Genomic DNA, 47,202 nt, shown 5'->3' with positions numbered 1-47,202 from the left:
CCTCTTTAAACTTTTGATTGTACCGTTGGCGGAATTCACTCATCTCGGACACCTCGTAATTTGGATAGGTCTATTATCTAATTTCCCAATTCGTTGTGTCCACTGTTAAGTCTAATTGCATTAAGGCCGTTAATCAGCCTTAAAGCAGCCAATTCTGACCAACTGCCTGACTTAAGGCTGATAAACAGCCTTAACCTCGGCTTAACTCCGCCTCTTGAGGGAGAACCGAATCTTTAAGGCCATTAATCAGCCTTAAAGCAGCCAATTCTGATCAGCTGCCTTACGTAGGGCTGTAGAACAGCCTTAACTTCGGCTTAACTCCGCCTCTTGAGGAAAAATCGAATCTTTAAGGCCATTAATCAGCCTTAAAGCAGCCAATTCTGATCAGTTGCCTGACTTAAGGCTGCGGAACAGCCTTAACCTCGGCCAAACTCCGCCTCTTGAGGGAAAACAAAATCTTTAAGGCCGTTAATCAGCCAGCCTTACCCCCTACAGCCGCACGCCAACCCTGCGGCCATCCAGGCTCACGCGATCCTCGCGCAGCCAGCGGATCACCTGCGGCAGCAGCACGTGCTCGGCCGCATGAATCCGCTCCGCGAGCGATTCCGCGGTCTCGTGCTCGTGGATCTCCACGGCGCGCTGCGCGATGATCGGGCCGGAGTCCAGGCCGCCGTCCACGAAGTGCACGGTGACGCCGGTTTGCTTCACGCCGTACTCGACGGCTTGCTCAATCGCGCGCACGCCTGGAAACGACGGCAGCAGCGATGGATGAATGTTGATCATCCGCCCAAAATAAGGCCCCACCAGCACATCCGTAATAATCCGCATGTAGCCAGCCATTACGATCAGATCAACCTGACGCTCGACAAGCTCCTTCAGAATGAGAGCTTCATACGCCTCGCGGCTTTCATATTCCTTTGGACTGAACACGAACATAGGCACTTTCGCTTCCTTGGCGCGCTCAACCACGTAGGCTTTGGGCCGGTCACAGACAAGAAGCTCGATGCTGACATCAAGCTTCCCTTTCTGTACCTGGTCCACGATCGCCTGGAAATTAGAGCCGCTGCCCGAAGCAAAAATTGCGATCCGGTAAGGCTGCATTACACCTCAGCTCCTTGGAACGTCACGACACGCTCGCCCTCGGTTACAACACCAAGACGGTAGGCTTTCTCGCCTTGCGCTTCCGCTGCTGCAATAGCTTTCTCAGCATCGTCTGCGTTCACGATCACAACCATACCAATCCCCATGTTGAACGTACGGAACATATCGTTGTTCGAAATGCCGCCCTCACGCTGCATCAGCGCGAAGATCGGAAGAATCGGCCATGAGCCGTATTGGATCTCTACATTTACGCCTTCCGGCAAAACGCGTGGAATATTTTCGATGAAACCGCCGCCTGTAATATGCGCCATCCCTTTGATCGCGACATCTTCCAGCATCGCCAGAACTGGCTTCACATAAAGCTTCGTTGGCTCAAGAAGCACATTCCCCAGCTTGTCGCCCAGCTCTTCCACATGCCCTTGCAGCGTATAACCGCCATCTTCCAGCAAAAGCTTGCGCACAAGAGAGAACCCGTTGCTGTGCACGCCGCTTGAAGCCAGACCTAGAACTACGTCTCCAGGACGAATTGTTGTACCGTCGATTATTTTTTTCTTGTCAACGATTCCAACCGTAAAGCCGGCAATGTCATACTCCCCTGACGCATACATGCCCGGCATTTCCGCCGTTTCCCCGCCGATGAGTGAGCAGCCAGACTGCGCACAACCGTCAGCGATCCCTTTAACAATTGCTTCGATTTTCTCAGGAATAACTTTATCGCAAGCCAGATAATCAAGGAAGAACAACGGCTCCGCGCCTTGAACGATAATATCGTTCACACACATCGCAACAGCGTCAATCCCGATCGTATCGTGCTTATCCATTGCAAAAGCGATCTTCAGCTTCGTGCCCACGCCATCCGTACCCGATACGAGCACAGGCTCCTCATACTTGTCTTTGTTCAAGCTGAACAGCCCGCCGAAGCCCCCGAGGTCCGTTAACACTTCAGGACGGAATGTCCGTTTGACGTGCTTTTTCATCCGTTCTACGGCTTCGTTCCCTGCTGCGATATCGACTCCAGCCTTTTTGTAAGCATCTGACACGTCGCTTCCACTCCTTAGTTTTGTCTATGTATCGGGGGGCGCCCGCCGATGCGTCCGTCCCGCCCGTTGTGTATTCCAATTTTTAGCATTTCCCTATTGATTACCCGATTAATCGCAAGCACAACCAACTTTCGTCACATCGACGATTTCCGTTGGATAGCTGTTATCGAAACAAGCCGTGCAATATCCGCTCGCCGCTCCAGCCGAACCTTGACCAATCGAATCAAGCAGTCCCTCTTTGGTTAAAAAATGAAGGGAATCCGCGTTGATCGCTTTGCGAATTTCTTCGATGGAATTCATCGCAGCGATCAGTTCCTTGCGGTCCGGCGTATCAATCCCGTAGTAGCAAGGGTTCATGAAAGGCGGCGAAGAAATCCGCACATGCACTTCCGTCGCGCCAGCTTCTCTCAGCAAGTTGACGATGCGCAGCGACGTTGTTCCACGGACGATGGAATCATCGATCATGACAACGCGTTTGCCTTCAACCACTTTGCGCACAGCGCTCAGCTTCATTTTGACCCCTTGCTCCCGCAGCTCTTGGCTTGGAATGATGAACGTCCGGCCTGTATAGCGGTTCTTGATCAGACCCAGCTCATACGGGATACCCGTTTGTTCCGCAAAACCAATGGCCGCCGAAATACTGGAATCCGGCACGCCCGTCACGATATCCGCGTCCACGAACGCTTCCATCGCCAAACGTTTCCCCATCCGCTTGCGCGCAGAGTGAATGTTCACCGTGTCAATATCGCTGTCTGGACGAGCGAAGTAAATGTACTCCATCGCACAGATCGCACGCTTGCCACCCTCGACAAATTGTTCCGAATGGAAGCCGTCGCGATCCAGCACAATAATCTCACCTGGTTGAACGTCGCGGAAATATTCGGCCCCCACCGCATCAAACGCGCAGGTCTCGGAAGCGAACAAGTACGCATCACCAAGGCGGCCAATCATGAAAGGGCGCAATCCATTAGGATCTAGTGCAGCAATCAGCTTATCTTTGGTAATGATCAAGAAGGCGAATCCGCCAACCACTTGATGCAAAGCATCCTTCACCGCATCCACGATATCATCATGTTCCGAACGAGCAATCAAATGCGCCAGAACTTCGGTATCGCTGGTCGTTTGGAAAATAGATCCTTTACGCTCAAGCTCCCGCTTGATAATGTTTGCATTATCGAGGTTGCCGTTCGTTGCAATCGCCAGATCACCCTCGCGGTACTTGAATACGAGCGGCTGTGCATTCGCAAGCTTGCTTTCGCCAGCTGTTGAATAACGCACATGCGCGATCGCCGTAGAACCTGTCAGAGGATGCAGATTATCGTTCGTAAACACCTCTTTGGCAAGTCCCATGCCGCGATAATAATTGAATTTACCGTCTTCAACTGTACAAATGCCGGCACTTTCCTGTCCGCGATGCTGCAAGGCATGAAGCCCGTAGTAGCACAGCGAGGAGGCTTCGGGATGACCATACACCCCGAACACGCCACACTCTTCATTCAGCTTATCAAACAATCCGCCTTGGCCGCCAACACCTTCGTTGAAATACTCACCAGTCCAAAGCTCATGCTGCTGATCCCCCAATTGAACGAGAGGAGCTGCGGGAAGCTTTAGGGCCTTGGATTGTTCTATGCCATTAGACATGGGATCGCATCCTTCCAGACTTTCGCCAGCTCGCTTACCGGAGACTGGAGACGCTGTTCGTTGTTGATTTTGATCGTCAAATCTGCACCCGTTACGGTTCCGATTTCTTCATACGGCACGCCTTGGGAAGCAATCCAGTGCTTCAATGCGTCTGCTTTGTCAGGTGTTGCACTTAGTAGAATACGAGACTGTGTTTCACTGAACAATGCGAAATCAGGGCGAAGCTCAGACGTTACGTTTACTGCTGCGCCAACGCTGCCACTGATACAACTTTCAGCCAAAGCTACAGCCAAGCCGCCTTCGGACAAGTCATGCGCTGAAGCGACAAGACCTTCTTGAATGGCTTTCAAAACGGCGTTTTGCAGGCGTTTCTCGGTTGCTAAGTCAAGCTCAGGTGGACGTCCTTCTGTTACATTATGAATCACATATTGGAATTCGCTGCCGCCGAGTTCTGCTTTCGTCTCGCCGAGCAGGATGATGATGTCGCCTTCGTTTTTGAAGCTTTGTGTCGTGATGTGGTCGATGTCATGCACAAGACCAACCATCCCGATGACTGGCGTCGGGTAGATCGCGCCTTTGGAATTCTCGTTGTACAGCGAGACATTTCCGCCGATAACCGGCGTATCCAGGAAGCGGCAAGCTTCTGCCATACCGTCTGTGGATTTCTCCAACTGCCAGAAGATTTCCGGCTTGTCCGGGCTGCCGAAGTTCAAGTTGTCCGTTACAGCCAGCGGCTCAGCGCCGGAGCAGACCACGTTTCGCGCTGCTTCGGAAACGGCGATCCGTCCGCCAACTTCCGGATCCAGGTACACGTAGCGTCCGTTGCAGTCGGTTGTCATCGCGAGGCCCTTGCGGGTGCCGCGAATCGTTACAACCGCTGCATCCGATCCCGGACGCACAGCTGTTTCTGTACGAACCATGTAGTCATACTGGTTGTACACCCACTCTTTACTCGCTACCGTCGGGGACGCGAGCACCGATTTAAGCGCATCTGTCAACTTCGTTACCTCTGGGTAACGAGTTGTATCGATGGCTGCGCTAGCTTCGTAATAAGCCGGCACTTTGCTCGGCTTATTGTACACCGGGCACTCGTCGACGAGTGCGCCGACAGGCATGTTCCCCACGACTTCACCGTGGTGGATCAATTTCAGGTAACCGTCATCGGTTACCTTGCCGACTTTGGCGCAGTGGAGTCCCCAGCGCTCAAAAATGCCCTTGGCTTGCGCCTCATGCTTCGGCTCAACCACGAAAAGCATCCGCTCTTGAGACTCAGACAGCATCATTTCGTATGCTGTCATGCCGTCTTCGCGCTGCGGTACTTCATCCAGGTACAGCTCCATGCCGTTGCCTGCTTTACTTGCCATCTCAGCGCTGGAACAAGTGAGTCCCGCTGCGCCCATATCTTGAATTCCGAGCACGATGCCGGAATCGATTAACTCTAAGCATGCTTCCAGCACAAGCTTCTCCATGAAAGGATCGCCGACTTGTACTGCTGGACGTTTGGCTTCAGACTCAGCCGTCAGCTCTTCGGACGCGAAAGTCGCACCGTGAATGCCGTCGCGGCCCGTTGCCGGCCCTACGTAGAACACTGGGTTGCCAACACCTTTGGCAACACCACGTTGAATCATGTCGTGGTCGATGAGACCGACGCACATGGCGTTAACAAGCGGGTTTCCTTCGTAGCTTTCGTCGAACATCACTTCGCCGCCAACCGTTGGAATCCCGATGCAGTTCCCATACCCTGCGATACCGGATACAACGTGTTCGAACAAGTACTTCACACGATCATTTTGCAGTTTGCCGAAACGCAAGGAATTCAGCAGCGCTACAGGGCGCGCGCCCATGGAGAAAATATCACGAATAATACCGCCCACACCTGTCGCCGCGCCTTGGTAAGGCTCGATCGCGGAAGGGTGGTTATGACTTTCAATTTTGAAAACGACGGCTTGGTTGTCGCCGATATCTACAATCCCTGCGCCTTCCCCAGGTCCCATCAGAACGCGAGGTCCTGTCACAGGGAATTTGCGAAGCACCGGTTTGGAATTTTTGTAAGAGCAATGCTCGGACCACATAACGCTGAATACGCCGATCTCCACATAGTTCGGATTGCGTCCAAGGAAGCCGCAAATTTTGGCAAACTCTTCGTCGGTTACGCCCATTTGCTTGTAAATTTTCTGTTCCGCGATTTGTTCGGCTGATGGTTCCTTAGCGGATAGCTGCTGCGTCATGTTTCTCCCTCCAAGCGCTTAGAATTGATGTGAACATTTTCTTGCCGTCTGCTGAGCCCAGAATCTCGTGAACCGCACGTTCCGGATGGGGCATCATGCCAACAACATTGCCTGCTTTGTTGCTGATTCCTGCAATATCGTCCAGTGATCCGTTGGGGTTGCTGCCTGCTTCATAACGGAACACGATTTGTTTGTTTTCTTGCAATTCTTTCAGTGTCGCATCATCACAATAATAATTGCCTTCGCCATGAGCGATAGGAATAGTGATGATCTCGCCTTCCGCATAATCACGCGTGAAAGCCGTCGTGTTGTTCTCTACTTTAAGCGCCGTTTGGTGACAGCGGAATTTCATGCCATTGTTGCGCAGCAGCGCTCCTGGCAATAATCTTGCTTCCGTCAACACTTGGAATCCGTTACAAATACCTAGAATATATTTGCCTTCTTCCGCCGCTTTCACAACGGATTTCATAACATTCGTAAATTGTGCGATAGCTCCGCAGCGCAGGTAATCTCCATAAGAGAATCCGCCTGGAACTAGGATGCAATCATATTTAGACAAGTCGCTTTCTGTATGCCATACGTAGTCAACCGGTTCACCGATTGAATCTTCGATTGCTTTGTACAAATCGATATCGCAGTTCGATCCCGGAAAAACGAGAACCGCAAAATTCATGACGTGTTCCTCCTTTTAAGTGGTAAGCCTATTCGGTATGTTACGCCAACTCGTAGCGGTAGTCTTCGATAACCGTGTTCGCAAGCAGCTTCTCGCACATCGCCTTCACGCGTGCTTCTGCTTCTGCTTTATCCGTTGTTCCCAGCTCAAGCTCCAAATATTTGCCAATGCGCACCTTGCCAACTTCCTCAAAACCCATCGAATGAAGCGCTCCTTGCACCGCAGTTCCTTGAACATCCAATACGTTCTGCTTAATCGTTACGTAGACCGTTGCTTTCATATCCAATCTCCTCCTCAAAATAGAAGTCCCTCAAGACTCTTATATGTCATTCATCCATCCAAAACGAGAGATTAGAAGCCTCTAGAGGCTCTTATTTCCCATAAAAAAGGCTATTTCACCGATATTTCGGCAAATAAGAGTCCCTAAAAGCTCTTATCCCGCATAATTTCTGCGTTTCTCATTGAATAAGAGTCTGTAGAGACTCCTATTCCTTACTGAGGTCTAGATTGTGGGTGGAATATCCCACTACTCCGTCAAACGACGCAAAATCTCTTTATATCGATTGGACGTCTCTTCCACAACAGAAGCCGGAAGCTCGTCAGGCTCACTGTTTTTGTCCCAGCCTGAACCCGCCAAGTACGTACGAACGGGCTCTTTGTCCATCGAATCAATCTCGATATCGAGTGCATAATTCTCTTGTGACCAATAACGGGAGGAATCCGGTGTGAAAATCTCATCAATAATAATAAGTTCACCGGCATAAATGCCGAATTCGAATTTCGTGTCGGCTAAAATAATGCCTTTTTGCTCACAAATCGCATGCGCAAGCGTGTAAAGCATGATGCTTTTCTCTTGCAGCTCGTAAGTCAGGTTCTCACCGACCAGCGCCACCATTTGTTCCACGGAAATGTCTTCATCATGGCCAACATCATTTTTCGCCGCAGGCGTGAAAATCGGATCTTCCAGCCGTTGATTCTTCCGCAGTCCTTCAGGAAGCTTGCGGCCGTTAATCTCGCCAGTCTGAGCGTACTGTCTCCAGCCGTTGCCTGTGATGTAGCCGCGAACTACACACTCGATGGAGATGCGCTCTGCTTTTTTCGCAACAATAATTCGCTCCTTCAGAAGCTCTCTCGCCGCTGCGTCAGGAATGACAGCATGAAGTTGTTCCACGTCCGTGTGCACGATATGGTTCTTCATGTAGCCACTCGTCACGTTGAACCAGTATTTGCTCAGCGCATTCAGCACGTAGCCTTTGTCCGGAACATCCGGTTTCAACATATAATCGAACGCCGAGATGCGGTCCGTTACGACGATCAAGAAGTTCTCTCCCAAATCATACAACTCGCGCACTTTGCCTTTGTGAACAAGCGGCGCTTTCACCAGCTCTACCGCTGAATCAAGGATTTTCGTGATCACAGCCAACATTCCCCTCTCCCCTCATTGCAAATGCTATTTCAAACCTAAACGGTCAAAGATCGTGTCAACGTGTTTCAAATGCCAGCTCGGATCGAAGCAATCTGCGATTTCTGCTGGGCTTAAAGCCTCAGTAATAACGGAAGCATTCTCTACGATGTCGCGGAAAGAACGTTGTTCTTCCCAAGCTTGCATCGCTCTTGGTTGAACCGTATCGTACGCTTGCTCACGCGAAAAGCCTTTGTCGATCAGCTTCGTCATCACGCGGCCGGAGAAAGGAACATCATACGTGCTGCGCATGTTGCGTTTCATATTCTCAGGGAACACCGTCAAGTTCTTGATGATGTTGCCTAGGCGGTTCAGCATGTAGTTGAGCAATTGCGTTGCATCCGGCAGGATAATACGCTCAACGGAGGAGTGCGAGATATCGCGCTCATGCCACAGCGTCACGTTCTCATAAGCGGAAACCATATGTCCACGAATCACGCGGGACAGGCCGGAGATGCTTTCGCAGCCGATCGGGTTGCGCTTGTGCGGCATCGCGGAGGAGCCTTTTTGACCCTTAGCGAATGGCTCTTCCACTTCACGGAACTCACTCTTCTGAAGCGCGCGAATTTCTGTTGCGAATTTATCCAAGGAAGTAGCAACCAAAGCAATTGTTGCCATGTATTCCGCGTGGCGATCACGCTGCAAAGTTTGCGTCGAGATTGGAGCAGCTTTCGTGCCCAATTTGTCGCACACATATTGCTCAACGAATGGGTCGATGTTCGCGTAAGTACCGACAGCACCAGAGATTTTACCGAATTGTACGCCATCAGCGGCAAAACGGAAACGCTCCAGATTACGCTTCATTTCCTCGTACCAAAGCGCCATTTTCAGACCAAAAGTCGTCGGCTCTGCATGCACCCCATGCGTTCTGCCCATCATCGCTGTATCTTTATGTTCAATCGCTTTATTGCGAAGGATTTCAATGAAATTCTGAATGTCTTTGTCCAAGATCTCGTTCGCTTGTCTCAACAAGTAGCCAAGTGCTGTATCCACAACGTCCGTTGACGTTAAACCGTAGTGAACCCATTTGCGTTCAGGCCCAAGTGTTTCGGACACGGCTCTTGTGAAGGCGATCACGTCATGACGCGTCTCTTGCTCGATTTCGTAGATGCGGTCGATGTTGAAGCTTGCGTTCTCGCGCAGCACCTTCACATCTTCCTTAGGAATGACCCCAAGCTCAGACCAAGCCTCGCAAGAAAGAATTTCGACTTCCAACCATGCTTGAAACTTGTTTTGTTCCGTCCAAATGTTCGCCATTTCCGGGCGCGTATAACGTTCGATCATTGTGCCGTTCCTCCAATAATTATCATTTACTTACTTTCCCAAATGCTCGTGCGTTCTATCCAAGTCAGTGCATGCTGCACATTGCTTGCCAGGAGATTGATATGTCCCATCTTGCGTTTCTCTTTGGCTTCTTTCTTTCCATACAGATGAACCTTCGCGCTTACGCCTAAATCCTCCGCTTCCAGGAAACCTGGCTGGTCAATTAAGCTTTGCAGCGGCTCGATATGTTCACCAAGCAGATTCACCATCACGACAGGGGTCAGAAGTTCTGTTGAACCCAGCGGCAGGTTGCAAATCGCGCGAACATGCTGCTCGAACTGCGAAGTTCGGCACGCTTCCATCGTGTAATGGCCGGAATTGTGCGGGCGTGGCGCCAGCTCATTCACATAAAGCTGACCATCCTTCGTTAAAAACAGCTCAACCGCGATCAATCCGATCACGCCAAGCGATTCGGCGATGCGAATGGCCAGCTGCTCTGCTTCCTGCTGCACTTCCACTGGAATGCGAGCAGGTACGATGGATTGATGCAGGATGTTATGTACATGTATGTTTTCCGCTGCCGGGAAAGCTTTCACTTCCCCACGAGGACTTCTCGCTGCAATGACGGATAATTCTTTGTCAAAATGAATGAATTGTTCGAGTACCAACTCTGTTTTGGCGCGGCTCAGTGTCTCGTAAGCTTCTTCGACTTCATCTAAAGAGCGAATAACCCACTGTCCTTTGCCGTCATAGCCGCCAGTAGCGGTTTTGAGCACGCAGGGTGTGCCAAAGCGAACAACTGCTTCCCCAAGCTCCGCTGCGCTGCCGATTTCCGCATAAGGCGCAACAGGCACGCCAGCAGCTTCAATCGCTCTCTTTTCGCGCAGACGATGCTGGGTTGTATATAAAAGCTCGCTCCCTTGGGGAACATAGGATTCGTTCATCAAAATGTTCGTGACGTGGGCATCGACGTTTTCAAATTCATACGTGATCACATCCGAGTGCGCCGCTAGTTTCCTCGCCGCTTCGACATCGTCGAAGTTCGCCAGGATTTGCTCATCGGCGACTTGACCGCAAGGCGCGTCTTCCGTCGGGTCGAGCGTCACGAAGCGATACCCCATATTGCGGCCGGCCAAGGCCAGCATGCGGCCTAACTGCCCGCCACCCAGGACGCCGATCGTGCCGCCGGGCTTGATGATCTTGCCATCTGCTGCTGTCATAGCAGGTCACTGCTTTCAATCACCGTTTGCGCGATGCGCTCGCGACGTGCTCTGACCCTCGCTTGCAGCTCCGGTTCGAAGGCGCCGAGGATTTGCGCCGCCAGCAAGCCAGCATTCGTGGCTCCTGCATGGCCGATAGCCACCGTGGCCACCGGAATGCCGCCTGGCATTTGCACGATGGACAGCAAGGAATCCAGTCCGTTCAGCGTGGACGTCTTCACGGGAACACCAATAACCGGTAGCTCCGTTTTGGCTGCTACCATTCCTGGTAGATGCGCCGCCCCGCCTGCTCCGGCAATAATCACTTGGATCCCACGGCCTGCCGCCGCGGCTGCATATTCAAACATCAAATCCGGCGTTCTGTGCGCAGATACCACCTTTTTCTCGTATGGCACTCCGAGCTCTTCCAACATGTCGCATGCGTGCTTCATCGTTTCCCAATCCGACTGGCTTCCCATTATGACACCAACACGTACCGTCATCTCAAACCCACTCTCATATAGTTAAGTCGTTTTGAAAGCTTAGCTTTCAAAACTTTCATTTCCAATAAATCCAATCCAATCAACCTCTAAACCCAAAAAACGCCCAGAGCTAGAATACATGATTCTATCCGCTGGACAGCAAAAGAACCGAATGCAAAAAGACCATCGTCTTCCTATGGTTTCCCTCATTCGCTTCCTCGTAGTCCAAAAATTAATGGTTTTTGGGTAGAAACTTTCAGGCCTTATCCCTGATTTTATACGAGTTGATTCGACATTTTCAATTAGTGCGGGTTCATTTCCCGCTTCCCTAGTTTACTACCAACTGACGTGCGATGTCAATTTCAAAAAGCGAACGTTTTTTAACTATTTCTTTCGTATAGTTCGTTTTTAGGTAGTGTTTTTCCAATAAACACCGGTTTATATCTTCTTTTCCGTTTTCACTCCTCCTTAAGTGATCCCAATACTCGGAGAAATTCGAGGAAAGCGCGTTCAATTATTTTCGACAAATCCAAAAAAAACTTCGAACCTTCTAAATAGACGCACCGTCTAATTCATAAATCATTAAATAAATGCCACAAAGGAGAGATATTAATGAAAAAGAATATGCCCGCATTACTGAAAATCACTTTGGCCACAGCTCTGCTAGTCGCTGCAAGTCCAGCCCTGCTACAGCAAGCAAGCGTTTATGCACAGGCGGAAAGCACCGATTTCGAGATCAAGCTTGCCCCTTTGAACATCCAGATCGAAGATCAACTGCTGGAAGTGCCAGGCGGAAAATCGGTGGACGGCGACACCTATGTCGGTCTTTCTTTTCTCAGCCAAAAGCTTGGCTTAACGACAGCTTGGGATGAGGCTACCAAAACAGTTACCGTCAGCGCCCCTAATAAGAAAATGAGCATGATGAATCAAAGCACGAAATATGCGATGAATGGTCGTGAATTTTACAAACCGCTGCCGCCTGTCATCGTGGATGGAACCACCTACTTGCCGCTGCGTTTGCTCCTTGAACAGATGGGTTACCAAATCGGATACAACGATCAAAACCATGTAGTTTCTATTACTAAAATTCAAGAAAACGAACTCACCTTGACGAACAAGTCCGATTCGAAAAAGATAACCGACAATCAGAGCATTACCATAAACTATCCTCAAATTGAAGGATGGGCCAATTCCGCGGCAAGCACGAAAATTAACGCATTCATTCAAAGCGAGATCGAGAAATATAAAGATGCCGCCAACAAAGAGCTAAGCAAGAACGGCAACGTTTATCCCTATTCCTTAGATGTTAATTATCAAATCACATATAATCAGAAACACAAACTTAGTCTCTACTTTGAAGTATATACATTTACAGGCGGCGCCCACGGGTCCACTTCCCATGATGCTCATACGTTCGATCTGGATACAGGGAATGAGCTGAGCCTACAGCAGTTGACTTCGAATAATACCAATTACAAGACTATCATCAATCAAGAGATCACAAAGCAATTGAAAGAAAGACAATTGGAATCCGATCTACTCGAACCATTCGAATCCATCCGTGACGATCAGGGCTTTTATTTGAAGGATGACACGGTTGTCGTATACTTTGGCCTGTACGAATATGTTCCTTATGTGCTGGGTATTCTAGAATTCCCGATTCCGCTGTCTGCTTTTGCAGCAGCAAAATAGACATAGCAAAGCGCCCCAATCGACTACTCGAGGCTAGATCCTCTTTGTAGCGAGTGGGGCGCTTCTTTTTACCCTTATGAGCTTAGAGCAGCTTCATATCGTATGGAGCTTCCGATCACGGCGAGCTCTTTCACCAATCCAAGCTGTTTAAATACGTGCAGACTGCTGTTCACTGTCATCGCATTAATCGTCGGATACTTGACCATTAACGCTTCACAAATATCTTTCACCGTCGTATAGCTGCGTTGCGCGTACAAATATTCCAATAACGCATACCGCTGCGGGGTTAAATGAATGTTTTTGGAACGCATGCGCTGCAGCGCTTGTTCAAGATCATGATGGACCATTTTGGAAACCTCCTCTACGAGTTGCTGCTTTTATAAGTTAGCGGTTCAAGTGCTGTAAATAGCCTGAAATATCTACGTTCAACCCTGCCGCAAGGCTTTCCCCGAGCTTCGCATCCGCCCGATAGAAATTGCAGATCGCCAGCAGCTTCGATTTCTCATGCACCGAGGATAAGTCGCCGACCAAATTGGAAATGAAATTCGCCTGCTCCTGCTCGCTGAAGCTGCGGAAGGTGTCGCCGGCTTGGGCAAAATCATTCGCTTTGGCAATCTTCTGCCGGGTTGCGCTGCCGTGAAGGGGAGTGCTGCTGTCCCGATACTCGGGTGCTTCCTTAGGCTCATCCGCATGACGAGTTGGCTCATAGTTGATACTGCCGGCCTGCGGCTTCATTTGCATAGCGCCGTCCCGTTGGTTATTTTGCACGGTTGCGTAGGGACAGTTCACTGGAATTTGCAAGTAATTTGCGCCTAGACGGTGCCTTTGTGTGTCGGGATAGGAGAACAGCCGTCCTTGCAGCAATTTGTCTTCGGATGGTTCTATTCCGGCAACCAATACGCTAGGTGCAAATGCCGCCTGCTCTACATCGGCAAAAAAGTTCTGCGGGTTGCGGTTCAACGTCATCGTCCCTACCTTGTGCAGCGGAATCACTTCTTCCGGCCAAACCTTCGTTGGGTCCAGCGGATCGAAATCATAAGCATCCAGATCCTCCGGCTGCAGCAATTGCACATGCAGATCCCATTTCGGGAAATCGCCGCGTGCGATAGCGTCATACAAGTCTCTCGTTGCGTGGCTGAAATCCTCACCCTGAACTGCAGCGGCTTCTGCCTTGCTCAAATTGCGCACGCCTTGATGCGGCTTCCAGTGATATTTCACATACACGTAGTTGCCAACGGAGTTAATCCACTTGAAGGCGTGGACACCAAAGCCGTTCATCTCACGGTAGTTGGCAGGTGTACCATAATCCGAGAATACCCATGTCAGCATATGCGTAGATTCCGGTGTCAGTGACATGAAATCCCAATAGCGATCAGGAGTCTGAACGTTCGTGTCCGGCGCAGGCTTCAACGAGTGAACCATATCTGGAAATTTCATCGCATCGCGGATAAAAAACACAGGCAAATTGTTGCCGACCAAATCATAATTGCCTTCTTCCGTATAAAACTTCACCGCAAAGCCACGCGGATCACGCGCTGTCTCCGGTGAGCTTTGACCGTGGATCACGGTGGAGAAGCGAACGAATACAGGCGTTTCTTTGCCCGCTTCACCAAGAAAGCCAGCTTTCGTATACCGTTTCATCGCATTTTCAACCGTAAATGTTCCAAACGCCCCCGCTCCACGCGCGTGCACCACACGCTCCGGAATACGCTCCCGATCAAAATGAGCAATCTTCTCTAGAAGATGGTAATCCTCCAAAAGCGTAGGGCCATTCTGGCCAGCTGTCCGTGAATTCTGATTATCGCCTACTGGCGCGCCTTGATTCGTAGTTAAGTGATTATGAGTCATTTGCATTCTCCTTTGCAGGTTGAATTTGTAATAATTTCTTATTTATAATAATTATAATATAGTATTTATTTTATTCTAAGTGATAATGATTGTCAATAACTAAACATGTACGAGGGGTTATCCGCGGATCGTTGTTTTCAAATGCCATCATTTAAATGAAAAAAAACCGCCTTATAAAAGGACGGTCTTGGGAATGACTACTGCATCATTTCATCTTTTAATTTTTGAATTTCATCTTTAGATAAGCCCGTTGCCTCGATTACCTGAGCTACGTCGAAGGCCATGCTGAGCAAATTCTTGGCTATTTCGATTTTGCCTTCATGCATACCTTTTTGAATTGCCTCTTGCATTACCTCTTGCCTGCCCTCTTCCCTCGCCCCATCAATCATCGAGGCTTCGTCATGCAGCGCTTTTTGCCTCATTTCATAAAGTCTTCGGGCCTCTTTATTCTGCTTAAAAAATTCAATCGTATCCATCTCCTTTAGCAAAGCCGGTTCGTTCATCGAAATCTCCTCCCCTATTTCTGGTTTGTTCACGTTTTTTAAGAACAACAGTCATTTGATAAATTTATCCGAAATATCGAGAAGAAAAAAACCGTCCTACTATGAGACGGTCTCTGGTGTAACTACTGCATCAATTCATCTTTTAATCTTTGAACTTCATCTTTAGATAATCCCGTTGCCTCTATTACCTGAGCTACGTCGAAGGCCATGCCGAGCAAATTCTTGGCTATTTCGATTTTGCTCTTATGCATACCCTTTTGCATTCCCTCTTGCCTGCCCTCTTCCCTAGCCCCATCAATCATCGAGGCTTCGTCATGCAGCGCTTTTTGCCTCATTTCATAAAGCCTTCTAGCCTCTTCATTCTGACTCAGAAATTCGAGCGTATCCATCGCCTTTTGCAAAGCCGGTTCGTTCATCGAAATCTCCTCCCATACTTCTGGTTTGTCCACACCTTTTAAGAACAACAGCCATTTGACTAATTTGTCCGAGATCCTGACTTTCTGCTCCTCTAGCTTGGGAAGCTCCATGAAATGAATCTCAATATGATCCGTCAGCACGAGTCCCATATGATCTTCCCTCAAATGAAACAAATTATAATAACGCTCATTAGGAATAAATTTAAAGTTTAAAATATTAATGGTAATCGTCTTTTTGAGCTCTTTATATTTTTGTCCTTCTTCTAGTTGGCTAGCGTACATTTTGCTCCAATAATACAAAGTCCGCTTCTCAATGTCGTAACGGTTAAACAATTGAATTTCAATATTCACTTGCTTCCCATCCGCCGTGCGGGCATGTATGTCCAGAATGGACTGTTTATCGTGCAAAGCATTTTTATCGATGTAGGGATTCAGAATGTGAATGTCGGTCAATGGCTGCGGCTCGCTTTCCCTTAACGCTACATTCAAAAAATCGAGCAGTACGTCTTTATTCTCTTCCACTCCGAAAATACGCTTAAATACAAAATCTACTTTCGGGTCAAGTCTATCGAACATACCACCAACTCCATTCCTTCTCCTATCTTATTATATCATGATCGATGGGGTTGAGGCATATGAACTCCCCACAAATACGAACTATATCACGAAAAAAACGCAACTTTTCCAAGTTCTTCCACGTAAAAGAAGAGGAGTTCGCTGAGGAGGAATTACACTTGATATCCGCAACATTTGGAAAACTATTTAAATTTCCACTGCTTGTTCTCATCCCGGTTATTATGGATGTATTGACAATACTGGTAGGCGCGGCGCTTTATGGCTTCCATGGCAGCCCGCATCTTACCTTCAAGTTTTCGCTGCAGATGGGATTGCCCTCGATAAACGCTGTTTCCGAGCAAGGCTTCCTGCCAGGGTCCGTGCAGCTTGTCGGCAGCAGTTTCAGTGCTTCACACTTGATTAACAACTTGTTGTTCCTCATCTTCTTTCTCATCGTTCAAGCCTTTCTACAGGGAGGATATGTAGGTTTGCTGCACGAGGCCGTCAATCAACGAAAGCTTTCATTAGAAAAGTTGGTTATGTATGGGGTTAAATTTTTCATCAGATTTATCTTATTAAATCTTCTCATCATGATTCCCCTGTTCATAATAGGGGGGATTTTGACAGCCATTCTTCAAATCGCTGGTGCCATATTTATGATACTGATCTATCTATTGCTTCGCATACGCTTCCTTTTTCTTGAATTAAGTCTTGTCGCAGAAGACTGCTCCCTTCCTCAAGCCCTTATCCGTTCGCGCGCATAGCTTTTGAGAACCGAACGCCAAACACACTGCCGCTTATCGGCGCCGCGATTCTTTTTAACCTCATAGCTGGTTTACTTGTTAATACGCTTTGGCTGCCCCTCCTTTTCCTCGTTCTTCTTATCTTGTATGACATCGTCAGTGCCGCTTTACAGCTTGCTTTCATGAGTGACTACCAGCGCATTCGCAGGTAACTCCATCCATGTAAAAAAGCTCACATTACCGTCCGAATTCAGGAACAGTAACGTGAGCTTCTATGCATGCAGGAAGTCTCCATAGGTAATTTCTCTAAATTTTTCTTTCCAAGGCGAGGCTGCTTGCAGCTTTGCGTAGATCTCCTCTGCTTTTTGCAAACAGATGGATTGCACGACCCGCGAGTATTCCAAACATCCGGAATCATGAATCATTTGGTTGAAGGCTTCTTTGTCGTGAAGAAGAGAATCAGCGGTAATTTTACCTGCGTAGTAGTCTTTTAATGGTTTGAAGGCTTCATCTTCTATGGAGAGTAGATATAGAATGGGCAGTGTGCGCTTTTTAAAGTACAAATCATTCTTCACATCATATCGCACGAGATCTCGCATATCGTTCTGGATCTGATGGATGAGTCCTATGCAATCCGCCAGTTCATGAAGCTGCTCAATCGTTTCGTCTGGACACTCCAGCGATAAATACCCCATAAAACAAGCCAATCGGAATAGAGAGCCTGATTTTTCTTGTGTCATGATCAGATAGTCATCCACTGACACTGACGCGTTGATTATATCTTTGTGCTGTCCATTGATGGATCGCGCGATAATTTGAGTGGCTTCAAACAGCATCTTACCGTTAACCTGTAACTGACCCAACTCGCCAACAACTCCCATAATCATCGCCAGTACAGTATTTAACGTTGTAGCTTGGGGAGCTTTCATCCATGGCTTGTCTGTCTGGTCTTGATCCTGCAGATCATCGATAATATCCAACGTTAGATTAATCAGCTCCGTTACAGCTGCAAAGCGTTCAATATGAGGTGAATCTCCACCTAACATGTAATGAGTACAGAACGTGATTCTCGCCCACGAACTCTGTTCTTGTCCTTTGTCTGCGATAAAAGATTTAAGCAGTCCATTTAAATCTTCGACATAGACATAATCATCAACCATGCGATACATGTGTTCCTGAATGTCCTGGTGCAAATTCTTTCCTCCTGCTTACGTCTACGAGTAGTATTTACTTTTAATAAACTTCTCAAGTGCTTCTGTTCTAGATTTCACGCCTAATTTATCATAGATTTTGCGTAAGTAATTATCGACTGTTCGCTTACTCATAAAAATTTGATCGGCAATTTGATCATGCGTAGCTCCTTTTACCAACATGTTCATCATAAGAATCTCTTCCTCTACCAAGAGGAAGCTTTCTTGAACAAGCGACTCTGTCAAATCCATTTGATGAAAGAAAGCAATAGGAAGCATCGTGTAGCCTTCCAAAATACAATTCACCATATTTTTGATTGTCCGCTCACTCGACTCTTTGGACAACACGCCACTAACTTTAATTTTAATCAGTTTGTTAAATATTCCTCTCAATTCGATTCCCGTAAAAATAACAATATGAATATCCGGATACTTACGTTTAATTTCCGCGGCAACTTCTGTGCCCGACTTGTCCGGCAACTGGTAATCAAGAAAGATAAGCCCTGGTTGATGAAGCTCAACTTGTTCCAAACATTGCTTGGCGTTGCTAGCGATACCAATAACCTCGATTCGCTCTATTTGCTCCAGTAAGGCCTTAGTCGCACGTGCAAATAGTGGATGATCATCAACAACAAGGGTTTTGACTGCCTCACTCATGCAGAAATGACCTCCTCAATTGGAATTCTGATTTTAAATATTGTTCCGCTCCCTCGCTGTGTAAGGCAATCCATCTGCCCACCCATATGCAAAACTCTGCTGCGCATTTGTTCAATTCCCATTCCAGAGGCACCTATTTCTAATTGAGGCTCCTTATTATCATTAAATCCAACGCCATTATCTTCATAATTCATATAAAAGAAATGATTGGTTTCATCCATTTTCATGGTCACTTTAGTAGCTTGAGAATGCTTCTTCGCGTTATTAAGTAATTCTTGCACAATTCGAAAAATGTGGCGTTTGGTAGGAAGATCCTTGCTTTCAATAAAGGAAGAGGAGCCGACTTCAAAGATAAGTTCGAACGGTGTCGAATAAGCCTCCTTTTCAATATACATTTTAAGAGTTTGTATTAAACCTACTTCTTTTAGTAAATGAGGATTCAACTCAAAACAACTTTGCCGTAAACTGGCATTAATCATATCTACAAAGTTATTCATATTATTTAACTGTTCCTGATCTGACTTGTGTAAAGTGGCTTTGTCAGCTAGCGTAGACAGTCTCCTTTTGAGAAAAAAAAGATCTTGCATAGTCGTATCATGCAGGTCAGTTGCAATACGTATCCGTTCCTCTTCCTGCAATTCAAACATCACTTTCCTAAACCATTGAATATCTTGAGCAGCAGCTTCATGAGGAAGCTGACTAGCAAACCGCTGTAAATTGACCGTTAATTTACGTATCAAATGAACATTTTCCAAGCTAACTTCCAAATATGAGGTAATAAGCTGTAACCATTGCTTCTCCTCCTGGGCAATATGTGTATTCGTCTTTTTACGTGCCATGATTAAATAACCTGTATAAGCTTCATGTCCCATCATCTCAATACAGGTATAGTTCGGATGTTCAAGCAAATTTGACGAATTAACTAATTTTTCGATTTCTAACGTATCAATTTCACCATGGTAAATAATTTCTGTATCATCCTTATGCCGAAAAACAATAGCTCCTCCAAGCACCTGAAGTGTATTTACAATATCAACGAGTATAATTTCTTTCAACTCTCGCAAGTTGGAGATGGATCCTAAATTTTTCGAAATTTTCTTAAGGGCAGATTGTAGAATAAATTTCCTTGGGAACAGGAATGGTTCCAGACGCGTTGTCCAATATTCTGCTGCATAGAGCATTGTTGATACTAAAATAAGAGAACCGGCGAAAACAAATAAAATTTGTTTCTCGTGTATTTCTTGGCTGAATAAGAAGACATAGGCTCCCGTAAACAAACTAACGGGAATAGCTGACATGAGACCTGCAAATATAAACCTACGAATAACCAAACCAATATCATATATCTGATTTGAGGCGATTAAGTAAACAAACGATATAGGGAATAACAAAATAACCCAACTTGTAAATACACCATTTAAAATCCGTTGTCCCGTAATTAGTTGTGGTAAAAAACTAAAACAGATAATTGGCAAAAAAGAGATTAGCCACGATAACCAGACACTCCTAATTATACTAGACATATGAGACTTTTGTTTACCAAATCTCACATATAGAATCGTTAGCATATAAACGTTTAAAATGAAACCGAAAACAAAGAATCCAAGGGTTATAGAGCCATCATATTGATATAACAAAGACATAGTCGGGAAAAAGTATGAACCTCTTAAGCAGATCGCTACTATCACAACGGCATATAAATATTTTAACATTCGAGTTGGCAACAAAATGCCGCCCTTCTCCTTGAAAAATACAACCAAAAATTGCAAAAAAAGAACAGGCAACAACATCATTAAACTTGTAATCAGCAACTTACCAATGGTATCTCCTCTTATAGAAGCACCATGACTCATATTAATAATAGCCATTGTCAGAAAAACAACCCCGAGCAACCGTGCAGAGGGAGAACGCTTCATTTTTGTGAAAAGCAAGATTGCCATAAATAAACACACAAGCTCTTCAAAAAGTGGAACTGCATCATAGCCAATATGACTTTGTGAATTTAAGTTAATATCATGTTGGATCCCATTTCTGGAAATCCGAATAGTATGAGCTTGCTCAACTGCCCTCCACTTCTGAATAATAATATTATTCTCAGGCAACTTGCCATCCACAAGCTCAATAACATCCCCAATCTGAACATTCAACTTTAAACTAGCACTTTCTCCATCAAGTTCTTTTATTACCCATTGTTTCTCGGAGGTTAATTCCAAATTAATTCCCATAAATGGAAAATGAAAAGTAATATACGAACACCAAATCTGCAATACGATATATAGAGTTATTCCTGCTCCTATTGCATACTTAGATTTCTTTTTCAAACTCTCTCACATCTTTTCTATTATTTGATATAATATGTTTATCAAAAAATAATAAAGGGGCTGCCCTCAATGTCACTTATCCAATTAAATCCAAAATTGCATGGTATGATTTTTGCTTTGAAACAAAATGAAATTCGTCATCAAAATCCCCCTCAATTAGCTAATTTAGCTTTATCCAAAGAGGAAACTCTTGCTGTACAGCAAACATTCTCTGGCCCTACTTCATCAGTGCGAAGCGAATTAAATGTTGTCAATGGTCAATGGTGGTAATCTTATTCTACCAAATAAAAAAGGATTGTATAACTAGCCACTGGCTAATTATACAGTCCTTTTTTACACATTAAAGTGGATGCAACGACTGTATTGATTAAATAAGAAACGTTCTTCTGCCGTATACATTCAGTCCTAGTGTTGCTGCCCCTGCAACCTCTCAATCTCCTGCTCAGATAAACCCGTCATTCTACTAATTAGAGAAACAGCGATGCCTTCACCCAACATATTCCTTGCTACTTCGAATTTACCTTCTGCTTTGCCTTCAGCTCTACCTTCAGCTTTACCTTCTTCCCTTGCCCCATAAAGCATCGAAACCTCATCATGCAAAGCCTTCTGCCTCATCTCATACAGCCTTCTTGCCTCATCATTCTGGCTTAAAAACTCCAAGGTATCCATCGCTTTACGAAGTTGCGGTTCATTCATAGCCAGCACCTCCCACTTTTCTTTCTCGGTTCCTTTCAGAAACAGCAGCCATTTCACCAAATCTTCTTCAAGGCTCACAGCGTTTTCCTTCAATTTAGGCAATTCAATAAAATGGAGCTCTATATCATCGATCAGCGGCAACTGAGTGGCAATCTCCCTAAGCTGGAAAATACTATGGTAATGCGCATCCGGCAAACATGAGTAGCTGCGCCATCCTTCTAATGCCGCTCCCCCTTCAACCTCTCAATCTCCTGCTCAGATAAACCCGTCATTCTACTAATCAGAGAAACAGCGATGCCTTCACCCAGCATATTCCTTGCCACTTCGAACTTACCTTCAGCTTTACCTTCTGCTTTACCTTCTGCTTTACCTTCTTCCCTTGCCCCATAAAGCATCGAAGCCTCATCATGCAAAGCCTTCTGCCTCATCTCATACAGCCTTCTTGCCTCTTCATTCTGGCTTAAAAACTCCAAGGTATCCATCGCTTTACGAAGTTGCGGTTCATTCATAGCCAGCACCTCCCACTTTGCCTTCTCGGTTCCTTTCAGAAACAGCAGCCATTTTACCAAACCTTCTTCTAGGCTCACAGCGTTTTCCTTCAATTTAGGCAATTCAATGAAATGGAGCTCTATATCATCGATCAGCGGCAACTGAGTGGCAATCTCCCTAAGCTGGAAAATACTATGGTAAGGTGTATCCGGCAAAAATGAGTAATTCAGAATATTAATCGTTATACATTTATTCAGTTCTTTATATTTTTGTCCCTCACTTAACTGTGCTTCGTACAATTTGGACCACAAATACAAACTTCGTTTTTCAATATCGTATTTATTAAACAACTGCATCTCTATATCAATGTATTTACCGCTGCTTGTCTTAACACGAACATCCAGAATAGAAAGCTTATCTTGCAGCGAATCTTTATCTAAATTCGGGTTAACCAGAACGATTTCGCTTAACGCTTCACGTTCCGTGTGTTTCAACGTCTCGTTCAAAAATGCAAGCAGCACGTCCTTATTTTCTTCACTTCCGAAAATCTTTTTGAACACAAAATCATTCTTAGGATCAAATAACTGCGCCATCGTTAATCGCCATCCTTCCAGTTTCAGTATATCATATTTGGCACCAGTCAAAACCTGACACATTCACAATTTACTACTGAATGCAAAATTTAGCATTTTACAAGATCCTTCCATCCACTTGCAAACAAATGCAATAATATTTTCACCTTTTGCATGATCATGCAAAATATTTGCATTCAACCCTTTCAGATTTGTGATGTCTCCAAAGCGAGTTAACATTATGATAATTAGTATAAATATGGAAATTTTTTAACATCTTTGGTTGAGCAGAGAGGAGTTCTGGGTATGAAAGATAAAACAATGAGCCGTTGGAATACCTACGATCCCTTTTACATCGAACTAGCTGACAAGAAAATTGTAGATATCGTCATCACCCATCATGCGCATAGCCGCTGGTGCAGTCGTATTGGGAACGAAAATACCAAACTTGAAGAAATCTGCTCTTTCTTATGGAATAAGCTCAAGAACGGCAACATCGCATCTTACTATCGAAATGAGGAAGAAGTCTATGTGATTGATGATGATCTGCTTATGGTTGTGCAATTTACGGTAGATGAAACGGAATCGGATCTTATAGGCAACCCTTTACATAAAATGATCGTCATTACGTTTCTTGGACGAATGTCGGAGACAATGGAATTGCGTGATTTAAAAACGTACTACTCTTGGTTGCGGCATTCCCGAAGAATGACGCTGCTTAAAAATAGCAGAAAACGAAAATAACGTAGGAAATGTATGAGGACCATGATGAAATCGCTTAGCAGTCAAAGGCTGATAGATGCCTATTTCAGCTCTATTGATTTAAAATTAGAGAAGGAATTCATACAACTCCTTCTTATCGAAATCAAAAAAAGGAACATCAACATAGACAAGCTGCCCCCCTGTACCCTCAGAGAGGGGGAACGTGAATAAAGACGCTGCTTCCGTATAAGCGAAAAAGTTCTCTTCTCGCTCACACGCCACAGCGTCTTTATTTATTAAGCCGTTCCGAAGCTAACGCCTAGCTCTCGAAGCCGTTTACGATATGCAATGCTCAAGCGGTCCGTGTTCAAATGCAGCTCCGCTTGCAGATCCAGAGGCAGCAGCTCAGGCTTTTGATTCTCGACCATAACCCGATCTTGCTCGATGAGCAGATCTTGAAATTTGACGAAAATCTCATCCGACTCCTCGTAAGCATAGTTCCTCTGCTTCAGCATGAAAGCCTTGCTCATCTGCTCCGTCACCGGCAGCACCATCAGGAACAACCGGAAGATGTGATCCGTACCTTGATCTCTTTTGGTAAACGCGACACAGAGCGGACCGAATACTTCGTATACATATCGGCTATGTACACCGCGCCCCGTGCCATCGGGATCAGGTTGATACACCACGATTTCGTCCGAGGTGAGAACACCATTTTCCTCATTAACTTGATAATCCCCTATTTCAGCAAACTCGCTATCGCCCAGCAAGCCTTCATGCACGAACATGAGATGGGATACATCCAGGAAATTCTCGATAATGCGCGGCCCTGCTGCTTGCAAGGTATATGGCCCCATGAGCACTTCCTTAAAACCATCAGGAATGAAACTGCTCACCTTCGGCAGCGGACTTTGCGGAATCCCCAGACATACCCAGATGAATCCGTGAGCTTCCACACAGCCATACACGAATGCTTTGGCTTTCGTCGGAATCGCGCGATCCGCAGGCAAAGACGGAATTCGCGTACAGGTACCGCAGCCATTGTAAGACCATCCGTGATAAGCACATACAAGCTCATCACCCTTCACTTTGCCTAACGAAAGCGGCACGCCCCTGTGAATGCACAGATCTTTGAACGCGTGGACGCCTTGCGAGGTGCGGAAAACGGCTGCTTTTTCACCTAATATCGTGACAGGAACCGGTTCATCCCTAAGTGCTGACGACAACAACACGGGATGCCACTCGCTAAGCAATGCCATATCTTGTATCGTCATCGCCCTCTCCCCTTTTTCACTTATTTCGGAATGACACCCTTAATCCCCTTAACAAACCATGTTGTGCCTAAAATCTCTTCATCTGTCATCTTTTTCCCTTGCTCGTAGCGGACTTTCCCATCTTGATCAATAAGCGGACCTTGGAACACCTCGAAGGTTCCTGCCAAAATGTCTTGCTTTTTCTTCTCAACGAGCGCTTTGACATCCGCTGGCACATTTTTACCTAGAGGCGCAATGTCTGTAATTCCCTCTTTCATACTTCCAAAATAGGCCTCTGACTTCCATGTGCCGTCCATGATGCTTTTCACCGTTTTCACATAATAAGGTCCCCAGTTCCATTTCGGATTCGAAATGTAGGTTTCTGGCGCAAATCTGTTCATATCGGAGTCATTGCCGATTCCCCAAACTTTACGCTCCGCAGCCGCTTGAATACTGGCAGGTGAATCCTGATAAGCCGCCAACACATCCACGCCTTTGTCGAGCAAAGAAATCGCTGCTTGTTTCTCTGTTGCTGGATCAAACCACGTGTTGCTCCAAACAACGGATACATCGATATCCGGATTCACGCTTTGTGCGCCAAGGGTAAAAGCATTAATTGTGTAAATAACTTCGGGAATCGGGAATGCGCCCACATAGCCCAGGTGATTGTTTTTGGTCATTTTGCCGGCTGCCATGCCTACGAGGTAGGCACTTTGGTATTCGCGCCCCATGTAAGTTCCCAAATTAGGGGACGTTTTGTAACCTGTTGCATGTAGAAATTTCACATTGGGATGTTTGGAAGCAACATTGACCATCGCATCCATGTAACCAAAAGAGGTGCCGAATACAATGTCATTCTTCTGAGCCAGCTCCTCAAATACCCGCTCTGCGTCCGGACCTTCCGGAATATTCTCAACCGTAGTGGCTTTAATGCCCAGCTCTTTCTCTAGCATGATACGACCTTGATCGTGTTCATACGTCCAGCCACCATCCCCGGGAACACCGATATAGACAAAGGCGACTTTGGGCAATTTTTTATCCGCTTGCGGGGTTGCTGTTATTGCTTGTGCCGCAGCGGGTGAGCTTCCCGGTGTTGTTGCAACACTCGTATCCGTCGATTTGGCAGAGCACGCAGTCATGATCATAAGGAAGATTGCAGTTAGAACAAGCGTCAGTTTTTTTGGCATAATGGCTTCTACCCCTCTCTTTTTATCGACAACCCACATCTTTCTACAGCTCTGAAAATACCTTCATAACCCGTGCATCGGCATATATTCCCGCACAATGCTTGTTCTGCCTCTGCCCTATTCGGCGCAGGATTCTTCTCCCATAAGGCTGTGAGCGTAACGACCATCCCTGCGGTGCAATAGCCGCACTGCAACCCTCCCTCCTCCAGCATCGCTTGTTGGATTGGATGTAGACCCTCTCCTTCGGATATCCCCTCGATGGTTGTGATCTTCTTGCCAGCCGCTTGGTAGGCCATGAGCAGACAGGAGTTCACTGGCTTGCCATCCAGCAGTACCATACAGGCGCCACAGCGTCCAATTTCACATGACACCTTGGTCCCTGTTAAAAGGAGGTCATCACGCAAAATGTCAGACATCCGTTTGGCTGCGGGTACGGGTATCGCTACTGCTTTGCCGTTTATGGAACACTCCAACACATAAGTTGTATTAATCAATGGCCTCCACCCTTTCTAACCAATCGATGGACTGCACGATGTCTTCTGGTGATATGGGCAATCGATTCACCCAAATGCCGGTTGCTTGCCGAACCGCTGCGGTAATCGCTGGAGCCAACCCAACGGAGCCGATTTCTCCGACTCCCCGTGGCCCGAAGGTGTCCCCTTCGGGTAAGTCTTCTATAACATCTACCCGAATAATCGGTGGACTATCCTTAACCGTTGGAACCAAGTACGTATCCAAATTGTGGCGTACATACTTGCTTTCTTTCATAATGGCATCCTCGGTCAGCGTAAAACCAAGGGCCATACCGCTGCCGCCCTCGATCTGTCCAAGAAACCCCATCGGATTAATGACAGATCCCGCAGCGATGACATGATCGGTCTGCATGACCTTCACTCGTCCGGTCAGCATGTTCACTTCCACCTCAACGATGACCGCTGCGTAGGTGTACAAATAATGAGCCCCGACCAGCCCTTCGGGCGTCGTCGGGTAGTCGAATTCCGTATGCGCCAGAATCGGCTTAGCTGCCGCCTCGGCAGCCTTCGCCAACTGCGCATACGTCACCACCGGCAAGCCCGATTCATCGCCCTTGCGATGAATCCCGCCTGCGCCGGTGGCCAGCTCTGCGGCTGCGAAGCCCGCCAGTGCAGACGCCTGCTGAAGCAGCGTCTGCACAAGCGGCGGCTTCAGCCGCTGCAGGGCGCGCCACATCATCGTGGTGGCGCGTGAGGCCGTGCTGGACCCGCTGCTCGGCACGCGGTCCGTATCCCCGATGACGATGCTAATGTCATCGGCGGCGCAGCCGAAGCTGTCCTGCAGCATCAACGTCAGTGCTGCGTAAAGCCCTTGCCCGAACTCCTCGAAGCCGAAGGAGGCTTGGAGCTTGCCCTCCGGCGTGAGCTCGAGCCGGCCGCCGGAGTGATCAGGGATGCCGAGGCCGAGCCCGGCGCCGTGCATGACCATGGCAGCGCCGATTCCCCGGCGGATCCATGGGTCTTGGGTTTCGCCTTCCCCCCAACTCCCATTCACCTCTCGAAGATCGCTCAACCCTTTAACATCCTGCCCTAGGTCCCTCTCCTCTTGCAGACTTGCTAACCGCTTCATCATTTTCTCTCGCTTCGCCCAGAGCGGCGACTCCATCACCTTGCTCCATACTTGGCTGGCGCCCTCCGTTTGCACAATCTGCTGCCCCATCGGGCCTGGGTCACCTGGAGCACGCAGGTTCAGCTTGCGCAGCTCCCAAGCGTCCATGCCAAGCTTCTCAGCCAACCGCTCGATTTGGCTTTCCACAGCAAAAATCACCTGATTGCCGCCAAACCCCCTAAACTCACCAGATACCCCGTTGTTGGTGTATACACTTGTGCCTTGCACATCAACATGCTGAATATTATAGGGTCCGATCGCATGCTCCGTAGCAAAATTCAAAACCTCACGCCCCAAAGTAGCATAAGCCCCTGTATCCGCCAAAATACTAACTTGATGAGCTATCAAATAACCCGCTTCGTCAACCCCCGTTTTCATCTTGATCCGCATGGGATGACGCTTGATCCCGGCTATAACAGATTCACGGCGCGAGTTATGCATCTTGACCGGCGAACCTGTCGTCAACGCCAACAAAGCACCAAAAGGCTGCACATTCAGCTCATCCTTCCCACCAAAAGAACCACCAATCGGGCTGGAAATTACCCGAATACGCTCCTCCTCCATCGCGAGAATTCGGGACAGCTGCATCCGATCCTTGTAGCCATGCTGCGTTGGTGAGTATACTGTCAGCCTCCCATCCGCCTCCGGAATAAACAAGCCACCCTCTGTTTCCATATAAGTGTGCATTTGTCGAGGCGTAAAGTACGTCTCTTCTACGATGTAGGCACATCCTGCAAATGCCGCTTCTGCCTCTCCCTGCTGAAGGCTTGTGCGATGCAGCAGGTTCCCTTCCGGATGCAGCTTCAACACACCTTCATCTAACGCTGTTTCTGGATTTTCTACCACAGGCAAAGGTTCGTACATAACTTCAATCAAACTAAGCGCATGCTCAGCGATTTCTTCTGTATCCGCAGCTACGGCAGCTAAAGCATCTCCAATGTAACGAACACGGTCGTGGCAGAACACGGGCTGATGGGGGAAAGCAATGCCGAACAAATTCATGCCCGGTACATCCTCGGCAGTCACGACAGCACGCACACCCGGCGTTTGTTTGGCCTTGCTTGTATCTATAGACAGAATCCAGGCATGAGGGTAGCGACTTCTTAAGACCTTTCCATACAGCATGCCAGGTGCTGTCAAATCCGTTAAATAACGCAGCTTGCCCGTTACCTTCTCTTCGCCGTCAGGTCGGATAATCCACCTTTTCGCATACGTTTCACGATTTAGGAGCATCCTCCCCGCCCCCTTTTCGCCAAATTTTATAGCATTCGGAAACGATGAGATTAGCTGCAGTTTGTTTCCGATAAGCGACACCTGCATAATCATCGGCTACGGCATTAAAGCCCTCCGATATACCTTTGTGCAGGCATTGCAGCAGTTGCTTAGATAAAGGCTGGCCGATTGCAATAGCCTCCAGTTCATTAAATCTCGCAGGCACAGCGCTCCCTCCACCCGCAGCTATCGCGATGCCTTGAATGGTTCGATCAGGTGCTATTCTCAACTTCCCGGCAACTGTGACAACAGAGGGCGTGAACGTTTCTCTTCGTCCTACTTTCAAATAAAATTCAAATGTATGTTCTTCATCTCTGTGCTCAATCGTTGGTACCGTGATTCCCGTCATCACTTCAAAAGAAGACTGCACAGGCCCCTCTAGCCACTCCTGTAGAGAAACTCTTCGCTCGTTATGACCATCCGAACATATAACCAAGGCATCCAGCACGAGCAGTGCCGGAATCAAATCACCTGTGCGCGTCACGACATTTCCGCCAATAGAGGCTAAGTTCCGCACAGAAGGGGCTGCAATCTCAGCACAAGCCTGCACCAAAAGCCGACATCTCGCTCTCATTAACTCGTTATCCATTAAATCAGCCAAATGAAGCGATGGCCCTATATGAATGAGCCCTCCGGCATCAATCGCTAAGCCAGAAAGAGCTGGAATGCGTCCAAGGCTAATCAAATGCTGCGGGAGCGGTGAAACGCCATTTTCCCAACGCGTACGGAGCCAAGTACCGCCTGAGACCAGCACCGCGTCATCTCCCCATTGATGCTTAAGATGTATAGCCTCCTCCACGCTCGTTGGCTGCCATACCAAAGGCTGCTGCTCTGGCAGCTGATGCAAGGGAACTGACATGAACACACCTCCTTCGCTTTTTGCGGATCATTGGTTATTAGTTATTGGCCGTAGCTGCTAAGCACAGCTTGCTTGCAACTTATTTGTTTACTCATTCAGCTCACCTAAGTGGAGAGTGATTAAGAAATTTCTGTCTATGGTTTTGCGGGTTTTGGTTTTGGTTTCGGTCTCGGTTTCGGTCTCGGTCTCGGTTTCGATTACGGTTTTGGTTCACGGTTTACGGTTTACGGTTCACGGTTCACGGTTCACGGTTACGGTCTCACCTTTTCAAGCCTAAACTTACGACAACCTCCCACCAAACAACCTCGAAAGGGAACTACAATCCCTTATTTGTGACAAAAGTGGTCTAATAACCACATTGGCGGAACTACGATACGCTATTTGTTCAAATATGTGCTTCAAATAGGGCAAACCACCGAAATAGCGTACCCTAGTTCCCTCTGAGCATAGAAACAGGCATTATTGGAGCAAATAGCGTACCGTACTTCCCTTTCGACATCCTATTGTGGAACTCACAAGCATCACATCCATATCCCTGAGCTCATAAAGGTAACTCCACAAGCATTTCACTCGGCATCCCCTAATCACTCATCCAAATTACTCCACAGTGTTACTCTCAGAATCCCTAATACCCAGCGCTCCTCAAACATTACTCTTGAAATCCCCCAACCTTCACCTTAGGCAAGCCCTAGCATTACTCTCAAAATTCCTAACCTCCACCTCAGCCGCTCCCAAGCATTACTCTCGAACTCCCCAAATCTTCCCCTCAGGCAGCCCAAACATTACTCAAAAATCCTTTACCCGTCACCTCAAGAACATCCTGCCATTACTCTCGAAATTCCCTAACCATCACCTCAGTCGCTCCCAAGCACTACTCTCGAACTCCCCAAATCTCCCCTCAGGCAGCCCAAAAGTTATTCTCGAAATCCTTTAACCTGCACCTCAGGCAAACCACATATTACTCTCAAACTCCCTAACCGCCACCTAAGACGCTCTCAAGCATTACTCCCGAATCCCCTACTCTCCCCTCAGCTACTCCCAAAATCCCAAAATCTCCACACCCTCCCGAGCATCACGCTCAGTATCCCCGATCCTCCAAACTCAGAAATCCGTTTCCCAAGTAAAACCGCGCCAATCCAATCACATGGATCCTCTTCCGCAAGCCATCGACTTATAAATTAGATCTACTATAAACAATCCAAGAAAATAACGTCAACTAACTTAACATTATTTTGTGTGTTTGTATAAAAAAATAGCGCATTATTAGTAATAATGCACTCAACCCCTATTTTATGTTATTTAATCTACCACGATTTTGTGACTATAGATTTCTCTCGCCTCATGATATCGTTCTTCCGTATCGATGTCCATGAATCTCAAGCTATCTTCCTCTTCAACGATTTGCCCACGATATAGTGGCAACTGAAACAAGGATCTGGCCCCTGCGTCCCCTTCCAAGGAGACAGCAGCAGGCCACATTCCACGTCCCAGAATAACGGGAGGCTTGGGTACCCCTTTATCCCCGCTGGCGACAAAATCATATTCTACCTCGCTGCGGAAGGTATCTATAAGCCGAGTCAGCATCTCTCCTTCGATGAAGGGCTGGTCTGCCAGCATGACCATGATACCCTCTACATTCGATTGTCCGGCAGCTTGAATACCGGATTTCAGCGAGTGGGCCATACCCAACTCGGCTTCAGCACAAACTGCGAACCGGCATCGTCCCGATTCCACATAGGCAAGAACTTCTTCAGATAACCATTCCAGCTGGTCATCCTTACGAACAACCACTACTACGCTGTGCAGCTGTGATTGCAGCGCATGCAGCAAAGCAATGCTGCCAAGCTGTATGCCTTTTGCCATCTCCAGCGACTGCTTTGCAGTCCCCATCCGCCTGCTGCTGCCTGCTGCCAAATACACCCCAACGATCTTTCTCGCGTCGTTCACCACAGGCGGCTCCGGCTGTCTCGCTCTACTCGCTCAATAGAGGAGGCTTTATCAACGCCACGCCTAATGCTAATCAGCTCAGCCACAATGCTGACCGCATTCTCAACGGGTCCTTCCGAGCCGATAGGCAGGCCTACCGGGTAACGCAGCCATTCAGGACGCTCTATACCGCCAAGCAGCTTCTCTGTGCGTTCACGCGATCCCATAATTCCGAGGTAACGCAAGCTGAACTTCATGGCCTCTTTGACAAAGAGAGCATCTTTCTCGAACTGGTGGCTCATCACGACGATATAGTCCTGTGCGTTCAGCTTCAGCTGCATGATCAACTGCTCCGGAAAAGCAACTTCGATCTCCGCTCCAGGGAACCGGGCTTCGGTGCAATACGCTTCCCGCCAATCCGCGACTACGACGCGAAATCCGCTGCTCACCGCCATCTGCACAAGGGGCATAGCATCTGCATTCGCCCCAAACACAATAACTCGCGGCTTTGGTTTAAATAAGCTGACATGCGAAGATAGCGACGATTGCCGATCGGAAACATGATCTTCCAACAGATACGTTGCAGTAGGATATGGCTGCTGAACTTGCTCATACCCATGAAGAGAATACGCAATCCCTGAATACCCGTCTGTTATTTCCCGTACCAGCTGCACAGCTTCCCCGCGTTCCAAGAAAGCTTTGACCGCCAATAAGCTAACCAGCATTTCCCCGCTGACAGGCTCGAGCAGAATGCGAATTAACCCACCGCAGCCGATTGTTTCGCCCCAGCCGAAATCGTCAGCTGGCCTCATGTCATATTCCACCATTTGCGATTTTTGAGATTCCCATACGGCAGGCACGTAGGCGAAGAGATCGGCTTCCAAGCAGCCGGGCGAAATACTTCCGACCATGCTCCCATCTGCCATAAGCAGCATAATGGCCCCTTGTTTGCGATAAGCATGACCTTCCACATGAATAACCGTTGCCAATACACGCGCCTGACAATTACTCTCCACTGCTTGCAGAATATCATAGGCCTCCATCACTCAGCGCTCCTCGCTATATGGAATTCCGGTTTACCAACCGATCGCTAAGCCGTCGCCTCGCGGATCAGCCGCCCCGCTCATAAAACCTTTTTCATCTATGACAATCCCCTGCGCTTGCCCCATAATACCATCCCACGGATTCACCGGTTCGACACGATGCCCCCACTTTTTCAATCGCGTATAGACATCGCCGTCCAGCCGATGCTCAATCTTCAGCGCATCACCATCTTCTCCCCACGTACGGCCATATACCCAGCGGGGAAGCGCAATCGCCTCCTGAATAGATAAGCCATAATCCAGAACTCCGGTCAGAATAGACAACTGCGTCTGCGGCTGGCCTTCTCCCCCTTGAGTTCCGTACAGCATATAAGGTTTTCCGTCTTTGCTGACCATCGCAGGCATTAAGGTATGAAAGGACCTTTTGCCAGGCTCCAAGGCATTCGCGCAAGCCATATCCAGCGAGAAGAAGGATCCCCGATTTTGCATAATAATCCCTGTCTCTCCTGGTACATAAGCGGCCCCGAAATCAAAATACAAACTTTGAATAAAGGAAACGGAATTTCCTTCCTCATCCACCACTGCTGCATACGCCGTATCCTGTCCAATGGCTGGTGACAAGTGTTCGCTCACCTTAAGCGGTTCAGCTTGAATGTCGTTCCACAACTCTTTGGCGTACGTCTTTGAAAGCAAACGATCCAGCGGGATTTCCCGGAAGTGCGGATCTGTTAAGTACAGATCGCGGTCTTTGAACGATTTTTTAATGACTTCCGACACCACATGATAAAAGTTTGCTGACGCTCTAGGAATCTGGCTAATCTCTATATTTTCCAGCATATTCATCATCATCAATGCTGTGAATCCTTGTGAGTTCGGCGGCATTTGATAGATTTCGTACCCGCGATAGGTGGTCGTAAGCAGCTCAACCCACTCTCCGGTATACTGTTGAAAATCTTCTTCTTGCAGCAGTCCGCCGTCTTGCTGAATACTTTTCACGACAGATTGCATGATAGTCCCTTTGTAAAAAGCATCTCTGCCTTCTCGCTGAATCTGGCGCAGCGTCTGGGCCAGTTCCTTCTGAATAAGTCGGTCCCCTTCCTTCAAAAGCACGCCATCCGCTATAAATAGGCTGCTTAACGGCTCAGATGCACGAATGAATGATTCATCCTTGCGCATCCAATAGAGCAGATTACGCGAAATCGGGAATCCTTTGTCCGCATATGCGATCGCTGGCTCCAGCAGCTTCTCCCATGGCAGTCTTCCGTACTTTTCCCATACCTGCCACCACGTATCAACCATGCCTGGCACCGTGATCGCACTGAGAATGCCTCTTTGGGGAATGGACTGTAGTCCTTTCGCTTTATAAAAATCAGGTGTCGCCAGCGCAGCTGACTTCCCGCTTCCATTGAATCCAATATTTGCGCCTGCAGCCGCATCGTGCATGAGGAAGAAAGCATCTCCGCCCAGCCCCGTCATATGCGGGTAAACAACGCCAAGCGTCGCGCTTATGGCAATAGCGGCATCAAAGGCATTGCCGCCCTGCTGTAGAATTGCACTGCCTACACTGCTTGCCAAATAATGAGGTGTGGCAATCATCGCTCGCTCTGCACGTGGCATGATGTTTAACATGGACGTTCCTCCTCTTTGCGGGCATATACGGTTAAGGCGGCTTGCAAGGCTTTCCCGCTTGAAATGGCTGCGTCGTGCCATAGGAGAACTGCTTCCAATGCACCCAGTACATGCAGCACGTTTTTCTGATTACAGCTAAAGCCCATGGTGCCTATACGCCAGATTTGGCCTTTCAACGGCCCGAAGGAGCTTGCGATTTCGATCCCAAAGCTGTTGAGCAGCATAGCGCGGACGGATTCTCCATCAATGCCATTCGGAATACGGATGCAGGTAACGACCGGCAGCTTGCAATCCGGATTGCCGTATAACGTTAGACCCATCGCCTCCAAGCCTGCAACTAAGGCAGCTTCATGATGCTTGTGACGATCAAAGCGCTGCACTAAGCCCTCTTGCAGTACCAGACGCAAGCCTTCGCGCAAAGCATACAGCATCGAAGTCGACTCCGTATGATGATTGAGCCGTTTCGGACTCCAATAGTCCTGCAGCTGGCCGAGGTCGAAATAATTGCTCGCAACAGGCTTGCCGTCAGCAACAGCTGAGCCTTTTTCACGCAGCCCGCGTTCAATCCTTTTACGTTTCAACACCTTGGCTTCGACTCGCTCGTTATAGGTAATGGGGGACATACCGGAAGGAACGGATAAACATTTCTGCGTTCCGCCAATCACGGCATCCAACTGCCAGTCATCCGTCTGCACTGAGACACCGCCAATCGTGGCAACAGCATCTACGACCAGCAGCGCATCAACTTCCCGACAGGCCGCCCCAATCCCATCAAACGGTTGGATGCAGCCTGTAGAGGTTTCGCCGTGCACAATCGCAACTATACTCGGCTTCTCACGGTGTATGGCAGCAATGATTTCCTCTGGCTCGAAGACGGTGCCCCACTCCCTCTCCAGCATGACCACTTCAGCGCCACAGCGTTCAGCGATCTCGACAAGCAAGCTGCCGAAGCGCCCGTAGATCGGAACAAGCACCTTGTCCCCTGGCTCAATCACACTGACAAGCACTGCTTCAATCCCTGACCGAGAGGTGCCATCTATCGGGAAAGCCCATTGATTCTTCGTTTGAAAAACATCCCTCAGCATTTCCATCGTCTCATTCATCAGCTCTGTGAACTCCGGATCAAACTGACCAAGAATGGGGTAGGACATCGCGCGCAGAACACGCGGATCGACCTCAACAGGGCCTGGGGTCATAATCGTTCGCAGCGAGGGCGATAAGTCTTTATAAGATTTCATCAGCTTTACCCCCATAGCCATATTGGTATAACACATGAACCAGCGTTTGAAAGCCAACCACCAGCTCCTCCGGTTCCGTGAACTCATCAGGACTGTGGCTTATGCCACCGCGACTTGGCACGAAAATCATTGCCGACGGACAGAGAGGCCCGAATAATTGCGCATCATGTCCTGCCCCGCTTGGCAGCTTCATGCTCTGATATCCATAAGCGGTACAGGCAGCTTCAATTTCTGCCGATATGCCTTCGTCCATCGCCACGGGCGTAGCATGCAAATTTTCCACCGTTTCTATAGTAAGCTCTCTTCGTCTCGCGATTTCATTGAGCTTTGTTAGCAATTTTGTACAAAACAGGTCCATTTTCAACTCATCAGTATGTCGAATATCCAGCGTAAACTCAACTTCGCCTGGCACAACGTTGGAGGTTCCTCGTTTCACATGGAGCCTGCCAACAGTCGCTACGAGCGGCTCCCCTTCTTCCAGCGCCATTTGCTCTGTGACAACGACCATTTCAGAAGCGCCTGCAAGCGCATCCTTCCGCATGGTCATCGGTGTCGTACCGGCATGATTCGAATTGCCTTTAACAACAACGGTTAACCGAATTTGCCCGACAATGGCTGTTACTATGCCAACCTGCTTCTTTTTATAACCAAGGACAGAGCCTTGTTCAATATGAATTTCGATGTAAGCTCCGATATCCTCGCGTTTGGCGGGATGCTCTCCTACGTTAGCCGTTTGAAATCCCGCTTCACGCATCGCTTCAGATAAGGTGATACCCTCGGGATCGGCAACGTCAATACTGCCAACCAAAGACCTTACCCCAGTTACATGTCCGGACCCCCAATAAGCGAGCGGGAACCGACTTCCTTCTTCTTCACAAAATGAAACAACTTCCAGGCTCCGTTTGGGCGACCCATATACCGCCTTCAAATACCCGAGCGCCATCATGGAGGCAACGACACCGTAGGCGCCATCGTATTTGCCGCCGTTTTTCACGGTGTCGACATGAGAACCTGTCAGCACAGGCCTCAGCGTATAATGGCATCCTTGTAATTTGCCATAAACATTGCCCACCGCATCGAATCTGGCTTCGAGCCCCAACTCCTGCATCTTTTCCTTAAGAGCCTGCTGCGCTTGCAGCCATGGCTCCGTGTACAACAGCCGAGTCACGCCACCATCCGGTGCAGCACCGTAGGTAGCGAGCCAATCCAGCACTTCCAGCATGTGCTGGGAATATCGGGACAAGACCTCGTGTGAGTTCGTTAACCTTTCAGCCACGCGACTCACCTCCCGCAGCAGCGTGGCGCAGCCAGGCTCCCTCCGTCTCCCCCACCACACCTTCATGCAGCCCATACACTTGGGTGCCCCGTAAAAAAGTCGCCGTCACACGGCAACCAAAGGTTTTGCCCACATAAGGACTATGCTTATGCCGGTATAACAGATCACTGGCTTGAAGTGAATAGCTTAGCTTCATATCCACAAGAGCCAAATCCGCATCCGCTCCCAGGGCAATTTCACCCTTGCGTGGATACAGCCCAAAGCGTTTGGCCGGCTCGGTTGACAACATTCTGGCGAGCAGCGGCAGCGGCACATCCCTGCGGAGATGACCTTCGTCAAGCATCAGCTCGAGCGAGCTTTGCGCGCTGGATATCCCTCCCCACGCCTCGAAAAAATCCCCTTGCTTCATTGAACTCGGGCATGGTGAATGATCCGAGGCGAGCATATCCAGCTTTCCGCCAATCACCGCTTCCCATAGCCGATCTTGATCCTCGGCTGTGCGAAGCGGCGGCGCACACTTGGCTACTGGACCAAGGCGATCTAGATCAGCGCTCGTCAGAACCAAATAATGCGGACACGTTTCCACCGTAACATCCAGCCCTTGGGCCTTCGCTTCCTCGATCACCTGCACAGCTTCCGCGCTGCTAATGTGCACGAAATGCAGCTTGCAGCCGGTTTGTTCCGCATAATAAAGCGCTCGGCTAACCGCTTCCTGCTCGGCGGCTATCGGCCTAGTCGCAACGAAATCGAGCGGCTCGCGTTTGCCCTCCAGCTGCGCTTGGGCAGCCAGCTTGGATACGATCTCCTCGCTTTCTGCATGCAGGGCAAGCACTAACCCTAAGCGAGCGATTTCTTTCATTCCTTCCAAGAGGGTCAGGTCGTCCACTTCAGCAAAAATGTCTTCCCCTTCTCCACCGGGACAAGACATGAACGCTTTGAAGCCAATCACGCCGGCTTCCGCTAACTCCTGCAAATTCCCGACATTGCCGGGAACAAGTCCACCCCATAGCGCGTAATCCACCGTAGAGCTGCCTTCAGCAGCTTCTAGTTTTCGCTCCAACGCTCCTAATCGCACGGTTGGAGGCACACCGTTGAGCGGCATGTCGATATACGTCGTACAGCCTCCCGCCGCAAGCGAAGCGGAACCAGTAGCAAATCCCTCCCAATGTCCTAGCGCAGGCTCATTGAAATGGACATGAGCATCAACGACGCCAGGCACAATCAGCAGATGGTCCGCGTCATATACAGGCGTTTGCTCCGAGTACACGAGGTTTTCACCCAGCGCAGCAATTTTACCGTTTCGAATACCGATATCCAGCTGGCTTACATCATCGATCAAGACTACGGTACCCTTGCGAATCACGAGATCAAATAGATCTTCCATGCCAAACCCTCCCTCGGAGCCATTTCTAGCCTAACCTTAGCTCCCCCGATAGGTGTTGTACCCCCAGGGAGCGACTAACAACGGCACATGATAATGCATATCAGCGGACGATATTCCGAATCGGACCGGCACTTCATCCAAGAAGGCAGGCTCCGCAAGCGAGATGCCTACACCTCTAAAATAATCTCCAACATGAAAAACAAGTTCATAAATCCCGGGCTGGAAATCTTCCCCGCTTAACATCGGTCCCTCAAGGCGGCCATCACTATTCGTTACGCCCGAGCTTATCTTCTCTGACTTTCCGTCTTGAAGGCGGAATAACGCAATGTACACTTCACTAGCCGGTCTACCGCTGCTAATATCCAAAACATGCGTTGTTATTCCTTTGCTCATAGCCCCTCCAGATCGCGCTTTGTCATCGAAAACCCTTGGAAGCCATATGGCGGTCTAGGTTCCGTAAACACCTTGCCCTCGCCTGCGGAAGCTTGCTCCAAGATCGTTTCCCATGTACGATTATTCGACTCGAAGCGAATTTCTTTCAATTGCGGAAAGCGAATTAGCGAACGTTGTCCGATCCGATAAATGAGGTTTTGGATAGAGGGGGAATGCTGTTCATGGAATACGGTATGCGCAATATCCCGAATTTGCTCAGCGGCCACATATTGGCCGAGATCAGAATCCAAGGCATCCTCCACCTCTTCATAACTCCACGACATATCCAGGAAAATAAACAGCGGACGATCATAGGACTCCGGCAGCGTTGTATACTCATCTCGGACGAAGCCCGCGAAAGAACTGCCTTTTACCTTAATCAGCTTGAGGTCCGCTATACCGCCCGAATGCTCAGCGATGACAATGCCTTCCTCGGTCCGAATTATTTCAACCAGTGCTGTAGGGTGTTCATTCTGGGAGTAACGGTAGACAAGCTCGCTATTGACTAAGCCTTCCACCCCTGGCACTGACAGTACATCGAAAGACACTTGATCTGCTGTCATTTTCACACCTGTCATCTGCGGGTATGTCTCAAGAAGCTTACGCCCGGCATACGCCAGAAAACCCTCCGCTGTAGCACCTTCATATTCCCCGGCCTTGCGCAGAATGAAGTTCTTCATTGAGTCTGTCGCTACGACCATCGTATTATCGCCTTCCGTAAACGAAGTGAAGAACTTCTCACCGCTGACAGCTACCTTGATATTCAACCCGAACAATACGTTATCTCTACCCGTGAAGCCTGATTCCGGTATGACTGTTAAATGAGTCAGCGGCTTGGCATAAGACCGATATACCCACACGTCACCTTTGCCGTAATACATGATTCTCTCTGAACCGGTCGTTTGTTTCATCGTCTTCTCCTCCGCTTCCCTCATCCATATGGCTTCCAGGCGAAACTGCCCAATTTTACAAACCTCTTGCAAGGCCTTGCCCATTTCTTCCCTCACATCACGCTGTATCCTCACCCGTATCGCTTCGCGAATGGCATCTTTGGTCTGTCCCTTGACCGCCATGATAAAAGGAAACCGGAAAGCCTCCGTATACTGCTTGTTATACTTAAGAAACAACTCATATTCTTCCGCTGATAGCTGGTCTAGACCGGCACCGGACTGCTCCTGGACGGAATGGTCCGTCATCTTCACTCGCGTTCCCAGATCTGGATGCGCCCGGAGAAGCGCTAATTGCTCATCGGGATTCGCTCGCCAAACCTCACGTTCGAACGCACTGATCAGATCCTGTTCCGTTGCAAAAGGCTGCGAACTCCAAGCACGCTCTGCAACCCATGGGGAATGCTCGAAAAGAGGTCCGAAGGCATGGGTGAAATCTTCCTGATTCATCGCGTTCACTTGATGCAGCTTTAATTTCATGACATCTTCACCTCTTTATCTAAGTTAGCTCCAGCCATTCTTGATCAAGATTTGTTTCATTGTAAGTGCGTCTTCCTTATGGGTCAATTTATATGAAAGAAGTTTGTAAACTTTCATAACATGAGTAACTTTTTTTGTAAAATAACAAAAAGCCGCCGGGAATATGGAACCTTCCCAGCGGCTTTTGCCTTATTTCAAAACACTTTTTAAAATATCATCAATGATTTTGCTATTAGCAATCGCTCCGCTGTACAGCCAGCTATGAGACTTGTCGAATTCGTAGACATGTCCACTCTTCACGGCAGGAATGCTTTTCCACACTGGATCGTTCAGCAACTGCTCTCCTTCACCCTTGCCGCGAATCAAGAAAATATGATCGGCATCCAATTGAGATAAAGCCTCCATGGAGATGGCTCGCCAGTTGGCCGTGCCTGTACTGGAAATTTGTTTAACCACATTCGGGACCTTGAAGCCAATGTCCTGATACAACACCACTCCGCTCGATAAGCTTTCACTTACAACGTAAACACCCTTCGCCGTTACCCACAAAGCAGCAGCCGACTGTGAGCCATTCGCCTTCACCAGCTTCTCTTTGGCTTCTTTGGCTTTCGCATCGTACACATTCAGAGCCTGCTGAGCTTCCTTCGATTTATCAAAAACCTCGCCAATCTTTAGCAGCGCCTGACGCCAGTTATTGTTGATCTCATCCCCCAGTACAAAGGTTGGGGCGATTTTGGAATACTGCGCATACTTTTCACCGGATACTGCACTCGTTCCTCCGATAATCAGAAGATCTGGATTGAAACCCGTAACCGCTTCAAACGGAAGTTCGGATGGCAGCGTCGGGATGCCGTTCAAACTGTCCTTCAAGTACTCCTGAGTGCCGCTGGCTACAGCCCATTGTGCGACAGGCTTGATGCCGAGCGTGATCAAATGATCTTCGAGATAAGAACCGATGATGCGCTGCGGGTTCGCTGGAATTGTCACCTTATTGCCGAGTCCGTCGGTCATCGTCTTTGCTGCTTTGACAGCAGCAGCCGAAGCCGCTGGCGAGCTGGCTGTTGGAGAAGTAGGCGTCTGGGAGGCGGTATCTCCCGCCTTATTGCTTCCGCATGCTGATATGATTAAAGTCATACTTATTAAACTGACTAGTATTCCTGCAAACTTTTTGCCTTTTTTCTGTTCCACAACAATCTTCCCCTCTAACAATCGGATTTATGAAAATAAGTGTGCAAAGCTGGACTAACAACTTTTACAATGATAACAATTATCATTATCAACGTCAATCGAATGATTACAATAAGGCAAACACAAAAAAGGCCAAACAGTATACAATACCTGCTTGCCCTTTTAGGACTACAATTCATGATCACTCATTTCCAATTCCTCCTATAGGTTAGGCAATGGGTCTATTAAAATCTTTGCTCCCGAATATACGGGACACCAAGCGCTTCCGGCGCACCTGATGGCTTATTGCGATTGCGCCAGCCAAGGAACATCAGGACCAGAATGGTGACAATGTACGGTATCATTTTCAAGAAATAAGAAGGAATATGACTGCCGATCAATTGCACACGGAAACCGAGAGTGTCGAGCACTCCGAAAAAATAAGCGCACGCTAACGCGCGAATCGGGTTCCATCGAGCAAAAATGATGAGTGCTACCGCGATCCAGCCACGTCCCGAGGTCATGCCTTCATTCCATGTCGGTGTGTAGACGAGCAACAGATCCGCCCCGCCAATCCCGATCAGCATCGAACCGATAACTAGACAAGCGTAGCGAACAGCAACGACCGAAATTCCCATCACATCTGCCGTTGCGGGATTGTCACCCACTGCTCTTAGATGAAGGCCCCATGAGGTTCGGTGGATAAACACATGCATCACTAGGACTAGCACGAAGCTAAACCATGTGAATAGATCCAAATGCGCAAAAATCTTCCCGAGAAACGGGACATTTTCCAGCCAAGGCAAGTCCAGCTTCGGAACGGCTCCAACCAGCGGTTGCCCGCTCACAGGTTTTCCTAGATAGGCACTCAGTCCTGCACCGAATATCGTCATCGCTAGACCGCAAACGACCTGATTGGCATGCAGGGTTACACATAGAAAGCCATGAAGCAATCCCAGCACACCGCTCACGGCTAATACACAGAGCAAGGTCAACGCTAGGCTTCCAGTATGAATATAAACTAAACAAGCAATCACAGCCCCCATCAGCATCAAGCCTTCAGCGCCTAACTGTGTGATCCCGGATCTTTCAATCAGAATCCCGCCCAATACCGCAAGCAGCAGCGGAGTACCGGAAGAAATCGCGGATATCAGTATTTGCGTTAGCATCTCCATTGCTTCTCACCCCCCATTCAGCATCATTGTGACTCAAGCTTCCTCAGCGGTTGCTGCGAACACGGAATTTCCCTGCCATATTGCCGGCAATCAGGAAGAACAGGATAGCCCCTTGAATCATGGAGGAGGTAGAGGACGGAAGTCCAATCGTTTGCACACTGTACCCGCCTACGATTAACCCCCCGAAGAGCACTGACGACACAACCAGCCCTAGTGGATTCAGCTTTGCCAGCCAAGCCACGATAATCGCTGTATAGCCATATCCCGGAGAAATCCCGTACATAAGCCGATGCGCCACTCCCGACACTTCCCCCATTCCAGCCAGACCTGCCAAGCCCCCGCTAATCATCATAACGACAATGACGTGTCTGGAAATACGAATGCCCGCATTCCGCGCTGCTTCCGCATTGGCTCCTATCAAACGAAGTTCATATCCCCACCGCGTATATCGAATCATAAAAGCATAAATCAGCAGGGCAACGACTGCAAAAATAATGCCCAGATGGAGTCTCGAAGTCCCCCAAGTGGGTAACGTCTGTGCTGCAGTGAACATCGGCGATCCTGGGAAGTTGAAGCCTTTGGGATCTTTCCATGGGCCAAACACAGCATAATTAAGGGCCAGCATCGCCACATAATTTAGCATAAGAGAGGTAATAAGCTCATTTACTTGAAAATAGTTCCTCGGAATGGCTGTCAGCAATCCCCAGAAGCCTCCGGCAACTATACTTGCTGCCACCATAGCTGGAATGGATACATACATCGGCAGATGTGGAAAATAGACCGTAATCGCTGTAGCCGCCATAGCCCCGGCGAGAAACTGCCCCTCCGCTCCGATGTTCCACACCGAAATCCGATAAGCGATTGAAACCCCCAAACCGCATAAAAGAAGCGGAATCGCCTTCACCAACGTCTCGGTAAGACCAAAGGAGGAGCCGAATGCCCCTTTCAGCATTTTGCTATAGACCTCAATTGGATTCATGCCATTAAGGGATATAAATATACCACAGGCGATAAGCGCCAATCCGATGGATACAAGCGTTACCCACCATGGGCTGTCGCGACCGGCCGGATCAATCTCGAACCGATAGGGTAAACGGAAGCTCGCTTCTCGTTTAACTCCTTTATTTTCAATGGGAAGTGTGCCTGCCGCTTGTTGTTCGCTCACCCTGCATCCTCCTCAGATCCCGCCATTAATAGGCCAATAGACGCGCGATTCGCGCCCTCACGTGGAATATTGCCCACAATACGCCCGTTATACAACACGATGATCCGGTCCGCCAGCTGCAGCACCTCATCCAGATCCTCCGAAATCAGCAGAACAGATCGTCCCTTCCTGCGCAAATCCTCCAGCACATCATGGACACCTGCGGTTGCCCCGACATCAAGACCTTGCGATGGGTGAACGGCTATCATGAGCTTAGGATCTTGGTCAATCTCTCTGGCTAGAAGCAGCTTCTGCTGATTGCCCCCTGACATAAACTGAACGGGTGCATCCATCCCTGATGTCCTCACATCATAACGCTTAACCAGATTCTGCGACCAAGTGCGATTACTCCCCGTGCGAAGCAGACCATAGCGTGATCGCTCCTTGGAACGATAGGTTTTGAACAGTAAGTTATCAACGGTGCCAAGGCTTCCTGCGAGACCACTCTTCATCCGATTCTCCGGCACATGGGCAATCCCCAGCTCGATGGCGGCGCGTACGGACCCGTTGCGCAATTCATGTCCGTCGAAACGGACATTGCCTTGCTTCCAAGTGCGCAGCCCCGTAAGCACCTCGGCCAGCTCCTTTTGCCCATTACCAGAAACGCCGGCTACACCAACAATCTCTCCCTCGCTCACATGAAAATCAAGCCGATCCAGCACCTTACGTCCGTGCTCCGCATACACGTCCAACCCCTTCACTACAAGCATGGGGCTGCCATGTATCTTCTCTCTGACTGCCGTGCGGCTTTTGAAGTTCTCTTGGCCGACCATGAGTTGCGCTAGCCCCCGTTCACTCGTCTCCGTTTTCGCCATCGTTGCAATCATCTTTCCTTTGCGCATGACCGAAATCCGATCCGAAGCGAACATGACCTCCTTTAATTTGTGCGTCGTCATAATGACGGTCTTGCCTTCTTTTTTCATCCTGTCCAAGGTTTCGAATAATGGCTCAACCTCACCTGGCGTTAACACCGAGGTTGGCTCATCCAAAATAATCAAATCCGCCCCGCGGTACAGCGTCTTCACAATTTCTACGCGCTGCTGCTCGCCCACGGATAGCTGCCAAATCGGCCGATCTACGGGGAACGGCAGCCCAAAATGCTTCGAGATCGCTTCAATCTCCTCGGATTTCTTCGTGAGCCAGCCCGGCCCCCGCCAGAACGAGGAGCTCTCTCCAAGTACAATATTTTCCGTCGCCGTTAAGGTCTGGACGAGTCGGAAATTTTGAAACACCATGCCGACACCATGCTTCATCGCATCCTTCGGCGAACGAATACGCACCTTCTCACCGTGAATGCGAATCTCTCCGCTTGTAGGCCGATATACCCCTGAGAGCATGCACATCATCGTACTTTTGCCAGCGCCATTCTCCCCAAGCAATGCATGAATCTCTCCTGCTTTTGCCCGAAAATCAACATGATCGTTCGCCGTTACAGATCCAAACTGTTTGACGATCTGAACCATTTCAACGGAATACCCCGTTGTTGTCTGCATATGAGCCCTCCTTCTCCGTCCTAAAAAGACCCTTATATACTCAAAACAGCATCTCCCTCCCCAGGGCTATGCTGTTGCTGCAAACGATTCTATACTTCTTTGGAGCTTCGTATGTTCCTATTTTTTTCACTATACGGTTAGGTGAATCATACGTCAATTAACATCACATCACTTTTGGTGATTACACGAAAAATGTGTGTTCCTTTGTGCTTGCTCCCAAAGTTCATGTGCCGTAAGCCGTGATTGGTAATTATCCTTCCATAGATGGCGTGGCAAAATAGCAAAATTCACAATTGAAATGGTACTAGATCGAATCCATGGGACCAGACCTGGAGCTCGGCTGCGGCACTGAAAGCCTGCAAAAGTGCAGGCATTTTCAACGAAATCGCCTGAAAAGTGAAAATGCCTGCGATTATGCAGGCATTTTCATACTTTTCATCCAAGAATTAAGAAAAATCTTCAAAAGCATGCAGAAATGCAGGAATTCATATCCATTAGGTTATTTCAATAACAAAAAGATGCCTTTTTGCAGGTTTTCGGAAAATGTAGTCGCTCGTTTCGCTCATGCTGCAAAAAAGGACTGCCCACAAGTAGTTTCGCTACTTGTAGGACAGTCCCTCAGATATTTTATGAAAGAAATACTCCACCATATACAAAACCCGCAACGATCACAAAAGCAGGATGGATCTTCCGTTTTTGTATGAGATAAAAGGCCACCGCAGCTATGCCAAAAAACTGCAAGTACCCGATCGATTTCGTCGACTCCACAAGGCTGCTCCATGTAACGAGCACCATCATAATCGCGATAACGGGTTGAACGAGCAAAGTCATGCCTTTAATGGCTGGAGACTTCTTATATTTTTGCAGAATATTCAGCAGGATTATAAGTGCTATTATCGAGGGAACAACCGTCGCTCCAACGGCTATCACAACTCCGACCCATCCGCCAATCTGGAACCCGACATATGCGGCGATCTTCGTGGCGATAGGGCCAGGCAGCGCATTGCCTAAAGCTAACATATTGGAGAACTCACTGCTCGTCATCCAAGCATGATGCGGAACGATCTCTTGATACATCAGTGGGATCGACGAAGGCCCCCCCCCGTAACCGAACACATTAGCCAGAAAAAAACTAACCAATAAATTCCACCAATCCATCATACGCCCTCACCTTTGCCAAGCGACTTCTTGCCTTTGTTCCACTTGTCCTTTACTTTATGATGGAACGCGCCATAGAATAGGAAAAGGAAAATGACTATAGCCGGATGCACAGAAAAAGTTTGCAGCAACAAGAAAGAAATCACAAAAAAAGTAATGCCTGCCGCCCATCCTAGGCCTTTGATCGCCTTTTCGCCAAACTCGTACGCCATCACGCCCAACATGACCGCTACAATCGGAACTACAGCCGCTATCATGCCTTTAATCACTTGTGAAGTGCTAAAGAAATGAATGAATGAATACAAGCCCACCATCGCCACGCAAGTTGGTACAATATGCGCCAGCACACCAACCGCCGCGCCACCTGCTCCTTTAAGCCGATATCCCAGATACCCCGCCAGCTTCGTCGCGATAGGCCCAGGTAAAGTGTTAGCGATCGCCAGCACCTCCATGAACTCCTCATCTTTCATCCACTGAAAACGCGTAACCGCCTCATACCGAATTAACGGCACGATCGAAGGCCCGCCACCATACCCCAAGATCCCCGTCCGAAACATCGCTAAACCAATCTGTACGTATGCATTCGCCAAACATCTCACTCCTATCTCTACAACCAACCCTGCTCGTCTATGTACACACAAGATTACACGGAAAGAAACTACGCTTTATTGTAAACTAAATTCAGCTACATTTTATGAATCTGTCCTCAACTTTGTAAAAATGACAAAGATTCCTCGCCTTATTGGCACTTGGCTGAAATCGCAGCATTGGTGCGCTGCAGCTCAAGGTTCTCTTAAATAAACAAAAAACCTTACGAGGATTTCTCCTTGTAAGGTTTTATTTGTGCTTGGCAACGTTCTACTCTCCCAGAACCCTGCGGTTCAAGTACCATCGACGCTGGAGGGCTTAACGGTCGTGTTCGAGATGGGAACGCGTGGGTCCCCTCCGCCATCATCACCAAACAG

43 protein-coding genes, 1 rRNA gene and 1 riboswitch are annotated in these 47,202 nt (G+C 48.4%); of the genes, 5 read left to right on the top strand and 39 right to left on the bottom strand.

Annotated elements, in window-relative coordinates; translation table 11 throughout:
- Window positions 1-489: 489 nt before the first annotated feature.
- The 10 genes from purN to purE form a co-directional block, all read right to left on the bottom strand.
- A complete protein-coding gene (gene purN, locus HQN90_RS34010; RefSeq protein WP_079414617.1) occupies window positions 490-1,101 on the bottom strand; it encodes a phosphoribosylglycinamide formyltransferase in 612 nt (203 codons plus the stop codon).
- Window positions 1,101-2,141 (bottom strand): phosphoribosylformylglycinamidine cyclo-ligase, encoded by a 1,041-nt coding sequence (gene purM, locus HQN90_RS34005; RefSeq protein WP_079414616.1) that lies wholly within the window; start codon window positions 2,139-2,141, stop codon window positions 1,101-1,103. Before purM ends, purN begins: the two co-directional genes overlap by 1 nt.
- Before the next feature lie 108 nt (window positions 2,142-2,249).
- Window positions 2,250-3,782: an amidophosphoribosyltransferase gene (gene purF, locus HQN90_RS34000; RefSeq protein ID WP_173227320.1), complete on the bottom strand. Its 1,533-nt coding sequence runs from the start codon at window positions 3,780-3,782 to the stop codon at window positions 2,250-2,252.
- Window positions 3,767-6,010 (bottom strand): phosphoribosylformylglycinamidine synthase subunit PurL, encoded by a 2,244-nt coding sequence (purL, locus tag HQN90_RS33995; RefSeq protein ID WP_079414614.1) that lies wholly within the window; start codon window positions 6,008-6,010, stop codon window positions 3,767-3,769. Before purL ends, purF begins: the two co-directional genes overlap by 16 nt.
- Entirely contained in the window at window positions 5,988-6,683 is a 696-nt protein-coding gene (gene purQ / locus HQN90_RS33990) for a phosphoribosylformylglycinamidine synthase subunit PurQ (RefSeq protein WP_079414613.1), read from the bottom strand. Before purQ ends, purL begins: the two co-directional genes overlap by 23 nt.
- A gap of 40 nt (window positions 6,684-6,723) precedes the next feature.
- A complete protein-coding gene (gene purS / locus HQN90_RS33985; RefSeq protein WP_079414612.1) occupies window positions 6,724-6,963 on the bottom strand; it encodes a phosphoribosylformylglycinamidine synthase subunit PurS in 240 nt (79 codons plus the stop codon).
- Between the two features lie 246 nt (window positions 6,964-7,209).
- Entirely contained in the window at window positions 7,210-8,109 is a 900-nt protein-coding gene (locus tag HQN90_RS33980) for a phosphoribosylaminoimidazolesuccinocarboxamide synthase (RefSeq protein WP_079414611.1), read from the bottom strand.
- Between the two features lie 24 nt (window positions 8,110-8,133).
- On the bottom strand, window positions 8,134-9,429 hold the full coding sequence (purB, locus tag HQN90_RS33975; RefSeq protein ID WP_079414610.1) for an adenylosuccinate lyase: 1,296 nt from the start codon (window positions 9,427-9,429) through the stop codon (window positions 8,134-8,136).
- 26 nt (window positions 9,430-9,455) lie between these two features.
- A complete protein-coding gene (purK, locus tag HQN90_RS33970) occupies window positions 9,456-10,628 on the bottom strand; it encodes a 5-(carboxyamino)imidazole ribonucleotide synthase (protein WP_173227319.1) in 1,173 nt (390 codons plus the stop codon).
- The gene (gene purE / locus HQN90_RS33965) at window positions 10,625-11,110 is read right to left on the bottom strand and encodes a 5-(carboxyamino)imidazole ribonucleotide mutase (protein ID WP_173227318.1); all 486 of its coding nucleotides are present in this window, start codon (window positions 11,108-11,110) and stop codon (window positions 10,625-10,627) included. Before purE ends, purK begins: the two co-directional genes overlap by 4 nt.
- A 180-nt stretch (window positions 11,111-11,290) precedes the next feature.
- Window positions 11,291-11,392, bottom strand: a riboswitch (purine riboswitch).
- A 309-nt stretch (window positions 11,393-11,701) separates the two neighbouring features.
- Here purE and HQN90_RS33960 point away from each other — a divergent pair.
- Window positions 11,702-12,781, top strand: a complete 1,080-nt coding sequence (locus tag HQN90_RS33960; RefSeq protein ID WP_173227317.1) for a stalk domain-containing protein — start codon at window positions 11,702-11,704, stop codon at window positions 12,779-12,781.
- 74 nt (window positions 12,782-12,855) lie between these two features.
- On the opposite strand, the gene HQN90_RS33955 is transcribed toward HQN90_RS33960, so the two are convergent.
- From HQN90_RS33955 to HQN90_RS33940, 4 genes are all read right to left on the bottom strand, one after another.
- A complete protein-coding gene (locus tag HQN90_RS33955; protein ID WP_079414606.1) occupies window positions 12,856-13,128 on the bottom strand; it encodes a Fur family transcriptional regulator in 273 nt (90 codons plus the stop codon).
- A 37-nt stretch (window positions 13,129-13,165) separates the two neighbouring features.
- Window positions 13,166-14,629 (bottom strand): catalase, encoded by a 1,464-nt coding sequence (locus tag HQN90_RS33950; RefSeq protein ID WP_173227316.1) that lies wholly within the window; start codon window positions 14,627-14,629, stop codon window positions 13,166-13,168.
- A 197-nt stretch (window positions 14,630-14,826) separates the two neighbouring features.
- Window positions 14,827-15,180: an Rpn family recombination-promoting nuclease/putative transposase gene (locus tag HQN90_RS33945; protein WP_173227315.1), complete on the bottom strand. Its 354-nt coding sequence runs from the start codon at window positions 15,178-15,180 to the stop codon at window positions 14,827-14,829.
- A gap of 74 nt (window positions 15,181-15,254) precedes the next feature.
- Window positions 15,255-16,124, bottom strand: coding sequence for an Rpn family recombination-promoting nuclease/putative transposase (locus HQN90_RS33940; RefSeq protein ID WP_173227314.1), 870 nt, complete (start codon window positions 16,122-16,124; stop codon window positions 15,255-15,257).
- 158 nt (window positions 16,125-16,282) lie between these two features.
- On the opposite strand from HQN90_RS33940, the gene HQN90_RS33935 reads away from it, so the two are divergent.
- Complete coding sequence (locus HQN90_RS33935) at window positions 16,283-16,867, top strand: hypothetical protein (RefSeq protein WP_173227313.1); 585 nt, start codon at window positions 16,283-16,285, stop codon at window positions 16,865-16,867.
- A 251-nt stretch (window positions 16,868-17,118) separates the two neighbouring features.
- Here the strand turns inward: HQN90_RS33935 and HQN90_RS33930 are convergent, their stop codons facing one another.
- Genes HQN90_RS33930 through HQN90_RS33920 form a run of 3 tightly spaced genes read right to left on the bottom strand, consistent with a single transcriptional unit; the run spans window position 17,119 to window position 21,014 of the window.
- A complete protein-coding gene (locus tag HQN90_RS33930; protein WP_173227312.1) occupies window positions 17,119-18,039 on the bottom strand; it encodes a polyprenyl synthetase family protein in 921 nt (306 codons plus the stop codon).
- Between the two features lie 21 nt (window positions 18,040-18,060).
- Complete coding sequence (locus HQN90_RS33925) at window positions 18,061-18,693, bottom strand: response regulator transcription factor (protein WP_173227311.1); 633 nt, start codon at window positions 18,691-18,693, stop codon at window positions 18,061-18,063.
- Window positions 18,690-21,014, bottom strand: a complete 2,325-nt coding sequence (locus HQN90_RS33920; RefSeq protein ID WP_173227310.1) for a sensor histidine kinase — start codon at window positions 21,012-21,014, stop codon at window positions 18,690-18,692. The genes HQN90_RS33925 and HQN90_RS33920 overlap by 4 nt, the downstream gene beginning before the upstream one ends.
- Window positions 21,015-21,083: 69 nt before the next feature.
- Here HQN90_RS33920 and HQN90_RS33915 point away from each other — a divergent pair, with 69 nt between their 5' ends.
- Entirely contained in the window at window positions 21,084-21,284 is a 201-nt protein-coding gene (locus HQN90_RS33915; RefSeq protein ID WP_173227309.1) for a hypothetical protein, read from the top strand.
- 135 nt (window positions 21,285-21,419) lie between these two features.
- Here HQN90_RS33915 and HQN90_RS33910 read toward each other — a convergent pair whose 3' ends face one another.
- Window positions 21,420-21,905 carry an Rpn family recombination-promoting nuclease/putative transposase gene (locus HQN90_RS33910; protein ID WP_173227308.1) on the bottom strand — a complete coding sequence of 162 codons (486 nt, stop codon included), beginning with the start codon at window positions 21,903-21,905 and terminating at the stop codon, window positions 21,420-21,422.
- Window positions 21,906-21,928: 23 nt separating this feature from the next.
- Window positions 21,929-22,792 (bottom strand): Rpn family recombination-promoting nuclease/putative transposase, encoded by an 864-nt coding sequence (locus tag HQN90_RS33905; RefSeq protein ID WP_173227307.1) that lies wholly within the window; start codon window positions 22,790-22,792, stop codon window positions 21,929-21,931.
- Between the two features lie 285 nt (window positions 22,793-23,077).
- Between HQN90_RS33905 and HQN90_RS33900 the strand changes: the two genes are divergently transcribed.
- Both HQN90_RS33900 and sda read left to right on the top strand, forming a co-directional pair.
- Entirely contained in the window at window positions 23,078-23,515 is a 438-nt protein-coding gene (locus HQN90_RS33900; protein WP_173227306.1) for a hypothetical protein, read from the top strand.
- Window positions 23,516-23,527: 12 nt separating this feature from the next.
- A complete protein-coding gene (sda, locus tag HQN90_RS39430) occupies window positions 23,528-23,704 on the top strand; it encodes a sporulation histidine kinase inhibitor Sda (protein WP_338042423.1) in 177 nt (58 codons plus the stop codon).
- Between the two features lie 65 nt (window positions 23,705-23,769).
- Here the strand turns inward: sda and HQN90_RS33890 are convergent, their stop codons facing one another.
- The 20 genes from HQN90_RS33890 to rrf form a co-directional block, all read right to left on the bottom strand.
- Entirely contained in the window at window positions 23,770-24,747 is a 978-nt protein-coding gene (locus HQN90_RS33890; protein ID WP_173227305.1) for an aromatic ring-hydroxylating dioxygenase subunit alpha, read from the bottom strand.
- Between the two features lie 20 nt (window positions 24,748-24,767).
- Entirely contained in the window at window positions 24,768-25,913 is a 1,146-nt protein-coding gene (locus HQN90_RS33885; RefSeq protein ID WP_173227304.1) for a BMP family ABC transporter substrate-binding protein, read from the bottom strand.
- An 8-nt stretch (window positions 25,914-25,921) separates the two neighbouring features.
- The gene (locus HQN90_RS33880; RefSeq protein WP_173227303.1) at window positions 25,922-26,407 is read right to left on the bottom strand and encodes a (2Fe-2S)-binding protein; all 486 of its coding nucleotides are present in this window, start codon (window positions 26,405-26,407) and stop codon (window positions 25,922-25,924) included.
- Window positions 26,400-28,787: a xanthine dehydrogenase subunit D gene (gene pucD, locus HQN90_RS33875; protein WP_173227301.1), complete on the bottom strand. Its 2,388-nt coding sequence runs from the start codon at window positions 28,785-28,787 to the stop codon at window positions 26,400-26,402. Before pucD ends, HQN90_RS33880 begins: the two co-directional genes overlap by 8 nt.
- Entirely contained in the window at window positions 28,771-29,685 is a 915-nt protein-coding gene (locus HQN90_RS33870) for an FAD binding domain-containing protein (protein ID WP_173227299.1), read from the bottom strand. Before HQN90_RS33870 ends, pucD begins: the two co-directional genes overlap by 17 nt.
- Before the next feature lie 1,299 nt (window positions 29,686-30,984).
- Window positions 30,985-31,632 carry an NTP transferase domain-containing protein gene (locus HQN90_RS33865; protein WP_173227297.1) on the bottom strand — a complete coding sequence of 216 codons (648 nt, stop codon included), beginning with the start codon at window positions 31,630-31,632 and terminating at the stop codon, window positions 30,985-30,987.
- Window positions 31,629-32,654, bottom strand: coding sequence for an XdhC family protein (locus HQN90_RS33860; RefSeq protein ID WP_173227295.1), 1,026 nt, complete (start codon window positions 32,652-32,654; stop codon window positions 31,629-31,631). Before HQN90_RS33860 ends, HQN90_RS33865 begins: the two co-directional genes overlap by 4 nt.
- 33 nt (window positions 32,655-32,687) lie before the next feature.
- The gene (gene ggt / locus HQN90_RS33855; RefSeq protein WP_173227293.1) at window positions 32,688-34,283 is read right to left on the bottom strand and encodes a gamma-glutamyltransferase; all 1,596 of its coding nucleotides are present in this window, start codon (window positions 34,281-34,283) and stop codon (window positions 32,688-32,690) included.
- Entirely contained in the window at window positions 34,277-35,521 is a 1,245-nt protein-coding gene (locus HQN90_RS33850; protein ID WP_173227291.1) for a pyridoxal-phosphate-dependent aminotransferase family protein, read from the bottom strand. The genes ggt and HQN90_RS33850 overlap by 7 nt, the downstream gene beginning before the upstream one ends.
- Entirely contained in the window at window positions 35,508-36,797 is a 1,290-nt protein-coding gene (locus HQN90_RS33845) for a Zn-dependent hydrolase (RefSeq protein ID WP_338042422.1), read from the bottom strand. The genes HQN90_RS33850 and HQN90_RS33845 overlap by 14 nt, the downstream gene beginning before the upstream one ends.
- A complete protein-coding gene (allB, locus tag HQN90_RS33840; protein WP_173227289.1) occupies window positions 36,790-38,181 on the bottom strand; it encodes an allantoinase AllB in 1,392 nt (463 codons plus the stop codon). Before allB ends, HQN90_RS33845 begins: the two co-directional genes overlap by 8 nt.
- Before the next feature lie 36 nt (window positions 38,182-38,217).
- Window positions 38,218-38,574, bottom strand: coding sequence for a hydroxyisourate hydrolase (gene uraH / locus HQN90_RS33835; protein WP_173227287.1), 357 nt, complete (start codon window positions 38,572-38,574; stop codon window positions 38,218-38,220).
- The gene (gene pucL, locus HQN90_RS33830; RefSeq protein WP_173227285.1) at window positions 38,571-40,040 is read right to left on the bottom strand and encodes a factor-independent urate hydroxylase; all 1,470 of its coding nucleotides are present in this window, start codon (window positions 40,038-40,040) and stop codon (window positions 38,571-38,573) included. The genes uraH and pucL overlap by 4 nt, the downstream gene beginning before the upstream one ends.
- Window positions 40,041-40,229: 189 nt before the next feature.
- Window positions 40,230-41,228: an ABC transporter substrate-binding protein gene (locus HQN90_RS33825; RefSeq protein WP_338042421.1), complete on the bottom strand. Its 999-nt coding sequence runs from the start codon at window positions 41,226-41,228 to the stop codon at window positions 40,230-40,232.
- Window positions 41,229-41,452: 224 nt separating this feature from the next.
- Complete coding sequence (locus HQN90_RS33820; protein WP_173227284.1) at window positions 41,453-42,382, bottom strand: ABC transporter permease; 930 nt, start codon at window positions 42,380-42,382, stop codon at window positions 41,453-41,455.
- Between the two features lie 43 nt (window positions 42,383-42,425).
- Window positions 42,426-43,547 (bottom strand): ABC transporter permease subunit, encoded by a 1,122-nt coding sequence (locus HQN90_RS33815; RefSeq protein WP_173227282.1) that lies wholly within the window; start codon window positions 43,545-43,547, stop codon window positions 42,426-42,428.
- Window positions 43,544-45,079, bottom strand: coding sequence for an ABC transporter ATP-binding protein (locus HQN90_RS33810; RefSeq protein WP_173227279.1), 1,536 nt, complete (start codon window positions 45,077-45,079; stop codon window positions 43,544-43,546). The genes HQN90_RS33815 and HQN90_RS33810 overlap by 4 nt, the downstream gene beginning before the upstream one ends.
- A gap of 627 nt (window positions 45,080-45,706) precedes the next feature.
- On the bottom strand, window positions 45,707-46,240 hold the full coding sequence (locus HQN90_RS33805; RefSeq protein WP_173227277.1) for a chromate efflux transporter ChrA: 534 nt from the start codon (window positions 46,238-46,240) through the stop codon (window positions 45,707-45,709).
- Complete coding sequence (locus tag HQN90_RS33800; RefSeq protein WP_275942646.1) at window positions 46,237-46,827, bottom strand: chromate efflux transporter ChrB; 591 nt, start codon at window positions 46,825-46,827, stop codon at window positions 46,237-46,239. Before HQN90_RS33800 ends, HQN90_RS33805 begins: the two co-directional genes overlap by 4 nt.
- 255 nt (window positions 46,828-47,082) lie before the next feature.
- Window positions 47,083-47,199 (bottom strand): 5S ribosomal RNA (gene rrf / locus HQN90_RS33795).
- Window positions 47,200-47,202: the final 3 nt, after the last annotated feature.

The organism is Paenibacillus alba (assembly GCF_013204855.1).
Lineage (GTDB): Bacteria > Bacillota > Bacilli > Paenibacillales > NBRC-103111 > Paenibacillus_E > Paenibacillus_E alba.
The sequence above is the reverse complement of the archived record's forward strand: the minus strand, read 5'-3'. Positions and strand labels throughout refer to the sequence as shown.

Excerpts from the sequence above, each read along its gene's own strand:
- purN (WP_079414617.1), bottom strand. The coding sequence starts at position 1,101 with ATGCAGCCTTACCGGATCGCAATTTTTGCTTCGGGCAGCGGCTCTAAT.
- purF (WP_173227320.1), bottom strand. The coding sequence starts at position 3,782 with ATGTCTAATGGCATAGAACAATCCAAGGCCCTAAAGCTTCCCGCAGCT.
- purL (WP_079414614.1), bottom strand. The coding sequence starts at position 6,010 with ATGACGCAGCAGCTATCCGCTAAGGAACCATCAGCCGAACAAATCGCG.
- purQ (WP_079414613.1), bottom strand. The coding sequence starts at position 6,683 with ATGAATTTTGCGGTTCTCGTTTTTCCGGGATCGAACTGCGATATCGAT.
- purS (WP_079414612.1), bottom strand. The coding sequence starts at position 6,963 with ATGAAAGCAACGGTCTACGTAACGATTAAGCAGAACGTATTGGATGTT.
- HQN90_RS33980 (WP_079414611.1), bottom strand. The coding sequence starts at position 8,109 with ATGTTGGCTGTGATCACGAAAATCCTTGATTCAGCGGTAGAGCTGGTG.
- purB (WP_079414610.1), bottom strand. The coding sequence starts at position 9,429 with ATGATCGAACGTTATACGCGCCCGGAAATGGCGAACATTTGGACGGAA.
- purK (WP_173227319.1), bottom strand. The coding sequence starts at position 10,628 with ATGACAGCAGCAGATGGCAAGATCATCAAGCCCGGCGGCACGATCGGC.
- purE (WP_173227318.1), bottom strand. The coding sequence starts at position 11,110 with ATGACGGTACGTGTTGGTGTCATAATGGGAAGCCAGTCGGATTGGGAA.
- HQN90_RS33960 (WP_173227317.1), top strand. The coding sequence starts at position 11,702 with ATGAAAAAGAATATGCCCGCATTACTGAAAATCACTTTGGCCACAGCT.
- HQN90_RS33955 (WP_079414606.1), bottom strand. The coding sequence starts at position 13,128 with ATGGTCCATCATGATCTTGAACAAGCGCTGCAGCGCATGCGTTCCAAA.
- HQN90_RS33950 (WP_173227316.1), bottom strand. The coding sequence starts at position 14,629 with ATGACTCATAATCACTTAACTACGAATCAAGGCGCGCCAGTAGGCGAT.
- HQN90_RS33940 (WP_173227314.1), bottom strand. The coding sequence starts at position 16,124 with ATGTTCGATAGACTTGACCCGAAAGTAGATTTTGTATTTAAGCGTATT.
- HQN90_RS33925 (WP_173227311.1), bottom strand. The coding sequence starts at position 18,693 with ATGAGTGAGGCAGTCAAAACCCTTGTTGTTGATGATCATCCACTATTT.
- HQN90_RS33915 (WP_173227309.1), top strand. The coding sequence starts at position 21,084 with ATGTCACTTATCCAATTAAATCCAAAATTGCATGGTATGATTTTTGCT.
- HQN90_RS33905 (WP_173227307.1), bottom strand. The coding sequence starts at position 22,792 with ATGGCGCAGTTATTTGATCCTAAGAATGATTTTGTGTTCAAAAAGATT.
- HQN90_RS33900 (WP_173227306.1), top strand. The coding sequence starts at position 23,078 with ATGAAAGATAAAACAATGAGCCGTTGGAATACCTACGATCCCTTTTAC.
- sda (WP_338042423.1), top strand. The coding sequence starts at position 23,528 with ATGAGGACCATGATGAAATCGCTTAGCAGTCAAAGGCTGATAGATGCC.
- HQN90_RS33890 (WP_173227305.1), bottom strand. The coding sequence starts at position 24,747 with ATGACGATACAAGATATGGCATTGCTTAGCGAGTGGCATCCCGTGTTG.
- HQN90_RS33885 (WP_173227304.1), bottom strand. The coding sequence starts at position 25,913 with ATGCCAAAAAAACTGACGCTTGTTCTAACTGCAATCTTCCTTATGATC.
- pucD (WP_173227301.1), bottom strand. The coding sequence starts at position 28,787 with ATGCTCCTAAATCGTGAAACGTATGCGAAAAGGTGGATTATCCGACCT.
- HQN90_RS33870 (WP_173227299.1), bottom strand. The coding sequence starts at position 29,685 with ATGTCAGTTCCCTTGCATCAGCTGCCAGAGCAGCAGCCTTTGGTATGG.
- HQN90_RS33860 (WP_173227295.1), bottom strand. The coding sequence starts at position 32,654 with ATGGAGGCCTATGATATTCTGCAAGCAGTGGAGAGTAATTGTCAGGCG.
- ggt (WP_173227293.1), bottom strand. The coding sequence starts at position 34,283 with ATGTTAAACATCATGCCACGTGCAGAGCGAGCGATGATTGCCACACCT.
- HQN90_RS33850 (WP_173227291.1), bottom strand. The coding sequence starts at position 35,521 with ATGAAATCTTATAAAGACTTATCGCCCTCGCTGCGAACGATTATGACC.
- allB (WP_173227289.1), bottom strand. The coding sequence starts at position 38,181 with ATGGAAGATCTATTTGATCTCGTGATTCGCAAGGGTACCGTAGTCTTG.
- uraH (WP_173227287.1), bottom strand. The coding sequence starts at position 38,574 with ATGAGCAAAGGAATAACAACGCATGTTTTGGATATTAGCAGCGGTAGA.
- pucL (WP_173227285.1), bottom strand. The coding sequence starts at position 40,040 with ATGAAATTAAAGCTGCATCAAGTGAACGCGATGAATCAGGAAGATTTC.
- HQN90_RS33820 (WP_173227284.1), bottom strand. The coding sequence starts at position 42,382 with ATGGAGATGCTAACGCAAATACTGATATCCGCGATTTCTTCCGGTACT.
- HQN90_RS33810 (WP_173227279.1), bottom strand. The coding sequence starts at position 45,079 with ATGCAGACAACAACGGGGTATTCCGTTGAAATGGTTCAGATCGTCAAA.
- HQN90_RS33805 (WP_173227277.1), bottom strand. The coding sequence starts at position 46,240 with ATGATGGATTGGTGGAATTTATTGGTTAGTTTTTTTCTGGCTAATGTG.